52 protein-coding genes (2 of these 52 only partly in view) are annotated in these 57,033 nt (G+C 71.7%); 23 read left to right on the forward strand and 29 right to left on the reverse strand.

The window, feature by feature from the left end:
* The 4 genes from ACY34K_RS04305 to ACY34K_RS04320 all read left to right on the forward strand — a co-directional run.
* Window positions 1-1,000: the 3' portion of a sensor histidine kinase gene (locus ACY34K_RS04305; RefSeq protein WP_462743777.1), read on the forward strand. 314 nt of this gene lie to the left of the window's left edge; only the last 1,000 of its 1,314 coding nucleotides appear in the window; the start codon falls outside the window, past its left edge; the stop codon is at window positions 998-1,000.
* A 179-nt stretch (window positions 1,001-1,179) separates the two neighbouring features.
* Entirely contained in the window at window positions 1,180-1,839 is a 660-nt protein-coding gene (locus ACY34K_RS04310; RefSeq protein ID WP_462744022.1) for a LuxR C-terminal-related transcriptional regulator, read from the forward strand.
* A 295-nt stretch (window positions 1,840-2,134) separates the two neighbouring features.
* On the forward strand, window positions 2,135-4,093 hold the full coding sequence (locus ACY34K_RS04315) for a 2-oxoacid:acceptor oxidoreductase subunit alpha (protein WP_462743780.1): 1,959 nt from the start codon (window positions 2,135-2,137) through the stop codon (window positions 4,091-4,093).
* Window positions 4,086-5,135 (forward strand): 2-oxoacid:ferredoxin oxidoreductase subunit beta, encoded by a 1,050-nt coding sequence (locus ACY34K_RS04320; protein WP_462743783.1) that lies wholly within the window; start codon window positions 4,086-4,088, stop codon window positions 5,133-5,135. The genes ACY34K_RS04315 and ACY34K_RS04320 overlap by 8 nt, the downstream gene beginning before the upstream one ends.
* Before the next feature lie 31 nt (window positions 5,136-5,166).
* On the opposite strand, the gene ACY34K_RS04325 is transcribed toward ACY34K_RS04320, so the two are convergent.
* A complete protein-coding gene (locus ACY34K_RS04325) occupies window positions 5,167-5,565 on the reverse strand; it encodes a winged helix-turn-helix transcriptional regulator (RefSeq protein WP_462743786.1) in 399 nt (132 codons plus the stop codon).
* Between the two features lie 101 nt (window positions 5,566-5,666).
* On the opposite strand from ACY34K_RS04325, the gene ACY34K_RS04330 reads away from it, so the two are divergent.
* Together ACY34K_RS04330 and rarD are read left to right on the forward strand one after the other, a co-directional pair.
* Window positions 5,667-6,530, forward strand: coding sequence for an SDR family oxidoreductase (locus ACY34K_RS04330; RefSeq protein ID WP_462743789.1), 864 nt, complete (start codon window positions 5,667-5,669; stop codon window positions 6,528-6,530).
* Window positions 6,531-6,685: 155 nt separating this feature from the next.
* Complete coding sequence (gene rarD, locus ACY34K_RS04335) at window positions 6,686-7,672, forward strand: EamA family transporter RarD (protein ID WP_462743792.1); 987 nt, start codon at window positions 6,686-6,688, stop codon at window positions 7,670-7,672.
* A 341-nt stretch (window positions 7,673-8,013) separates the two neighbouring features.
* Here rarD and ACY34K_RS04340 read toward each other — a convergent pair whose 3' ends face one another.
* Both ACY34K_RS04340 and ACY34K_RS04345 read right to left on the reverse strand, forming a co-directional pair.
* Window positions 8,014-8,403, reverse strand: coding sequence for an SRPBCC family protein (locus ACY34K_RS04340; protein ID WP_462744024.1), 390 nt, complete (start codon window positions 8,401-8,403; stop codon window positions 8,014-8,016).
* Complete coding sequence (locus ACY34K_RS04345) at window positions 8,403-9,020, reverse strand: CGNR zinc finger domain-containing protein (RefSeq protein WP_462743795.1); 618 nt, start codon at window positions 9,018-9,020, stop codon at window positions 8,403-8,405. The genes ACY34K_RS04340 and ACY34K_RS04345 overlap by 1 nt, the downstream gene beginning before the upstream one ends.
* Window positions 9,021-9,041: 21 nt before the next feature.
* Here ACY34K_RS04345 and ACY34K_RS04350 point away from each other — a divergent pair, with 21 nt between their 5' ends.
* A complete protein-coding gene (locus ACY34K_RS04350; protein WP_462743798.1) occupies window positions 9,042-9,494 on the forward strand; it encodes a VOC family protein in 453 nt (150 codons plus the stop codon).
* 133 nt (window positions 9,495-9,627) lie between these two features.
* Here ACY34K_RS04350 and ACY34K_RS04355 read toward each other — a convergent pair whose 3' ends face one another.
* Both ACY34K_RS04355 and ACY34K_RS04360 read right to left on the reverse strand, forming a co-directional pair.
* Window positions 9,628-9,825 carry a hypothetical protein gene (locus ACY34K_RS04355; RefSeq protein ID WP_462743801.1) on the reverse strand — a complete coding sequence of 66 codons (198 nt, stop codon included), beginning with the start codon at window positions 9,823-9,825 and terminating at the stop codon, window positions 9,628-9,630.
* Complete coding sequence (locus tag ACY34K_RS04360) at window positions 9,822-10,196, reverse strand: hypothetical protein (RefSeq protein ID WP_462743804.1); 375 nt, start codon at window positions 10,194-10,196, stop codon at window positions 9,822-9,824. Before ACY34K_RS04360 ends, ACY34K_RS04355 begins: the two co-directional genes overlap by 4 nt.
* 274 nt (window positions 10,197-10,470) lie before the next feature.
* Here ACY34K_RS04360 and ACY34K_RS04365 point away from each other — a divergent pair, with 274 nt between their 5' ends.
* Window positions 10,471-11,811, forward strand: coding sequence for a M28 family metallopeptidase (locus ACY34K_RS04365; protein ID WP_462743807.1), 1,341 nt, complete (start codon window positions 10,471-10,473; stop codon window positions 11,809-11,811).
* Window positions 11,812-11,838: 27 nt separating this feature from the next.
* Here ACY34K_RS04365 and ACY34K_RS04370 read toward each other — a convergent pair whose 3' ends face one another.
* From ACY34K_RS04370 to ACY34K_RS04385, 4 genes are all read right to left on the reverse strand, one after another.
* The gene (locus ACY34K_RS04370; RefSeq protein WP_462743810.1) at window positions 11,839-12,687 is read right to left on the reverse strand and encodes an ABC transporter permease; all 849 of its coding nucleotides are present in this window, start codon (window positions 12,685-12,687) and stop codon (window positions 11,839-11,841) included.
* 271 nt (window positions 12,688-12,958) lie between these two features.
* Window positions 12,959-13,894, reverse strand: a complete 936-nt coding sequence (locus ACY34K_RS04375; RefSeq protein ID WP_462743813.1) for an ABC transporter ATP-binding protein — start codon at window positions 13,892-13,894, stop codon at window positions 12,959-12,961.
* A 108-nt stretch (window positions 13,895-14,002) separates the two neighbouring features.
* Window positions 14,003-15,223 (reverse strand): LolA family protein, encoded by a 1,221-nt coding sequence (locus ACY34K_RS04380; protein ID WP_462743816.1) that lies wholly within the window; start codon window positions 15,221-15,223, stop codon window positions 14,003-14,005.
* A 274-nt stretch (window positions 15,224-15,497) separates the two neighbouring features.
* Window positions 15,498-16,508, reverse strand: coding sequence for a polyprenyl synthetase family protein (locus ACY34K_RS04385; RefSeq protein ID WP_462743819.1), 1,011 nt, complete (start codon window positions 16,506-16,508; stop codon window positions 15,498-15,500).
* Between the two features lie 190 nt (window positions 16,509-16,698).
* Between ACY34K_RS04385 and ACY34K_RS04390 the strand changes: the two genes are divergently transcribed.
* The 8 genes from ACY34K_RS04390 to ACY34K_RS04425 all read left to right on the forward strand — a co-directional run bounded on the left by ACY34K_RS04390 (window position 16,699) and on the right by ACY34K_RS04425 (window position 26,794).
* On the forward strand, window positions 16,699-18,696 hold the full coding sequence (locus tag ACY34K_RS04390; RefSeq protein WP_462743822.1) for a CocE/NonD family hydrolase: 1,998 nt from the start codon (window positions 16,699-16,701) through the stop codon (window positions 18,694-18,696).
* 43 nt (window positions 18,697-18,739) lie between these two features.
* A complete protein-coding gene (gene fahA / locus ACY34K_RS04395) occupies window positions 18,740-19,966 on the forward strand; it encodes a fumarylacetoacetase (RefSeq protein ID WP_462743825.1) in 1,227 nt (408 codons plus the stop codon).
* Window positions 19,967-20,085: 119 nt separating this feature from the next.
* A complete protein-coding gene (locus ACY34K_RS04400; RefSeq protein ID WP_462743828.1) occupies window positions 20,086-20,862 on the forward strand; it encodes a GntR family transcriptional regulator in 777 nt (258 codons plus the stop codon).
* 33 nt (window positions 20,863-20,895) lie between these two features.
* Entirely contained in the window at window positions 20,896-21,123 is a 228-nt protein-coding gene (locus tag ACY34K_RS04405) for a 4Fe-4S dicluster domain-containing protein (protein WP_365373906.1), read from the forward strand.
* A gap of 10 nt (window positions 21,124-21,133) precedes the next feature.
* Window positions 21,134-22,459: an ABC transporter substrate-binding protein gene (locus ACY34K_RS04410; RefSeq protein ID WP_462743832.1), complete on the forward strand. Its 1,326-nt coding sequence runs from the start codon at window positions 21,134-21,136 to the stop codon at window positions 22,457-22,459.
* Window positions 22,456-23,331, forward strand: a complete 876-nt coding sequence (locus tag ACY34K_RS04415; RefSeq protein ID WP_462743835.1) for an ABC transporter permease — start codon at window positions 22,456-22,458, stop codon at window positions 23,329-23,331. Before ACY34K_RS04410 ends, ACY34K_RS04415 begins: the two co-directional genes overlap by 4 nt.
* Window positions 23,274-24,053 (forward strand): ABC transporter ATP-binding protein, encoded by a 780-nt coding sequence (locus ACY34K_RS04420; protein WP_462743838.1) that lies wholly within the window; start codon window positions 23,274-23,276, stop codon window positions 24,051-24,053. The genes ACY34K_RS04415 and ACY34K_RS04420 overlap by 58 nt, the downstream gene beginning before the upstream one ends.
* A gap of 44 nt (window positions 24,054-24,097) precedes the next feature.
* Entirely contained in the window at window positions 24,098-26,794 is a 2,697-nt protein-coding gene (locus ACY34K_RS04425) for a fumarate reductase/succinate dehydrogenase flavoprotein subunit (protein WP_462743841.1), read from the forward strand.
* A gap of 210 nt (window positions 26,795-27,004) precedes the next feature.
* Here ACY34K_RS04425 and ACY34K_RS04430 read toward each other — a convergent pair whose 3' ends face one another.
* The 16 genes from ACY34K_RS04430 to ACY34K_RS04505 form a co-directional block, all read right to left on the reverse strand.
* Window positions 27,005-27,832 carry a dioxygenase family protein gene (locus tag ACY34K_RS04430; RefSeq protein WP_462743844.1) on the reverse strand — a complete coding sequence of 276 codons (828 nt, stop codon included), beginning with the start codon at window positions 27,830-27,832 and terminating at the stop codon, window positions 27,005-27,007.
* A 43-nt stretch (window positions 27,833-27,875) separates the two neighbouring features.
* Window positions 27,876-28,856: a helix-turn-helix transcriptional regulator gene (locus ACY34K_RS04435; protein WP_462743847.1), complete on the reverse strand. Its 981-nt coding sequence runs from the start codon at window positions 28,854-28,856 to the stop codon at window positions 27,876-27,878.
* Window positions 28,857-28,991: 135 nt separating this feature from the next.
* Window positions 28,992-30,641: an NADH-quinone oxidoreductase subunit NuoN gene (nuoN, locus tag ACY34K_RS04440; RefSeq protein WP_462743851.1), complete on the reverse strand. Its 1,650-nt coding sequence runs from the start codon at window positions 30,639-30,641 to the stop codon at window positions 28,992-28,994.
* Complete coding sequence (locus ACY34K_RS04445; protein ID WP_462743853.1) at window positions 30,638-32,251, reverse strand: NADH-quinone oxidoreductase subunit M; 1,614 nt, start codon at window positions 32,249-32,251, stop codon at window positions 30,638-30,640. Before ACY34K_RS04445 ends, nuoN begins: the two co-directional genes overlap by 4 nt.
* 5 nt (window positions 32,252-32,256) lie before the next feature.
* On the reverse strand, window positions 32,257-34,197 hold the full coding sequence (nuoL, locus tag ACY34K_RS04450; protein ID WP_462743856.1) for an NADH-quinone oxidoreductase subunit L: 1,941 nt from the start codon (window positions 34,195-34,197) through the stop codon (window positions 32,257-32,259).
* Window positions 34,198-34,208: 11 nt separating this feature from the next.
* Window positions 34,209-34,508 carry an NADH-quinone oxidoreductase subunit NuoK gene (nuoK, locus tag ACY34K_RS04455; protein ID WP_069927518.1) on the reverse strand — a complete coding sequence of 100 codons (300 nt, stop codon included), beginning with the start codon at window positions 34,506-34,508 and terminating at the stop codon, window positions 34,209-34,211.
* On the reverse strand, window positions 34,505-35,347 hold the full coding sequence (locus ACY34K_RS04460) for an NADH-quinone oxidoreductase subunit J (RefSeq protein ID WP_462743860.1): 843 nt from the start codon (window positions 35,345-35,347) through the stop codon (window positions 34,505-34,507). Before ACY34K_RS04460 ends, nuoK begins: the two co-directional genes overlap by 4 nt.
* Window positions 35,344-35,961, reverse strand: a complete 618-nt coding sequence (gene nuoI / locus ACY34K_RS04465; protein ID WP_462743863.1) for an NADH-quinone oxidoreductase subunit NuoI — start codon at window positions 35,959-35,961, stop codon at window positions 35,344-35,346. The genes ACY34K_RS04460 and nuoI overlap by 4 nt, the downstream gene beginning before the upstream one ends.
* A complete protein-coding gene (gene nuoH / locus ACY34K_RS04470; RefSeq protein WP_462743866.1) occupies window positions 35,954-37,318 on the reverse strand; it encodes an NADH-quinone oxidoreductase subunit NuoH in 1,365 nt (454 codons plus the stop codon). Before nuoH ends, nuoI begins: the two co-directional genes overlap by 8 nt.
* Complete coding sequence (locus tag ACY34K_RS04475; protein WP_462743869.1) at window positions 37,315-39,816, reverse strand: NADH-quinone oxidoreductase subunit G; 2,502 nt, start codon at window positions 39,814-39,816, stop codon at window positions 37,315-37,317. Before ACY34K_RS04475 ends, nuoH begins: the two co-directional genes overlap by 4 nt.
* Entirely contained in the window at window positions 39,813-41,162 is a 1,350-nt protein-coding gene (nuoF, locus tag ACY34K_RS04480; RefSeq protein ID WP_462743872.1) for an NADH-quinone oxidoreductase subunit NuoF, read from the reverse strand. Before nuoF ends, ACY34K_RS04475 begins: the two co-directional genes overlap by 4 nt.
* A complete protein-coding gene (nuoE, locus tag ACY34K_RS04485; protein WP_462744026.1) occupies window positions 41,162-41,989 on the reverse strand; it encodes an NADH-quinone oxidoreductase subunit NuoE in 828 nt (275 codons plus the stop codon). Before nuoE ends, nuoF begins: the two co-directional genes overlap by 1 nt.
* Window positions 41,990-42,024: 35 nt before the next feature.
* Window positions 42,025-43,359: an NADH-quinone oxidoreductase subunit D gene (locus tag ACY34K_RS04490; RefSeq protein WP_462743875.1), complete on the reverse strand. Its 1,335-nt coding sequence runs from the start codon at window positions 43,357-43,359 to the stop codon at window positions 42,025-42,027.
* Window positions 43,356-44,084 carry an NADH-quinone oxidoreductase subunit C gene (locus ACY34K_RS04495; RefSeq protein WP_462743878.1) on the reverse strand — a complete coding sequence of 243 codons (729 nt, stop codon included), beginning with the start codon at window positions 44,082-44,084 and terminating at the stop codon, window positions 43,356-43,358. Before ACY34K_RS04495 ends, ACY34K_RS04490 begins: the two co-directional genes overlap by 4 nt.
* Before the next feature lie 88 nt (window positions 44,085-44,172).
* The gene (locus tag ACY34K_RS04500; protein ID WP_030174336.1) at window positions 44,173-44,727 is read right to left on the reverse strand and encodes a NuoB/complex I 20 kDa subunit family protein; all 555 of its coding nucleotides are present in this window, start codon (window positions 44,725-44,727) and stop codon (window positions 44,173-44,175) included.
* A gap of 19 nt (window positions 44,728-44,746) precedes the next feature.
* Window positions 44,747-45,106, reverse strand: a complete 360-nt coding sequence (locus ACY34K_RS04505; protein WP_030494815.1) for an NADH-quinone oxidoreductase subunit A — start codon at window positions 45,104-45,106, stop codon at window positions 44,747-44,749.
* Between the two features lie 692 nt (window positions 45,107-45,798).
* Between ACY34K_RS04505 and ACY34K_RS04510 the strand changes: the two genes are divergently transcribed.
* A complete protein-coding gene (locus ACY34K_RS04510; protein ID WP_462743883.1) occupies window positions 45,799-46,611 on the forward strand; it encodes a C40 family peptidase in 813 nt (270 codons plus the stop codon).
* A 109-nt stretch (window positions 46,612-46,720) separates the two neighbouring features.
* Window positions 46,721-47,800, forward strand: a complete 1,080-nt coding sequence (locus tag ACY34K_RS04515; RefSeq protein WP_462743886.1) for a helix-turn-helix transcriptional regulator — start codon at window positions 46,721-46,723, stop codon at window positions 47,798-47,800.
* 201 nt (window positions 47,801-48,001) lie between these two features.
* On the opposite strand, the gene ACY34K_RS04520 is transcribed toward ACY34K_RS04515, so the two are convergent.
* Window positions 48,002-49,351, reverse strand: a complete 1,350-nt coding sequence (locus ACY34K_RS04520; RefSeq protein WP_462743889.1) for a benzoate/H(+) symporter BenE family transporter — start codon at window positions 49,349-49,351, stop codon at window positions 48,002-48,004.
* Between the two features lie 240 nt (window positions 49,352-49,591).
* Between ACY34K_RS04520 and ACY34K_RS04525 the strand changes: the two genes are divergently transcribed.
* Genes ACY34K_RS04525 through cuyB form a run of 3 tightly spaced genes read left to right on the forward strand, consistent with a single transcriptional unit; the run spans window position 49,592 to window position 52,090 of the window.
* Complete coding sequence (locus ACY34K_RS04525; RefSeq protein WP_462743892.1) at window positions 49,592-50,605, forward strand: TauD/TfdA family dioxygenase; 1,014 nt, start codon at window positions 49,592-49,594, stop codon at window positions 50,603-50,605.
* Window positions 50,598-51,374: a TSUP family transporter gene (locus tag ACY34K_RS04530; protein ID WP_462743894.1), complete on the forward strand. Its 777-nt coding sequence runs from the start codon at window positions 50,598-50,600 to the stop codon at window positions 51,372-51,374. Before ACY34K_RS04525 ends, ACY34K_RS04530 begins: the two co-directional genes overlap by 8 nt.
* A gap of 5 nt (window positions 51,375-51,379) precedes the next feature.
* Window positions 51,380-52,090 (forward strand): cysteate racemase, encoded by a 711-nt coding sequence (gene cuyB / locus ACY34K_RS04535; RefSeq protein ID WP_462743897.1) that lies wholly within the window; start codon window positions 51,380-51,382, stop codon window positions 52,088-52,090.
* Between the two features lie 9 nt (window positions 52,091-52,099).
* Here cuyB and ACY34K_RS04540 read toward each other — a convergent pair whose 3' ends face one another.
* Window positions 52,100-52,975, reverse strand: coding sequence for an NAD(P)-dependent oxidoreductase (locus ACY34K_RS04540; protein WP_462743900.1), 876 nt, complete (start codon window positions 52,973-52,975; stop codon window positions 52,100-52,102).
* 112 nt (window positions 52,976-53,087) lie between these two features.
* Between ACY34K_RS04540 and ACY34K_RS04545 the strand changes: the two genes are divergently transcribed.
* Window positions 53,088-54,092 carry a helix-turn-helix domain-containing protein gene (locus ACY34K_RS04545; RefSeq protein WP_462743902.1) on the forward strand — a complete coding sequence of 335 codons (1,005 nt, stop codon included), beginning with the start codon at window positions 53,088-53,090 and terminating at the stop codon, window positions 54,090-54,092.
* Here the strand turns inward: ACY34K_RS04545 and ACY34K_RS04550 are convergent.
* Window positions 54,058-55,344 carry a geranylgeranyl reductase family protein gene (locus tag ACY34K_RS04550; protein ID WP_462743904.1) on the reverse strand — a complete coding sequence of 429 codons (1,287 nt, stop codon included), beginning with the start codon at window positions 55,342-55,344 and terminating at the stop codon, window positions 54,058-54,060. The two genes, ACY34K_RS04545 and ACY34K_RS04550, sit on opposite strands and share 35 nt — an antisense overlap.
* Window positions 55,345-55,443: 99 nt before the next feature.
* Between ACY34K_RS04550 and ACY34K_RS04555 the strand changes: the two genes are divergently transcribed.
* On the forward strand, window positions 55,444-55,983 hold the full coding sequence (locus ACY34K_RS04555) for a GNAT family N-acetyltransferase (RefSeq protein ID WP_462743906.1): 540 nt from the start codon (window positions 55,444-55,446) through the stop codon (window positions 55,981-55,983).
* Between the two features lie 9 nt (window positions 55,984-55,992).
* Here the strand turns inward: ACY34K_RS04555 and ACY34K_RS04560 are convergent, their stop codons facing one another.
* Window positions 55,993-57,033, reverse strand: the 3' end of a protein-coding gene (locus ACY34K_RS04560) for a hypothetical protein (protein ID WP_462744031.1). Its footprint extends 1,113 nt past the window's final position; the window shows 1,041 of its 2,154 coding nt (coding positions 1,114-2,154); its start codon lies beyond the right edge, outside the window — the gene reads right to left on this strand; its stop codon occupies window positions 55,993-55,995.

Consider the following 57,033-nt stretch of genomic DNA (forward strand, 5'->3'; position numbering starts at 1 on the left):
CGGCCCGATGGCCTGGATCGGCGGTGTCCTCAAGAGCGGCGTGTCCTGGCGTCACTTCGTGTACGCGGTGCTGCACATGCCGTGGGCGATCTTCGCCTTCTCGGTCGCGGTGGCCTTCTGGTCGTACGGCTGGGGGCTGCTGACATATCCGCTGTGGCGCTGGACGTTCCCGGTGTACGGGGGCGTGGACGGGCTCCAGCTGTACGGCGACGGGACGCACAACTTCTATCTGGACTCGCCGTTCGAGACCACGGTGACCAGCCTGACCGGCCTGGTGTTCGTGCTGATCACGCCGTGGGTGGTACGCGGTCTGGTCACCGTGGACCGGCTGCTGGTGGCGGGGCTGCTCGGCCCGTCGCGGCTGGCGAGCCGGGTCTCGGAGCTGGAGTCGGACCGGGGCGTGGTGGTCGACACGGCGGCCGCCGATCTGCGCCGCATCGAGCGGGATCTGCACGACGGCGCCCAGGCCCGGCTCGTGGCCCTCGCCATGGACCTGGGGCTGGCCAAGGAGAAGATGACCGAGGACCCGCAGGCCGCGGCGCGCATGGTGGACGAGGCGCACGGCGAGGTGAAGACGGCCCTGCAGGAGCTGCGCGATCTGGCCCGCGGCATCCACCCGGCCGTGCTGACCGACCGCGGTCTCGACGCCGCCCTGTCGGCGGTGGCGTCACGCTGCACCGTCCCGGTGGTGGTCGAGGTGGATCTGCCGTCCCGGCCGGCGCCCGCCATCGAGGGGATCGCCTATTTCACGGTGTCGGAGCTGCTGCAGAACGTCTCCAAGCATGCGGGGGCCACCCGTGCCACCGTCGACGTGTGGCGGGTGGAGGACCGGCTGATGTTGCAGGTCACGGACAACGGACGGGGCGGGGCGGACATCACGTCCGGCAGTGGCCTGGCGGGGCTGACCGAACGGCTGGACGCGGTGGACGGGATCCTCGCCGTGCATTCGCCGGAGGGCGGGCCGACATCGGTCACGGCCGAGCTGCCCTGGCGCGGCTGACCGCGGCCGTTTCCGGTCCGGACGTTCCTGGCCCACCAGTTCCCTCATACGGGTGACGGGCCGGAACACTGTTCGCTACTTATCCACAGATCACCCACGGCGGTCCGAATGCTGGGATGCTGGATCCGCAAGCACGGAAAGCATCGAAAGTGTGGGGGCTGCGGGTCGTGGAGGACAGGGTGCGGGTGGTCATCGCCGAGGACTCGGTTTTGCTTCGGGAGGGCCTGACCCGGCTGCTGACCGACCGTGGGCATGACGTGGTGGCGGGTGTCGGGGACGGCGAGGCGCTGGTCAAGGCGGTGGCCGAGCTCGCGGGCCAGGGGGCCCTGCCGGACGTGGTCGTCGCCGACGTGCGGATGCCGCCGACCCACACGGACGAGGGGGTGCGGGCGGCGGTGCAGCTCCGCAAGGAGCACCCCGGGATCGGTGTGCTGGTGCTGTCGCAGTACGTGGAGGAGCGGTACGCCACCGAGCTGCTGGCCGGCAGCAGCCGGGGGGTGGGCTATCTGCTGAAGGACCGGGTCGCCGAGGTCCGCGAGTTCGTCGACGCGGTGGTGCGGGTCGCGCGGGGCGGCACCGCGCTGGACCCGGAGGTGGTGGCTCAGCTGCTGGGCCGGAGCCGCAAGCAGGACGTTCTGGCGGGGCTGACGCCGCGAGAGCGGGAGGTCCTCAATCTGATGGCCGAGGGGCGGACCAATTCGGCGATCGCGCGGCAGCTGGTGGTCAGCGACGGCGCGGTGGAGAAGCATGTGAGCAACATCTTCCTGAAGCTGGGCCTTTCGCCGAGTGACGGCGATCACCGGCGGGTACTCGCGGTATTGACCTATCTGAACAGCTGAAACAGCCCTGGAGGGGCCATCGGCCGAGCTCGGCCGGGAGGGCACGAAGGGCGGATGGACCGAGGACCTGAGGACCGGCGCGGAGCCTTATTCACCGACCACACGGGGGACGGCAAAGCATGATGATTCCGGACGTAAGGGCGTCTCAAAAGGACGTCCACATGATGAGCACTCCCGGGAACGCGACCCTTACGGACGTAGGGTGGGCCTTGGGACGACCGGTCGGCCGGCCGTCTTCCGAGCGTTCTCCCGCCCACGGCGGGGAGGCCCCTTGTTTCGAGGGAGGTCCAGTTCAGTGACCAGCCAGGTCAGTAGCCCGGCCGAGCAGGCCGACGGCGCCGGCGAGGCCAGTGAGGCGATCGTCGGGGAGCAGCGCGACGTGTCGGCACAGCGTGGCACGGAGAAGGAGATCCGCCGTCTGGACCGGGTGATCATCCGCTTCGCGGGTGACTCGGGTGACGGTATGCAGCTGACGGGGGACCGATTCACGTCGGAGACGGCGTCCTTCGGCAACGACCTGTCCACGCTGCCGAACTTCCCGGCCGAGATCCGCGCCCCCGCCGGCACGCTCCCCGGTGTCTCCTCCTTCCAGCTGCACTTCGCCGACCACGACATCCTCACCCCGGGCGACGCGCCCAACGTGCTGGTCGCGATGAACCCGGCCGCGCTGAAGGCGAACATCGGCGATGTGCCGCGCGGTGGCGAGATCATCGTCAACACGGACGAGTTCGCCAAGCGGGCGATGGCCAAGGTCGGGTACGAGACGTCGCCGCTGGAGGACGGTTCGCTGGACGGGTACCGCGTCCACCCGGTGCCGCTGACCACGCTGACGATCGAGGCGCTCAAGGACTTCGGCCTGTCCCGCAAGGAGGCCGAGCGGTCCAAGAACATGTTCGCGCTGGGCCTGCTGTCGTGGATGTACCACCGGCCGACGGAGGGCACGGAGAAGTTCCTGCGCTCCAAGTTCGCGAAGAAGCCGCAGATCGCGGAGGCGAACGTCGCGGCGTTCCGGGCGGGGTGGAACTTCGGCGAGACGACCGAGGACTTCGCGGTCTCCTACGAGGTCGCCCCGGCCACGAAGGACTTCCCCACCGGCACGTACCGGAACATCTCCGGGAACCTGGCCCTGGCGTACGGGCTGATCGCCGCATCGCGCCAGTCCGACCTGCCGCTGTACCTCGGCTCCTATCCGATCACCCCGGCCTCGGACATCCTGCACGAGCTGTCGAAGCACAAGAACTTCGGCGTGCGGACCTTCCAGGCCGAGGACGAGATCGCCGGCATCGGCGCCGCGCTGGGTGCGGCGTTCGGCGGGTCGCTGGCGGTGACCACCACCTCCGGACCGGGTGTGGCGCTGAAGTCGGAGACGATCGGCCTGGCGGTCTCGCTGGAGCTGCCGCTGCTGATCGTCGACATCCAGCGGGGCGGCCCGTCGACCGGCCTGCCGACCAAGACCGAGCAGGCGGATCTGCTGCAGGCGATGTTCGGGCGCAACGGCGAGGCACCGGTCCCGGTGATCGCGCCGCGCACCCCGGCGGACTGTTTCGACGCCGCGCTGGACGCGGCACGGATCGCGCTCGCCTACCGCACACCGGTGTTCCTGCTCTCCGACGGCTATCTGGCCAATGGCTCGGAGCCCTGGCGGATTCCAGACCTGGACGAGCTGCCGGACCTGGGCGTGACCTTCGCGACCGGCCCGAACCACCGACTGGCCGACGGGACCGAGGCATTCTGGCCGTACAAGCGGGATCCGGAGACGCTGGCCCGCCCCTGGGCGCTTCCCGGCACGCCGGGTCTCGAACACCGCATCGGCGGCATCGAGAAGCAGGACGGCACGGGCAACATCTCCTACGACCCGGCCAACCACGACTTCATGGTCCGCGTCCGGCAGGCCAAGATCGACGGCATTGAGGTGCCCGACCTCACCGTCGACGACCCTGGTGGCGCCCGCACGCTGGTGCTCGGCTGGGGGTCGACGTACGGTCCGATCACCGCCGCCGTGCGGCGCCTGCGCACTGCGGGCGAGTCCATCGCCCAGGCCCATCTGCGCCACCTCAACCCCTTCCCGAAGAACCTCGGAGAAGTGCTGAAGCGGTACGACAAGGTCGTCGTCCCGGAGATGAACCTCGGCCAGCTCGCCACGCTCATCAGGGCGAAATATCTGGTCGACGCGCAGAGCTACAACCAGGTGAACGGCATGCCGTTCAAGGCCGAGCAGCTCGCCAAGGCTCTCAAGGAGGCCATCCATGACTGAGGCGCTGAAGCTGGTGCCCAAGGCCGAGGCCAAGCAGTCCATGAAGGACTTCAAGTCCGATCAGGAAGTGCGCTGGTGCCCCGGTTGTGGTGACTACGCGATCCTCGCCGCCGTGCAGGGCTTCATGCCCGAGCTCGGCCTGGCGAAGGAGAACATCGTCTTCGTCTCGGGCATCGGCTGCTCCTCCCGCTTCCCGTACTACATGAACACCTACGGGATGCATTCCATCCACGGCCGCGCTCCCGCCATCGCGACCGGCCTCGCCTCGTCCCGCCCCGACCTGTCCGTCTGGGTCGTCACCGGGGACGGCGACGCCCTGTCCATCGGCGGCAACCACCTCATCCACGCGCTGCGGCGCAATGTGAACCTCAAGATCCTGCTGTTCAACAACCGGATCTACGGCCTCACCAAGGGGCAGTACTCGCCGACGTCCGAGGTCGGCAAGATCACCAAGTCGACGCCGATGGGATCGCTCGACGCACCGTTCAACCCGGTGTCCCTGGCGATCGGCGCGGAGGCGTCGTTCGTGGCGCGGACCGTCGACTCCGACCGCAAGCACCTCACGGAGGTACTGCGGCAGGCCGCCGACCACCCCGGTACGGCGCTGGTGGAGATCTACCAGAACTGCAACATCTTCAACGACGGTGCCTTCGAGGTCCTGAAGGACAAGCAGCAGGCCGAGGAAGCGGTCATCCGCCTGGAACACGGGCAGCCGATCCGCTTCGGCCGCGATCTGTCGAAGGGCGTCGTGCGGGACCCGGCCACCGGCGATCTTCGGGTCGTCGCGGTGACCGCCGACAACGAGTCGCAGATCGTGGTGCACGACGCGCGCAGCGCCAGCCCCACCACCGCGTTCGCGTTGTCGCGCCTGGCGGACCCGGACACACTGCACCACACCCCCATCGGTGTGTTCCGAGCGGTCGACCGACCCGTGTACGACACGATGATGGCCGAGCAGCTGGACACCGCGATCGAGCAGAACGGCAAGGGCGACCTCGCGGCGCTGCTCGCCGGCACGGACACCTGGACGGTCGTCGGCTGACGTACACCGCCCCGCGGCCCGGGTCCTCCGTTCAGGAGGCCCGGGCCTCGTCGTACGCCTCCCGGGCAGCCCGCACGTCTTCGACGCGGCGCTCCGTCCACCGCGCGAGGGCCCAGACCTGTTCGGCCGCCTCGCGGCCGAGGGCGGTGAGCGAGTAGTCCACGCGCGGGGGGATGACGGGCTTGGCGTCCCGGTGGACGAAGCCGTCCCGCTCCAGGGTCTGGAGTGTCTGGGCGAGCATCTTCTCGCTCACGCCGCCGATCTCGCGGCGGAGTTCGCTGAAGCGGTACGAGCGCTCCAGCAGCGCGGCGAGGACGAGGACGCCCCAGCGGCTGGTGACGTGCTCCAGGACCAGGCGGGAGGGGCACATCGAGTCGTTGACGTCCGGTATCCGCCCCGGGACCGCGGCCGGACGCTTACTTACGCTCATGCCAGTACCTTACTTCAAAGTGGGTACTTTCCCATAGTTAGCGCTAACCGTAGGGTCGGTGCAGTCCTCGGGACCAGACACCACGGAAGCGGAGAGAACCCATGAGCATCGTCGTCACCGGAGCCACCGGCCGACTGGGCCGGCTCGTCATCGAAGCCCTGCTGGAGGGCGGCACCCCCGCCACCGGCATCGCGGCCGTCGTGCGCGACAAGGCCAAGGCGGCCGACCTGGCGGAGCGCGGCATCGACCTGCGCATCGCCGACTACAGCCGCCCCGAGACCCTGGCCGGCGCCTTCGGGACCGGCGACCGCGTGCTGCTGATCTCGGGCAGTGAGGTCGGCAGCCGCGTACCGCAGCATGCCGCCGTGATCAGCGCGGCCAAGGCCGCGGGCGTCGCGCAGCTCGCGTACACCGGCGTACTGGGCGGGCCCGACGCGGACTTCGAGCTGGCGGCCGAGCACAGGGCGACGGAAGAGCTCATCCTCGGCTCCGGCCTGCCTTACACGCTCCTGCGCAACGGCTGGTACACCGAGAACTACACCGACCACCTCGCCGCCGTGCTGGCGCACGGCGCCGTCGTCGCCAACGCGGGCGAGGGCCGGATCGCCTCCGCCGCCCGCGCCGACTACGCGGCGGCGGCCGCCGCCGTCCTGACCGGCGAGGGCCACCTGGGCCGGGCGTACGAGCTGAGCGGCGACACCGCGTGGTCACTGGCCGAGTACGCGGCGGAGATCACCGAGCAGTCCGGCAGGACCGTCGCCCACACCAACGTCCCCGCCGAGGCGCACCGGTCGGCCCTCATCGGAGCCGGCGTCCCGGAGGCGTTCGCCGCGATCCTCGTCGACGTCGACAAGGCGATCGAGCGGGGGCTGCTGGCGCGTTCGAACGGCGATCTCGCCCGGCTGATCGGCCGCCCGACCACACCCCTCGCCGACACCGTCGGTGAGGCGCTGCGGCAGCTCTGACCCGCTCCGCAGCCCGCTCCACCGGGTGCCGCCGGCCACCACCGCCGCTCCGGACGCGCCGTCATGACCGTATGGCGATACGGGCATGACAGCGCACCCCGCCTGCCGATACCTTCTTCCGCAGGACAGCGTGGTGCAGGGGCAGGAGGCGGCCAGTGACGGCGAAGAGTGGCGGCGATCAGCGGACAGGACTCCTGTACGGCATCGGGGCCTATGGCATGTGGGGCCTGGTCCCGCTCTTCTGGCCCCTGCTGAAGCCGTCCGGCGCGGTCGAGATCCTCGCCCACCGCATGGTCTGGTCACTGGCGGTCGTGGCCGTGGCGCTGCTCGTCCTGCGCCGCTGGGGCTGGGTGTCCGAGCTGCTTCGGCAGCCCCGCAAGCTGGGCCTGATAGCGGTCGCCGCGTCCGTGATCACCGTCAACTGGGGCCTGTACATCTGGGCCGTGAACACGGGCCAGGTCGTCGAGGCGTCCCTCGGCTACTTCATCAACCCGCTGGTCACCATCGCCATGGGCGTCCTGCTGCTGAAGGAACGGCTGCGGCCCGCCCAGTGGGCGGCCGTCGGCACCGGCTTCGCCGCGGTCGTGGTGCTCGCGGTGGGGTACGGCCGCCCGCCGTGGATCTCCCTCACGCTGGCCTTCAGCTTCGCCGTCTACGGTCTGGTGAAGAAGAAGGTCAACCTCGGCGGCCTGGAGTCGCTGGCGGCCGAGACCGCGATCCAGTTCCTGCCGGCCCTGGCGTATCTGGTGTGGCTGGGGGCCATCCAGGGGTCGGCGACCTTCGGCACGTCCGGTGCGGGCCACGCGGCGCTGCTCGCCGCGACGGGTGTGGTCACCGCCGCACCGCTGGTGTGTTTCGGGGCGGCGGCGATCCGGGTGCCACTGTCGACGTTGGGGCTGCTGCAGTACCTGGCGCCGGTCTTCCAGTTCCTGCTGGGCGTCGTCTACTTCCACGAGGCGATGCCGCCCGAGCGGTGGGCCGGGTTCTCCCTGGTGTGGCTCGCTCTCACGGTGCTGACGTGGGACGCCCTGCGCACCGCCCGCCGGACCCGAGCCGAGATGCTCCGCCTGGCGGCGTCCGCGGCGGCGGCCCCGCCCGTCCCCGAACCGCCCCGACCCGCCGCGGAGGCCCCGCGCGTCTGACACCGCGGGCCCGCCGCACCGCACGGTGGTCACCGCGGTACCGGCCCCGCCGCCGTGCCGGGGCCGCGCCAGCACCGTGCCACCACCGCGCCACCGCACCTCGGCGAGCGGCACGGGCGCCGGCACACCCCGTGCCGGGCGAGCCGCGTGAGCGGCCCGCCGAAGACCGGGCCCAGCCGGGGAAGCCCTCCGGCGGCGGTGCCGGCGAAGACGAGCAGGCGGCGTGATACGCCGCGGGCCTCTCGGCATGGCGGCCGGCGTCATGAACACCGCCCGACAGCATCGGCCGGCGCGCCGGCGGTCACCCCGAGGGCGACGCCCGAGCCCGTACCCCCTGGGCCTCAGGGCATGAGCGCCGCTTCCACCCTGGCCAACACGCCCCGCCAGTGCGCACGGCGCCGCTCTCGCTCCTCGGCGCTCGACAGTCGTTCCTGGTGGAAGTTGAGGACGGTCCGGTCGGGGCCGGACGGCGAAACCGTGATCTGGAGGGTCGTCGCGCCGTGGGTGAGGCGGACCCGGTCCCCGGGGCGGTAGCTGCGCAGCTCGCCCGTGACGCCGTCGGACGTCTCGTACGACTCACCCTTCACCGTGGGGAGTTCGGCTCCGGGCCCGAGCCAGAGTTCCACCCCTTCCGGTCCGGCGACGAAGTCCCAGACGGTACTGAGGGGCAGCGGCAGGGTCTTCGACACGCCGATCTCCCAGCCCGCGTCCCGCGTGAGTCCCGTGGGCATCATGCGTCTCCTTCCGGACCGGTACGGGCGCGGTGGGCCCGCACCTTGTGACGGTTGCCGCACCGTTCCATCGCGCACCAGCGGCGGCGGCCGGGACGGGAGGTGTCGGCGAAGAGCAGAAAGCAGTCGTGCGCTCCGCATTCGCGGATCCGGTGCGCGTACGCGCCGGTGAACAGGTCTATCGCGTCCCTGGCGACGGTCGACCGCAGCCCGGTGACGGTGGCGCCCGGGGCCCAGGCGCGCCCCCCGGAGGCCGTCATGTGCACGGCCAGGGGCGGCTGGGCGGCCGCGGCGTTGACCACCGCCAGATCGGCTCCGGCGAAGGACCGGCCGTGGGCCCGCGCCGTGGTGAGGGCGAGCAGGGCGTCGCGCAGCTCCCGTACGGCCGCCAGGCCGGCGCCGGTGACGCCGTCGAGCCGGAGGCCGGGGGCCAGCCGGGAGGCGTCGATCCACGCGGCGAGTCCGGCCGGGGTGTCGAGGACTTCGTACCGGGCCAGGGGGCCCGGGCCGCCGGTGGTCAGCAGCTCCAGGCAGAGGGCACCGGCGTCGAAACGATAGGGACGGCCCTCCGGCGTCTTCAGGATCAGACCCGTTGCGGTCGTTGCGGACTCACTCACGCAACCAGTATAAGTGGTTACATGACGACGCTCCACTGGAAACTCGTGATCGACGCCGACGACCCGCACCGGCAGGCGGAATTCTGGGCCGGGGCACTCGGCTACCTGGTCGAGGACAACAGCGCCTTCATCGAGCAGCTCATCGACCTCGGGCGGGCACCCGCCGAGCTGACGATCGACTTCCACGGCCGACGGGCATGGCGGGATCTGATCGCCGTCCGCCATCCGGACGATCCCTTCGAGGAGCGGACCGGGATCGGGAACGGAAGGCGACTGCTGTTCCAGCGCGTGCCGGAGAAGAAGACCGTCAAGAACCGTCTGCATCTGGATCTGCACGCCGAGCAGGGCCGGCGCGACGCGGAGGTCGCCCGGCTCGAGGCGCTCGGCGCGACGGTGCTGCGCAGGATGGAGGAGCCGGGGGGTACGTGGACGGTGATGGCGGACCCGGAGGGCAACGAGTTCTGCGTGCAATGAGGCCGCCCCGACACCTCCGGGGCGGCCCTCCCGCAGCCAGGTACCGCCGACGCGGCTCCCCCTGGGGCGTGTTTCGCAAGTCCCGTCCGGCCGGGGGCCCTCCGGGCGGACGACGCCACTTTCGCAACACGCCCTAGGGTTCGCGGTCCCAGCGGAAGCCGCCCAGGCCGACGTCCTCCTCGTCGGCGGGTGCGGGCCTCCGCCGGGACCAGAGCGTGAAGACCGCGATCACCACCGCGAACAAGCACAGCATCACGAAGAGGACGTTCACCGCGACGCGCGTGAAGAACATGATCAGCGCGTCGAGCAGGAGGAAGGGGTCCAGGTTCACGACCGCCCTCCGCTCCCGGGCCCCCCGGGGCCCCGTTCGTCCGTCCACGCGCCGCGGCGGCCTCCGGGGCCCCGTTCGTCGGTCCACGCGCCGCCGGGACCGGCACCTTCGCCCTTCGCGCCCTCACGGGCGGTCCCGTCAGCCGTACCTCCCCCGCCCTCACCGGCGGCCCCGGCAGTCGCGCCCTGCCGGGACCGGCGCGAGCCGAGGTGGACGACGACGCCGATGACGGCGAGCAGCGCCAGCGACGCCGCCAGCATGCCGAGCGTGCCCCACTCGCCCAGGCGCTCCCAGATGCCCGGCAACTCCACCGGCTCGTACGGATGCTCACCGTGACCCGGCACCTGACCGTCGCCCTCGTGCTCCCCCATGCCCGCAGGATGCCCCTCGCACGGCCCGACGAGAACACCCGTGCCTGAACGGCCGTACGGCGGTGTCCATTCCGCTATCTGTTCCGGTCACTCCGAGTTCGATATGCGAACGCTCATGACCGGTTTCCGCCCTTGACGGTCAGTCAAACTCTCGCTGAACATTCAGCACGCACACCGCACCGCACGCATCAGCAGCTCCAGCGCCCCGGGTCGACCGCGACCGGGGCGTCTCGCACGTTCCGTCTTGTCCCCGTACGGAATCCGGAGCCCCCACATGAACCTCTCCGTGCACCGCATACCCAGACGCACCGCCGCGGCCGCCGCGCTGGCCGTCGCCGGTCTGCTCGCCACCGCCGCGCCCGCCGCCACCGCGGCCCCGCCGGCCGCCACCACGACTCCCGCAGCCACCCTGGCCGCACCCGACATACCCCTCGCGAACGTCAAGGGGCACCTGAGCGACCTCCAGTCGATCGCCTCCGCCAACGGCGGCAACCGCGCCCACGGCCGGCCCGGCTACAAGGCGTCCGTCGACCACATCAAGGCCAAGCTGGACGCGGCCGGATTCACCACCAGCGTCCAGCAGTTCACCGCGAACGGCGCCACCGGCTACAACCTGATCGCCGACTGGCCCGGCGGCGACACCGGCCAGGTCCTCATGGCCGGCGCCCACCTCGACTCCGTCTCCTCCGGCCCCGGCATCAACGACAACGGCTCGGGGTCGGCCGCCGTCCTGGAGACCGCGCTCGCCGTCTCCCGCGCCCAGCTCAAGCCCGCCAAACACCTCCGCTTCGGCTGGTGGGGCGCCGAGGAGATCGGCCTGGTCGGCTCCCGGTACTACGTGAACAACCTGCCGTCCACCGAGCGGGCCAAGTTCTCCGGCTACCTCAACTTCGACATGATCGGCTCACCGAACGCGGGGTACTTCGTCTACGACGACGACCCGGCGATCGAGAAGACGTTCAAGGACTACTTCGCGGGGCTCGGCGTCCCCACCGAGATCGAGACCGAGGGCGACGGGCGCTCCGACCACGCCGCGTTCAAGAACGTCGGCATCCCCGTCGGCGGTCTGTTCACCGGCGCGAGCCGGACGAAGAGCAGCGCACAGGCGCAGAAGTGGGGCGGCACGGCCGGCCAGGCCTTCGACCGCTGCTACCACTCGTCCTGCGACACGACGTCCAACATCAACGACACCGCGCTCGACCGGAACAGCGACGCCGTCGCGCACGCCGTCTGGACGCTGTCCGCCGGCACGACGCAGCCGCCCACCGGTGACACCTACGAGAACACCGCGGACGTCGCCATCCCCGACAACGGCGCGGCCGTCACCTCCACGGTGAACGTCTCCGGCCGCACCGGCAACGCCCCGGCCGCGCTCAAGGCCGGCGTCGACATCGTCCACACCTGGCGCGGCGACCTCGTCATCGACCTCGTGGCCCCGGACGGCACGGCGTACCGGCTGAAGAACTCCAGCGGCAGCGACTCGGCGGACAACGTCCAGACCACCTACACGGTCGACGCGTCGGCCGAGGCGGCCAACGGCGCCTGGAAACTGCGGGTCCAGGACGTGGCCGCCCAGGACACCGGCTACATCAACGCCTTCCGGCTCACCTTCTGACGTCTCCTCTCCGGCACCGTCCGACCGTCACGTGGTGATGTCCTTCGCGGTGAAGCGCGCCCAGGCCGCCGATCCGAACACCGCGGCGTACACGCCCTGCAGGCCGAGGTTGTTGAGGATCTCGTCCCAGTAGAGCGGTTCGCGCAGCAGATCCGCGAAGGACAGCCAGTAGTGCGGGAAGAGGTAGGGGTGGATCGCGTCGAGCTGCGGGATCGTGTCCAGGATCTGCGCGGTGATCACCAGCCCGACGGTCGCCGCCATCGCCGCCACCCCGCTGGTGGCGAGGGTGGAGACGAAGAGGCCCAGCGCCGCGACGCCGAGGAGCGACGCGGCGACGACCACGGCGACCAGAACCGCTCGCAGCAGGCCGTCCGTGAACGAGATCGTCGTTCCGGAGATGGTGGTCACGTCCCCGAGCGGAAAGAGCAAAGCCCCGACGGCGAGCGCCGAGACGGCCACGACGAGTGTCGCGACCAGGCAGAACGCCATGGTCGCGGCGTACTTGGCGCACAGCAGCCGGGTCCGTCCGGCCGGAGCGACGAGCAGATACCGCAAGGTGCCCGCGCCGGCCTCGCCCGCGACAGCGTCCCCGGCGACGACCCCGACGGCCATCGGCAGGAAGACCGGCAGCGTCGCGGCGAGGGCGGCGAACACCAGGAACAGGCCGTTGTGGGTGATCTGCGAGAAGAACGCGGGACCGTCGCCGCCACCGGCGTCGCCGCCGTGCGGCCCCGACCCGCCGCCCGAGCCCGCCTCGATCCTGAGCGCGATCCCGATGAGGACGGGTACGGCGGCGAGGACGCCGAGCAGGACGAGGGTCCGCCAGCGGCGGAAGGTGACGCTCAGCTCGGACCGGAAGAGCCCGAGGGATCGCACCGGGCGCCAGGTCCCCGAGGCCCCTGCCGATGTCCCCGTGGCCGCCCCTGTGCCCGTCGCCGTGCCCGTGCCCGTCCCTGTGCCTGTGCCCGTTTCTGTGCTCGGCGCGGTCCCCGTGCCCGTCCCTGGGCTCGTTTCCGTGCCCGTGCCCGTCCCTGTGCCCGGCGCGGTCCCCGTGCCCGTCCCTGTGCCCGTCCCTGTGCCCGGCGCGGTTCCGGCCTTCGACGCCGGCGCTTCCGGCGCCCGCGCCCCGGCCGCCGGTCCGGTCGGTTCAGCCCGCGACATCGAAGCCCTCCCCTGTCAGGGCGACGAACGCGTCCTCCAGCGAGGTCCGCTCGACGCCGAAGCCCCGTACCCGCACACCGCCGTGCACGAGCGCCGCGTTGACGTCCGCCAGGTCGGGTGCCTCCCCGGGCAGTTCACCGGTCACCCGGTCCCCGGCGACGACGACGTCCATGACCCCGAGCTCCTCCAGGACGCGGGCGGCGTCGCCCGGGTCCGGGGTGGTGACCGCGAGCCGGCCCCGCGCGCCCGCGGCGAACTCGGCGACCGGGCCCTGGGTGAGGAGCCTCCCGCGCGCCATCACCGCAACATGCGTGCAGACCTGCTCGATCTCGTCGAGCAGGTGCGAGGAGAGGAAGACGGTGGTGCCGTCCGCCGCGAGCTCCCTGACCAGGGCGCGGATCTCCCGCATGCCCTGGGGGTCGAGCCCGTTGGTCGGCTCGTCCAGGACGAGCAGTCCGCGCGGCTGGAGCAGCGCCGCGGCGAGCCCGAGACGCTGTTTCATGCCGAGCGAGTAGGCCTTGGCCTTCTTGCCGGCCGCCTGTGTGAGGCCGACGCGCTCCAGAGCCGCGGCGACCCGGTCGCGCCGGGTGCGCGGGTCGGCGGTCGGGTCGGCGGAGTCGTAGCGCACCAGGTTGTCCCGGCCGCTGAGGTACCCGTACAGGGCCGGGCCCTCGATCAGGGCGCCGACCCGCGGCAGGACCGTCCGGGCGGCCGCGGGCATGGGGCGGCCGAGGACCGTGGCGGTGCCGGAGGTGGGTTCGATGAGCCCCATCAGCATGCGGATGGTGGTGGTCTTGCCCGAGCCGTTGGGCCCGAGGAAGCCGAAGACACTGCCGGCCGGCACGTCCAGGTCGAGCCGGTCCACGGCCAACTGCCCGCCGCGGTAGCGCTTGCTGAGGCCGCGCGTCCGGATGACGCTCATGGCACCCCCTCGTGGTCTCGCCCGGGCCAGGCTACGCGTGCGCCGGCGGAAGCCGCGGCACGGCGGGCCGGCCGGAGGGGGCGGTCCCCCTCCGGCCGGCCCGGCCGGCTACTTCGCGCCGTTCGCGGCGGCGATCAGGGTGTTCTGGTCGACCGCGCCCACGTACACCTTGCCGTCGTCGGTCATCAGCGCGTTGACGAGACGGGTCTTGAAGACGGTGCCGGAGCCGAACTTGCCGGTGACCTTGTCGCCCAGGGCGTCCAGGAACTTCGCCGCCTCCGGCGGGACGTCGCCCTCCTCGGGCGCGGCCGCGGCCCCGCCGCCCGGGGCGGAGATCTCGGCGACCGAGGTCCAGCCCTTGCCGATGACGTTCAGGCCCTGGAAGTCCTCGAGGGCTTCGAGTTCCTTCTGCTCCGCGGCCGTCGGCGGGTGTGCGGGCGCGAGCTCCCGCTCGTCCGCCTCCGTCACCTTCGCGCCCTTCGGGGGCTTGAAGTCGAACGCGGACGCTTCCGGCTTGGCGAAGTCGACCTTGGTGAAGCCCGCGTCGATCGCGGCCTTGCCACCGCTGCTCGGGGTGAGCGTGAACTTCAGCGGCACGCCGTTCCGCGCGTCGACCGCCACCTTGATCGACCCGATGGTCGAGCCGCTCTGCTTGGGCTTGATGACGAGCTGGTAGGCGTCCCGCCCGGCGATCCGCACGGTGCCGTCGACCGTCACCGACGTGGTGTCGTCCACGGCCTTCAGCGCCTCGTCGGCGAGGTCCTTCGGGGTGGCCGGCACGTCCTTGCCGGGCGCACCGGACTCCGCGCCGCCGGCGGCGGCGTCGGCCTCGTGGTAGACCTCGTTCGACTTGCTGTCGTACGCCCAGACGTCCTTGCCGTTGTGGATCAGGCTGTACTCGGCCGCGTCGTCCAGGATGGACACCCGCTGCTTGTCCGGGCCGTCGGTGGCCACACGCAGGGTGTGCGTGCCGGAGGCCAGTTCCATCAGCTTGGCCTGCGGGTCGGCGGAGGCTCCCGGGCCGTCCCCGCCCGCGGCACCGGCCAGGCCCTCCAGCCCGGCGAGCGAGGGCAGGCCGAGGTCCGTGCTGACCTTGACCGTGCCGGAGAGCTGCTGGACGTCCGACGCGGCGATCTTCTCGATGAGTTGCTGCGCGGTGATCTCCGGGAGATCGGGGTCGCCGGACGCGGCGAGCGCCGGGACCAGCCCGATGGTCGCCGCAGCCACTCCCGCCACCGCGGCCGGGACCAGGTACCGGGCCGCCTTGCGGCGACCGGTCCGGAGGTCCCCGGCCTCTTCGGTGGTGTGTGCGCTGTCGTTCGGTGCCATTGTGTGCCCTACCTCCGTGGTCGGCGGCCTGCCGTGGTCGGCTGGTGTTCTCCATCTGACCAAATCGGCCGCACGAAGGCGTCAGCCCGCGGAATCAACTTCGCCTACTGCTTCGGTATGACCCCGGAGGGCGTCGGCTCCGCCGCCGGGAGCCGCTTCTGCCGTATTTCCGGGCCCACTTGGGGAGACACGCCCAGTCGGTCCCGTAGGGGACGACGGTCCGCGCTCAGCCCCGGGGCGGTCCCGGGGGTGAGGCTCGGGTCACGCGCTCGGGTCAGCCCGCGCGGTGGACCACCAGGTCGCAGAGCTCGGCGAGCGCCGCCTTGGCGTAGCAGTCGGGCAGCGGGGCGAGCATCGCCCGCGCCTCCTGCGCGTACCGCACGGTGTCCTTGCGCGCCTGCTCCAGCGCCGGGTGGACGCGCAGCCGGCGCAGCGCCTCGGCGTGCCGGGCGTCGTCGGTCAGGTCGCCGTCCAGCAGCTCGACCAGCGCCAGGTCCTCGGCCCGTCCGTGGGCCGCCGCCTGCGCCCGCAGGTGCAGCACCGGGAGGGTGGGGATGCCCTCGCGCAGGTCGGTGCCGGGTGTCTTGCCGGACTCGTGCGAGTCGGAGGCGATGTCCAGGACGTCGTCGGCGAGCTGGAAGGCGAGGCCGAGCCGCTCGCCGTACTGCGTGAGCACGCCCACGACCCGCTCGTCGGCACCCGCCATCATGGCGCCGAAGCGGCAGGAGACGGCGACCAGCGAGCCGGTCTTGCCCGCCATGACGTCCAGGTAGTGCTCGACCGGGTCACGGCCGTCGCGCGGGCCCGCGGTCTCCAGGATCTGCCCGGTCACCAGGCGTTCGAACGCCTCCGCCTGAATACGGACCGCCTCGGGTCCGAGATCCGCCAGGATGTGTGAGGCGCGGGCGAAGAGAAAGTCACCCGTCAGGACGGCGACCGAGTTGCCCCAGCGGGCATTGGCGCTGTCCACGCCGCGGCGCACGTCGGCCTCGTCCATGACGTCGTCGTGGTAGAGCGTCGCCAGATGCGTGAGCTCGACGACGACGGCCGACGGCACGACACCCGGCGCGTAGGGGTCGCCGAACTGGGCGGCGAGCATCACCAGCAGTGGGCGGAAGCGCTTGCCCCCGGCCCTGACCAGGTGCTGGGCCGCTTCGGTGATGAACGGCACTTCGCTCTTGGTGGCATCGAGGAGCCCTGCCTCGACAGCCGCCAATCCGGTCTGGACATCGGCTTCGAGAGCCTGGTCCCGCACGCTCAGCCCGAACGGCCCGACGACGGTCACGAGGGGATCTCCTGTCTGCTGACGATCACACGGATTGTCGATGTGTCGCTGGATTCACTCAAGTCAGCGTATCCGGTCGCCTTTCGATCACCATGGGCGCCTTCCCGCCATCGCCGGTATGTTCGGGATCAGCAGATACGTCCATCAGTGAGTCGTTTGTCCAGGCCTGTCCCGCCCCTCCGAGGTCCCCATGCGCATCCGCCGATCCTTCCCGTACGAAACGGGCCACGAGGACGTCCGCATCCCCCTCCCGGACGGTACGCGGCTGCACGCCCGGGTGTGGCGTCCGCTGACCACGGACCCGGTGCCGGCCCTGTTCGAATACCTGCCGGACCGGCTGACCGACGGGACCGCCGCCCGGGACGCGCAGCGCCACCCCTGGTACGCGGGCCACGGCTACGCCTCGGTAAGGGTGGACGGCCGCGGCTACGGCAACAGCGAGGGCATGCCGGACGACCCGTACGCCGACAGCGCGCTCGACGACGGCGTGGCCGTGGTCGAGTGGCTCGCCGAACAGCCGTGGTGCACGGGCGCGGTCGGCATGTTCGGCATCTCCTGGGGCGGGACCGTCGCCCTGCGGATCGCCGCCCGCGCGCCCGGGCCGCTGAAGGCGGTCGTCACGGTCTGCTCCACCGACGACCCCTACGACAACGACATCCACTACCTGGGCGGCTCCCTCCTCGCGGGCGCCATGCCCGCCCGGGCGGCCGCCCTGCTCGCCCTCGCCGCCGCCCCGCCCGACCCGCGGTACACGGGTGACGCATGGCGCGGCGTGTGGGCGGACCGGCTCGAAGCGCTCACGCCCTTCCACCACACCTGGCTGGCCCACCCCACCCGCGACGCGTACTGGCGGCACCGGAGCGCCGGCGAGGACCTCTCCGCCGTCCGGGCGGCGGTCCTCGCGGTCGGCGGCTGGCACGACCCGCACCGCGACACCGTCCTGCGGCTGGTCGAGCGACTGCCGCACGACCGCGTGCGCGGCGTCATCGGCCCCTGGTCGCACCAGTACCCGGACCGCGACCGGCCGCCGGGCCCGGCGATCGGCTTCCTCCAGGAGACCCTGCGCTGGTGGGACCACCACCTCAAGGGCGCCGCCAACGGCGCCATGTCCGAGCCGCTCCTGCGGTCCTGGATCAGCGACTCGCACCCGCCCGCGACCGTCTACCCGCGCCTGCCCGGCCGCTGGGTCGGCGACGACACCTGGCCCTCCCCGCACGTCACCCTGCTCACGTACGCCCTCACGGGCTCCCCCGTACGCGTCCGCTCCCCCCAGCACACCGGGCTCGACGCCGGCCGCTTCCGCCCGTGCGGCAACGACGCCGACCTGCCCCCCGACCAGCGGGCCGAGGACGCCCGCTCGGCCTGCTTCGACTTCCCCGTCCCCGAGGAAGGGGACCCGATCGAGATCCTCGGCCGGCCGCGCGTCAGCCTCACGCTGCGCGCCGGAGCGCCCACCGGACAGGTCGTCGCCCGGCTCTGCGACGTCGCCCCGGACGGCTCCTCCACGCTCGTCACCCGCGGGGGCCACGACTTCTCCGCCCGCTACGGCCGCGACCGGGCCGTGCCCTGGCGAACGGGGGACACCGAGGACTTCGTCTTCGAACTGCACGCCGTCGGCCACACCTTCCCGCCCGGCCACCACATCCGCCTCGCGGTCTCGTCCGCGTACTGGCCCTGGATCTGGCCGCGGCCGGACGACGGCGGTTTCACCCTCGACCCGGCCACCAGCGCCCTGCAGCTCCCGGTCCGCGTGCCCACCACCGACCCGGTCGCCTTCGAGGAGCCCGAGCAGGCCGAGCCGCTGGGCGTGACCATCCCGGCCACCCTCGACGGGCAGCGCCCCGAGCGGCTGATCGTCCGCGACGTCGCCGAGGGCGAGTGGCGCCTGGAGGTGGACCCCCGCCACGGCGGCACACGGGTCCACCCCGACGGCCTCGAACACACCGAGGAGGCCCTGGAGACGTACACCGTCGAGGAGGGCGACCCGCTCTCCGCCCGCACCCGGTCCGACTGGAAGATCCGCCTCCATCGCCCGGAAATGCCCTGGGACGCCACCGTCGAGACCCGCTCCGAGATCGGCTGCGACGCCACCCACTTCCTCACCTCCGACGAGGTGATCTGCAAGGACGGCACCGAGGTGGTGTTCCATCGCACGTGGGAGAAGCGCGTTCCCCGTACCACGGGCTGATCTAACGTGTCCCCCACACACGTGGAAAGCGAGGCAAGCACCGATGCCCGAGCAGAGCCCGCTCGACCTGGCCGAAGGCGACCCCTTCGGCCCGCACAACCTCCCGTACGGCGTGTTCAGTACCGCCGACGAGCCCGGCCGCCGCCGGCTCGGCGTCCGCGTCGGCGACCATGTGCTGGACGCGGGCGCCGCCGCGCACGCGCTGGGCTCGCCCTACGCGGCGCTGCTCGCCCAGCCCGGCCTGAACCCGCTGCTCGCCGCCGGCCGCACCGCCTGGCGGGACGTACGGCGGGCCCTCACCGCCTGGGTGACGGTCCCCGCCCACCGCCCCGACATAGAGCCGCTGCTGCACCCCATCGGCGACGTCACCCTGCACCTTCCGTACGAGGTCGCCGACTACGTCGACTTCTACGCCTCCGAGCACCACGCCACCAACGTGGGCCGCATGTTCCGCCCGGACGGCGAGCCGCTCACGCCCAACTGGAAGCACCTGCCCATCGGCTACCACGGCCGCGCGGGCACGGTCGTGGTCTCCGGCACCGACATCGTGCGCCCGTCGGGCCAGCGCAAGACGCCCGCCGACGCCACCCCGGTCTTCGGCCCGTCGGTCAAGCTCGACATCGAGGCCGAGGTCGGTTTCCTCGTCGGGACCCCCTCCGCCCTCGGCGAGCCGGTCTCCCTCGGGTCGTTCCGCGACCACGTCTTCGGCCTGACCCTGCTCAACGACTGGTCCGCGCGTGACATCCAGGCGTGGGAGTACGTGCCCCTCGGCCCCTTCCTGGGCAAGTCCTTCGCGACCTCCGTGTCGGCCTGGGTGACCCCGCTGGAGGCCCTCGACGCGGCGCGGGTCGCACCACCGGCCCGTGACTTCCCGCTGCTGCCGTACCTGGACGACTCCGGCGAGGAGGAGCCCGGCGGCTTCGACCTCCGCATCACCGTCAAGATCAACGGCGAAGCGGTCGCCGAGCCGCCCTTCTCGACCATGTACTGGACGGCGGCCCAGCAGCTCGCCCACATGACGGTCAACGGCGCCTCCCTGCGGACCGGCGACCTCTACGGCTCCGGCACGGTCAGCGGCCCGGAGGTCCACCAGCGCGGCTCGCTGCTGGAGCTCACCTGGAACGGCCAGGAGCCGTTCGAGCTCGCCGGCGGCAAGCGCACCTTCCTGGAGGACGGCGACGAGGTCACCCTCACGGCCTGGGCCCCGGGCCCGGACGGGATGAAGGTGGGGCTCGGCGAGGTGACGGGGCGGATCGCTCCCGCCCGGTAGTGGCAGATCTTCGCCACTCCCGCGCATAACCGCAGCTCAACAGCGCGCCGCCGACGCCCCTCGGTGGCGCAATACTGCCGCAACACCACGGGCGGGCATGCCTCGGTATGGTCCGACGCATGCCCGCCGAACGCATCCGAGAACACGCCGGAACAGGCGCGACCACCGTCGCCGCCCGCCGGCGCCGGCTGCGCGCGGACCAGGCACGGCAGCTCGCCGACCTGCTGCGCCACCAGATCATCGGTGGCGCCTTCCCCACCGGCTCCCTGCCCCACGAGGGCATCATCGGCCGCGACTACGGCGCCAGCCGCAACACCGTCCGCCAGGCACTGGACCTGCTGCGCAACGAGCAGCTGGTGGACCGGGTCCCCGGGGTCGGCACGGTCGTCGTGTGCCGGAAGTACCGGCACGGCCTGAACCGCCTCCAGGGCCTCGCGGAGACCCTCCACGAGCAGGGCACGGTCCTCAACCACATCCGCACGATGGCACCGGTCCCGGCCCCCGCCCCGGTGGCGGCCCGGCTGGACCTCCCCCGGCACAGCGAGGTGCTCTACATCGAGCGGCTCCGCCTGCTGGGCAGCCTCCCCCTGTCCCTCGACCTCACGTACATCCCCATGGACATCGGCGCGGACCTCATCGGCTGCGACCTGGAGAACACCGACGTCTTCCAGCTCCTGGAGTCCCTGACCGGACAGCGGCTCGGTACCGCCGACATCACCCTCGAAGCGGTCAACGCCGACGCGCACTCCGCCGCAGTCCTCCAGGCGCCCCGCGGAGCGGCCGTCCTCATGCTGGAGCGGCTGACCCATCTGGCCGACGGCCGCCCCGTCGACCTGGAGTTCATCCGCTTCCGCGGCGACCGCCTCACCATGCACGGTCTGCTGCACCGCGCATAGCCACCACCGCCCTCCTCTTTCCCGGAGACAGCCATGCCCTTGGCGCCCCAACGGGCCGACGTGCCCGTGACCATCGACGAGTCGAAGTGCATCGACGGCTGCACCCTGTGCGTCGACATGTGCCCGCTGGACTCGCTCGCGATCAACCCGGACAGCGGCAAGGCGTTCATGCACGTGGACGAGTGCTGGTACTGCGGCCCGTGCGCGGCCCGGTGTCCCACCGGAGCCGTCACGGTCAACATGCCCTACCTGCTCCGGTGAAAGGCCCCCGATGTCACGTACACCCCTTGCCCTCCTGCCCGTTGCCCTGCTGCTCCCCCTCACCGCCTGCGCCACCGACTCCCAGGCCGACTCAACGGTCACGGTCACCGTCGGCTACCAGTCCAAGACCATCAACACCGTCACCGCCGGCACGCTCCTGCGCTCGCTGGGCCACTTCGAGCGCGAACTCGCCGCGCTGTCGAAGCGCGACGGCACGACGTACAAGGTGGTCTGGCAGGACTACGCCACAGGCGCCCCGATCACCGCGCAGATGACCGCCGGCAAGATCGACATCGGCTCGATGGGCGACTTCCCCCTGCTCATCAACGCCGCCCGGGGCAAGCAGCTGAACCGCCCCACCCGCCTGGTCTCCGTCACCGGCTACAACCTCCGGGGCGCGCTCAACACCATCGTCACCGCACCCGGCTCCCCGCACACGACACTCACCGACCTGCGCGACAAGAAGATCTCCACCAGCGTCGGCTCGGCCGCCGACGGCACCCTCGTCCGCGCGCTCCAGCGCGAGAACGTCTCCTTCCGCAAGCTCAACCAGCAGCCCTCCGTCGGAGCCTCCGCCCTGTCGGCGGGCAGCGTCGACGCGCTCTCCCAGTTCGTCGCCTGGCCCGGCCTGCTCGCCTTCCAGGGCAAGGCCAAGGCGCTCTACGACGGCGGGCGGCTGAACCTGGCCACCTTCCACGGCGTCACCGCCCGCGAGGCCTTCGCGAAGCAGCGCCCCGAGGTGCTCCAGGCCTTCCTCAGGGCCCAGATCGCGACCACCGCCTATCTCCGCGACAACCCCGTGGCCGCCAGCGAGAAGGTGGCCGCGGCCACCGGCCTCCCGGCCGAAGTGGTCCATCTCTACAACGGCCCGAACGGCATCTCCACCTTCGACGCCACCGTCAAGCCGCAACTGATCGACGCCCTGAAGCAGGACGTCCCCATCCTGAAGGACGCGAAGCTCGTCCCCGGCGTCGACGTGGACGCCTTCGTCGACGACACCCACATCCGCAAGGCGTACGGCGCCGCCTACACGAAGCAGCGGGCGACGACGGCCCCGGCCTCCCGCAGCGAGGTCTGGCTGAAGAACGCCACCACGACCACCTCCTTCGACTCCCCGGCCGAAGCCCTGCGTTACGCGGCGGCGAACCGGGCCGAGGTCCGCGTGGTGTATGTCCCCGACACCACCACCGGCACCCTCTGGTTCGCCGACAAGGCGATCTGGCTCAAGGACGGAACCTCGGTGAAGCCGTTCGTCACCGAGGAGACGGCGCGTGAGTACCGCACGGCCCACCCGTCGGCGCGGCCCCTCACCTACGCACAGGCCCTGCGGTCATGAGGTACGCACGCCGTACGGCATCACTCCTGCTCGCCCTGGCCCTGTGGCAGCTGCTCACCGTGCTCGACATCAACCTCTGGCTCCGCTTCGAGCAGTTCCCCACGGTCACCGAGGTGGCGCGGGCCTTCTCGGTCCGGCTGTCGACCGGCACCTACTGGCAGGACATCACCGACAGCCTCAGTCGCATCCTCACCGGATTCGTCCTGGCCGCGGCGGCAGGCGTCGCGCTCGGCACGGCGATCGCCCGCTCCCGCCTCACCCACGACCTCCTGGGCCCCGTACTCGAAGTCGTACGCCCCGTCCCGGCGATCGCCCTCGTGCCCATCGCGATCCTGCTCTTCCCCACCAATGAACAGGGCATCGTCTTCATCACCTTCACGGCGGCGTTCTTCCCCGTCCTGGTCTCCACCCGGCACGCCGTCAGGGCCCTCTCGCCACTCTGGGAGGAGGCGGTGCTCACCATGGGCGCATCCCGTGCCCGCACCCTCCTGACCGTCATGCCCGGCGCCCTGCCGGGGATCTTCGGCGGACTCTCGGTCGGCATGGGAGTCGCGTGGATCTGTGTGATCTCGGCGGAAATGATCTCGGGCGAGTACGGGGTCGGCTACCGCACCTGGCAGGACTACACGGTCGTGGACTATCCGGGCGTGCTGGTGGGGATGGCCACGATCGGCCTCCTCGGCTGGCTGACCTCGACGGCCGTGGAACTCGCGGGCCGACGTGCCACGCGCTGGCTCCCGCGCCGCGGACCGCGGCCGGCGGACCGCCCCCATCCCTCGGCAGTAGCCGCACCGTTCACAAGGAGCACCCGCAGATGGCCGAAGTCACCCGCGAACCCGCCGGTACCGGCGCCGGCGGCGGAGCGCACCTGACCGTCGAGGCCGAACTGGGCCGGCCGGGCGCGCCCCTCCCGCACCCCGTCGACCTCGCCGTCGCCCCCGGGGAAGTCCTCACCGTCGTGGGCCCGTCCGGGTGCGGCAAGTCGACCCTGCTCCGCACCCTCGCCGGTCTGCTCGCCCCGCTGCGGGGCACCGCCACCCAGGACGGCCGGCCCATCACGGGCCCGGGTGCGGACCGGGCCGTCGTCTTCCAGGAGGACGCCCTCCTCCCCTGGCGCACGCTGCGCGGCAACGTCGAACTGCCGCTGGCCGTCGCGGGCGTACCGCGCGCCGAGCGGCGCCGGCGGGCCGACGAGTGGCTGGCCCGCGTCGGACTCGGCGACCACGCCCACAAGCACCCCCACCGGGTCTCCGGCGGTCAGCGCCAGCGCGCTCAGCTCGCCCGCGCCCTGGCCGGCGAGCCGCGTGCGCTGCTGATGGACGAGCCGTTCGGCGCGCTCGACGCCCAGACGCGCGCCGACATGCAGCGGCTGCTCGTCGACGTGCTGGACGACACCTCCGCGACGGTCGTGTTCGTGACCCACGACGTGGACGAGGCGCTGCTTCTCGGCGACCGCGTCGCGCTCCTCGGCACGGGACGCGTCCTCGACGTCAAGCGCTCCCGCCCGCGTTCCGCCGCCCGCGCCGCGGCCGTGCAGGACGATCCTGCGATCGCGGCCGTACGGCGGGACGTCCTCGCATCTCTCGGCTCCTGAAGCCGCCCCGCCTCCCGAACGCCCCGGTCACCGAAAGGCACGCCATGCAGATCCCCGCCCTCGCCGACGCCGAAGAGCTGTCCTGCGACGTCCTCGTCATCGGCGGCGGCACGGCCGGCACCATGGCCGCCCTGACCGCCGCCGAGCACGGGGCGGACGTCCTGCTCCTGGAGAAGGCCCACGTCCGCCACTCGGGCGCCCTCGCCATGGGCATGGACGGGGTGAACAACGCCGTGATCCCGGGCAGGGCCGAGCCGGACGACTACGTCGCCGAGATCACGCGTGCCAACGACGGGGTCGTCGACCAGTCGACGGTGCGCCGAACGGCGACGCGCGGCTTCGCGATGGTGCAGCGCCTGGAGTCGTACGGCGTGAAGTTCGAGAAGGACGAGCACGGCGAGTACGCGGTGCGCCAGGTGCACCGCTCCGGCTCGTACGTCCTGCCCATGCCCGAGGGCAAGGACATCAAGAAGGTCCTCTACCGGCAGCTGCGCCGGCGCGAGATGCGTGAGCGGATCCGCATCGAGAACCGGGTGATGCCGGTGCGGGTGCTCACCGGCCCGGACGGCCGGGCCGTCGGTGCGGCCGCCTTGCACACCCGCAGCGGCGCCTTCGTCGCCATCCGCGCGGGCGCGGTGATCCTGGCGACGGGCGCGGCCGGACGCCTCGGCCTGCCCGCGTCCGGCTACCTCTACGGGACGTACGAGAACCCCACCAACGCGGGGGACGGCTACGCCATGGCGTACCACGCGGGCGCCGAGCTCACGGGCATCGAGTGCTTCCAGATCAACCCGCTGATCAAGGACTACAACGGACCGGCCTGCGCCTATGTCGCGAACCCCTTCGGGGGGTACCAGGTGAACCGGCACGGCGAGCGATTCGTCGACTCGGACTACTGGTCGGGCCAGATGATGGCGGAGTTCGCGGCCGAGGTGGCGAGCGACCGCGGGCCGGTCTACCTGAAGCTGAGTCACCTCCCCGAGGAGTCCGTCGCCGCTCTCGAAGGCATCCTCCACTCCACCGAGCGCCCCACCCGGGGCACCTTCCACACGGGCCGCGGCCACGACTACCGCACGCACGACGTCGAGATGCACATCTCGGAGATCGGCCTGTGCGGCGGCCATTCGGCCTCGGGCGTACGGGTCGACGACCACGCCCGTACCACCGTCCCGCGGCTCTACGCGGCAGGGGACCTGGCCTGCGTCCCGCACAACTACATGATCGGTGCGTTCGTCTTCGGCGACCTGGCCGGCGCGGACGCCGCCCGGTACGGCGCGTACACGGGAGAACTGCCCCCGGACCAGCTGGCCGAGGCCCATGAGCTGATCTACCGCCCCCTGCGCAACCCGGACGGGCCGCCGCAGCCGCAGGTCGAGTACAAGCTGCGCCGGTTCGTGAACGACTACGTCGCCCCGCCCAAGTCCGGGGCGCGTCTCTCCCTGGCACTGGAGCACTTCGAGCGGATGCGCACCGACATCGCGGAGATGGGCGCGCGCACGCCGCACGAGCTGATGCGCTGTGCCGAGGTGACGTTCATCCGCGACTGCGCGGAGATGGCGGCCCGCTCGTCGCTCGCCCGCACCGAGTCCCGCTGGGGCCTCTACCACGAGCGTACGGACCACCCGGCGCGCGACGACGACGCCTGGCTGCACCATCTCGATCTGCGCAAGTCGGCATCGGGCGCGATGGAGTTCACGGCCCGTCCGGTGGCGCCGTACCTGATCCCGGTCGACGGGTTCGCCCCGACGGGCGGGCCGTCCCGGCACATCGGCGTAGTCCACCCGGACCAGGTCGCGACGGCGGGTCCGCGCGAGACCGCGCCCCTCGGCTCGGGCGCACCGGTCCGTGCCGTACCGAAGGACCGGGCCGCGGCCGGCTCCTCCCACCACCCCCGCATCCTGGAACTCCTCGCCCTCACCGAGGCCGCGTCCGAGCCCGGGCCGGAGCAGCTGCGGCCGTATCTCGCGGATGCGGACCCTGCGGTGCGCCGGGCCGCGATCGCCACCCTCACCGAAACGGTCCCGCCCGGCACGGGCCCCGCGCTCGCCGGGGCGCTCGGCGACGAGGACGCGTCCGTCCGGGCCGCCGCCGCTGCCTCCCTGCGCGAACTGGTCGAGACGCTGCCGCCGGACGGGGACCTGGGCGCCGGGCTGGCATCGGCACTCGCCGGCGGCGATCCCCTCGTACGGGCCGCGGCCCTGGACGTCCTGCGCGCCCTGCGGCTGGGGGACACCGCCTCCTACGCCCGCGCACTCGACGACCCGGACATCGACGTCCGGATCGCAGCCGTGCGCGCGCTGGTCTCCGTCGACGCGCTCGGCACGGTCGCCGGAGCGGTCAAGGACCCCGCCCGTGAGGTCCGGGTCGCCGTGGCCCGCAGCCTGGACTCCCCCGCGGCGCTGGCGCCGCTGCTCGACGACCCCGATCCGCTGGTACGGGCGGCGGCCCTGGGGACCCTCGGGACCACGGGATGCCCGGCCTCGCAGGCCGTCCTCGCGGTGAGCGCGCTCGGTGACCCGGCCTGGCAGGTGCGGGCCGGCGCGGCGACCGCCCTGGGCGGCGCCGACCCCGGAGGCGCGGTGTCCGCCCTCGCGTCGGCCCTCGCCGACGGGAACGCCGATGTGCGCAAGGCCGCGGTGCTGGCCCTGCTGCGGCACGACCACCCGGAGGCCCGTGCGGCGCTGGCCGTGGCCAGGTCCGACTCGGACGCCGATGTCCGGGCGTACGCTGCACGGGCCTGACCGGCGACGCACGGGCCTGACCGGCGACGCACGGGCCTGACCGGCGACGCACGGGCTCAGCGCCGCACGGCCCGGCCACTGGGCGCGGGCCCCCACGGCGGGCGCCGGGTGGCCCCCGCGGCGGGAGCCAGGTGCCCCCCGGCGGGCCCTCGCGCGGCCCGGTTCGGGAATCCGGGCCGCGCGACCCGGCTCAGCCGCGCCCCGTGGCGGTCATACGGCCCGCCAGAGCGCGGGCGCGTTCGGCGGCTCCCAGCCGGCCTGGGCCGTGTGGCTCTGCAGGCAGAGGTAGAAGCGGCCCGCGTAGCCGGCGCGGGTGCCGGACGCGTAGGTGGTGCCCGGTGTCCACGACCCGCCGGGCGGCGTCGGGGTGGGGCCGGGGCCGGGCGTCTGCGGCACGTCCAGGACGACGTCGAAGGCCGCCTCCCGGCCGCCGCCGCCGTCCCGCACGGTCATCAGCAGCCGCGGGTCGAACAGCGGGTCGGTGTGGTTGCGCGGTTCGCCCGGGAAGTACAACTGGGTGGTGAGGACGGGGCGTCCCGGCGCCTGGACCTTGACGTGGATGTGGCGGGTGCGGCCCGGGTAGAGCCCCGGCACGATCGTGGTCAGCGTGAACGCCCCGCGGGAGTCCGTGAACTGGTGGCCGCGGAATCGGAACCCGGCGTTGTCGTAGGCGCCGTTGGCGTCCGCCTGCCAGAAGTCGAGCAGTACGTCGCTCAGCGGCAGGCAGGCCAGTCCGAAGACATGGCCGGTGACCGAGAGCCGGGTGCCGGGGGTGCCCGGTTCCAGCAGTGAGACGCGGTGGGGGGAGTTCGGCTTGAAGTACGGCCCCTCCATCTGCGGCGGGGTGGGGTCGTCACCGTCGTCGCAGGACGGGGTCACCGCGGGCGCCGGGCCGGACGAGGCCGTCGCACGGGCCAGTGCGGGCAGCCCCATGAGCGCGGTGGGCGCGGCGATGCCGGCCGCGACCGCGGCGCGCAGCACCGACTTGCGGCTGGGGTGTCCGGGCGTGGAGGGGGTGGTGGGGGTGTCGCCGTCCATGCCTGCTCCTCGGGAGGGAAGGTCGTCGGGATCGGCACTGAATCTATGCGGGGGTGTCGTCGGCGGCGATGGACTCGATCCGGTGGTCGTGGTGCAAATCGCCGCCGCGCCGGAAGTCCCCCGGGCTGATGCCCGTCTCCCGGCGGAAGAACCGGCAGAAGTACGCCGGGTCGGCGATCCCGACGCACTGCGCCACCTGGCGGACCGTCATGTCGGTCCCGCGCAGGAGCCGTTTGGCCTCCCGGGTGCGGGCCTCCCGGATCAGCTGGCCGGGCGTGCGGCCGCTGGCGGCCTTGACCGCTGCCGAGAGGTGTCCGGGCGTCACCCCGATGTGCCGCGCGCACGTCCCCACCGACCACAGCGCCGGATCGGTGCCGCCGATCAGCCGGGTGAACTCCTCCGCGACGGCGCCCGCGCGGGTGGGACCGGCGGCGCCGGCGCGGGTGGGACCGGCGACGCCGGCGCGGGGGCCGGGGCCGGGCAGTCTCGCCGCTCGCACGACCAGGATGTGCAGCAGGGCGCGTACGACGCTCTCGAATCCCTCCGCCCCGCGGCGGTATTCGTCGTGGAGGTCGGCGACCAGACGGCTCGCCCAGGTGTGTCCGGCCGCGTCGAGCGTGTGCCAGGCCCGCTCGGCGAGGCGCCGCAGCAGTGCGCGGTCGCCCGGATGGTCGAGGAGGAAGTGGTCCGTGAAGAGGACGACGGACCCGTCCAGGCCGACGGCGTCCTCCCAGTGGTGCACCTGGCCCGGCGTGATGACGCCCAGGTGGGGCGGGCGCAGTTCCCACCGGGCGCCGTCGACGACGTGCGCGCCGGTTCCCCGGGTGACGTGGACGATCTCGTAGAAGGTGTGCCGGTGCGGGAAGGAAGCCCGGGACATCGGCCCGATGGTGTCGAAGGTGCCGATCGCGAAGGGCAGCACATTGGGCATCGGCACCGCCAGACGGTGCATGGGCAGCGCCTGTTCGGCGGGCGTTTCGCCGCCCGCGTCGCCGGCGCCGGGTAACACGGTGGTTCCGCGCATCGCCTTTCCCCTGCCTGTAGGTCCAGACCAATCGTCTTCACGATGCCACGTCACACACGGGAGCGGCCGGCGGGGCGTCTGCCCCGCCGGCCGCTCCCGGTCCGGCTCGTTTCGCGCGCCCGCGCGCTGCCCGATTTAACGGATGAAGACCCCCGCCTGGTTGGCCAGGTCCAGGAAGTACTGCGGCGCGACGCCCAGCACCAGCGTGACGGCGACGCCGACGCCGATCGTCGTCATCGTCAGCGGCGACGGCACGGCGACCGTCGGCCCCTCCGGCTTGGGCTCACTGAAGAACATCAGCACGATGACCCGGATGTAGAAGAACGCGGCGATCGCCGACGAGATCACGCCGATCACCACGAGCGCCCCGGCGCCGCCCTCCGCGGCCGCCTTGAAGACGGCGAACTTGCCGGAGAACCCCGAGGTCAGCGGGATGCCGGCGAAGGCCAACAGGAACACCGCGAAGACGGCCGCGGCGAGCGGCGAACGCCGTCCGAGCCCCGCCCACTTCGACAGATGGGTCGCCTCGCCCCCGGCGTCGCGCACCAGCGTGACCACCGCGAAGGCGCCGATCGTCACGAACGAGTAGGCGGCGAGGTAGAAGAGCACGGAGGAGACACCGGTGGGCGTGGCCGCGATGACACCGGCGAGGATGAACCCGGCGTGGGCGATCGACGAGTACGCCAGCAGCCGCTTGATGTCGGTCTGGGTGATCGCGACGATCGCGCCGGCCAGCATGGTGAGGATGGCGACGCCCCACATGACGGGCCGCCAGTCCCAGCGCAGCCCCGGCAGCACCACGTACAGCAGGCGCAGCATGGCGCCGAACGCCGCGACCTTGGTGGCCGCCGCCATGAAGCCGGTGACGGGCGTCGGGGCGCCCTGGTAGACGTCCGGTGTCCACATGTGGAACGGCACGGCGCCGACCTTGAACAGCAGCCCCATCAGCACCATGGCGAAGCCGATGAGCAGCAGGACGTCATTGCTCATGGTGGAGGCGAGGGCCGGGTCGATGTCGGTGACCGAGCCGTCGACGACGTCCGCGATGCGGGCGTACGACACCGAGCCCGCGTACCCGTACAGCAGGGCGATCCCGAAGAGCAGGAACGCCGAGGAGAAGGCGCCGAGCAGGAAGTACTTCACCGCCGCTTCCTGCGACATCAGCCGCTTGCGGCGGGCCACGGCACACAGCAGGTACAGCGGCAGGGAGAAGACCTCCAGCGCGATGAACAGCGTCAGCAGGTCGTTCGCCGCCGGGAAGACCAGCATCCCGGCCATCGCGAACAGCGCGAGCGGGAACACTTCGGTGGTGGTGAACCCGGCCTTGACCGCGGCCTTCTCGTGGTCACTGCCCGGCACGGCGGCGGCTTCCGCGGCGAAGGAGTCGATCCGGTGGCCGTCGTGGGCCGGGTCGAGGCGCCGCTCGGCGAAGGTGAAGACCGCGACCAGCGACGCCAGCAGAATGGTGCCCTGCAGGAACAGCGCGGGTCCGTCGACGGCGATGGCCCCCATGGCGGCGATGTGCGCCTTGGTGGTGCCGTACCCACCGGCCGCGAGCCCGACGACCGCGGCGAACGCGGCGGCGAGCGAGACGACCGTGAGGAACACCTGGGAGTGGTACCGGGCCCTGCGCGGCACGACGGCCTCGATCAGGACCCCGACGACCGCCGCGCCGACCACGATGAGCGTGGGGGCGAGCTGGGCGTACTCGATGTCGGGGGCCGGGATCCTCTCCAGTGGCTCGGCCGCCGTCGTCCACAGGCTGTGGACAGCTGTCGCACTCATTTGGCCGCCTCCACCTCGGGCTGGGGGTCCTTCTGCTGTACGTCGGACATGGTGTGCCGCACCGCCGGGTTGACGATGTCCGTCAGCGGCTTCGGGTAGACCCCGAGGAAGAGCAGCAGCGCGATGAGCGGGGTGACGACCACCAGCTCCCGCGGCCGCAGATCCGGCAGGGCCCGCACCTCCTCCTTGACCGGGCCCGTCATCGTGCGCTGGTAGAGCACCAGCGTGTAGAGCGCGGCGAGCACGATGCCGAACGTCGCGATGATCCCGGCCACCGGATAGCGGGCGAAGGTGCCCACGAGGACCAGGAACTCACTGACGAACGGCGCGAGGCCGGGCAGCGACAAGGTGGCCAGGCCGCCGATGAGGAACGTGCCGGCGAGCACCGGCGCGACCTTCTGCACACCGCCGTAGTCGGCGATGAGCCGCGACCCGCGCCGCGAGATCAGGAAGCCCGCCACCAGCATCAGCGCGGCCGTCGAGATCCCGTGGTTGACCATGTAGAGCGTCGCGCCCGACTGCCCCTGGCTCGTCATCGCGAAGATGCCCATGATGATGAACCCGAAGTGGGAGATGGACGCGTACGCGACCAGCCGCTTGATGTCGCGCTGGCCCACCGCCAGCAGCGCCCCGTACACGACGCTGATCAGCGCCAGCACGATGATCGCGGGTGTGGCCCACGTGGACGCCTCCGGGAAGAGCTGGAGGCAGAAGCGGAGCATCGCGAAGGTGCCGACCTTGTCGACCACCGCGGTGATGAGGACGGCGACCGGGGCGGTCGCCTCGCCCATCGCGTTGGGGAGCCAGGTGTGCAGCGGCCACAGGGGCGCCTTGACCGCGAAGGCGAAGAAGAAGCCGAGGAACAGCAGCCGTTCGGTGTTGGTCGCCATGTCGAGGGATCCGGACGCCCGGGCCTCGGCGATCTCGGACAGCTGGAAGTTCCCCGCGACCACGTACAGACCGATGACGGCGGCCAGCATGATCAGACCGCCGACCAGGTTGTACAGCAGGAACTTGACGGCGGCGTACGACCGCTGGGTCGACGCCGCCTCCTCGCCGTGCTCGTGCGCGCGGTCTCCGAAGCCGCCGATGAGGAAGTACATCGGGATGAGCATGGCTTCGAAGAGGATGTAGAAGAGGAAGACGTCGGTGGCCTCGAAGGAGAGGATCACCATCGCCTCGACCATGAGGATCAGGGCGAAGAAGCCCTGTGTCGGCCGCCAGCGGCTGCTCCTGCCCGAGGCGGAGCCACTGTCGGACGCGGCCAGGGGGTCGGCGTCGTGCCAGCCGGCCAGGATGACGAAGGGGATCAGCAGCGCGGTCAGCGCGATCAGCGCGACCCCGATGCCGTCGACCCCGAGCTCGTACCGCACGCCGAAGTCCTTGATCCAGGCATGGGACTCGACGAGCTGGTAGCGGTCGCCACCGGGCTCGAAGCGGACCGCGACGATCGCGGCCAGCACGAGGGTGGCGAGCGAGACGAGCAGCGCCAGCCATTTGGCGGCGGTCCGGCGGGCGGCGGGGACGGCGGCGGTGAGGATCGCACCGGCCGCCGGCAGGGCCGCCGTCGCCGTCAGGAGGGGAAAGCCCGCGTTCACTGTCTGGGACATCGCGGTCACACCCCCCTCATCAGCAGTGTCGCGGCGATCAGCACCGCCGTACCTCCGAACATCGAGACCGCGTAGGAGCGGGCGAAGCCGTTCTGCAGCTTGCGCAGCCGGCCGGACAGACCGCCGACCGAGGCGGCGGTGCCGTTGACCACGCCGTCGACCAGGGTGTGGTCGACGTAGACCAGCGAGCGGGTGAGGTGTTCGCCGCCGCGCACCAGGACCACGTGGTTGAAGTCGTCCTGGAGGAGGTCGCGGCGGGCGGCCCGGGTGAGGAGCGAGCCGCGCGGGGCGACCACCGGGACGGGGCGGCGGCCGTACTGCGCGTACGCGATGCCGACGCCGATCAGCAGTACGACGACCGTGGACGTGGTGATGGCCGCGGCACCGATCGGCGGGTGTCCGTGCTCGAACTGCGTGACCGGCTCCAGCCAGTGCACGAACGCGCTGTTCAGCGAGAACAGTCCGCCCGCGAAGACCGATCCGAAGGCCAGCGCGATCATCGGCAGGGTCATGGACTTCGGCGACTCGTGCGGGTGCGGCATCTCCCCCGGGCGGACGTCGACGCCGGGTTCGACGCCGGGCACCTTGTCCGGGTCCGGGGCGGGCTGCCAGCGCTTCTCGCCGAAGAAGGTCAGGATCATCACGCGGGTCATGTAGTACGCGGTGATTCCGGCACCCAGCAGGGTGACGGCGCCCAGGATCCAGCCCTCGGTGCCGCCCTTGGCGAAGGCCGCCTCGATGATCTTGTCCTTGGACCAGAAGCCGGACAGGCCCGGGAAGCCGATGATGGCGAGATACCCGAGGCCGAAGGTCACGAAAGTCACCGGCATGTACGTCCGCAGGCCCCCGTACTTCCGCATGTCCACCTCGTCGTTCATGCCGTGCATGACCGAACCGGCGCCGAGGAAGAGCCCGGCCTTGAAGAAGCCGTGCGTCACCAGGTGCATGATCGCGAAGGCGTACCCGATCGGGCCGAGGCCGGCCGCCAGGATCATGTAGCCGATCTGCGACATGGTCGAACCGGCCAGGGCCTTCTTGATGTCGTCCTTGGCGCAACCGACGACGGCACCGAAGAGGAGCGTGACCGCGCCGACCACGACGACGGCGAGCTGCGCGTCCGGGGCGGCGTTGAAGATCGCGCCGGACCGGGTGATGAGGTAGACGCCGGCGGTCACCATGGTCGCCGCGTGGATCAGGGCGGAGACCGGGGTCGGGCCTTCCATCGCGTCGCCGAGCCAGGACTGCAGCGGCACCTGTGCGGACTTGCCGCACGCGGCGAGCAGCAGCATCAGCCCGATCGCCGTCAGCATCCCCTCGGACGTCCGGTCCGTCGAGGACAGCACCGGCCCGAAGGCGAAGGTGCCGAAGGTGGTGAACATCAGCATGATGGCGATGGACAGGCCCATGTCGCCGACCCGGTTGACCAGGAAGGCCTTCTTCGCGGCGGTGGCCGCGCTGGGCTTGTGCTGCCAGAAGCCGATCAGCAGGTAGGAGGCGAGACCGACGCCCTCCCAGCCGAAGTACAGCAGCAGGTAGTTGTCGGCGAGGACGAGCAGCAGCATCGCCGCGAGGAACAGGTTCAGATAGCCGAAGAAGCGGCGCCTGCGGTCGTCGTGCTCCATGTACCCGATCGAGTACACGTGGATGAGCGTGCCGACGCCGGTGATGAGCAGGACGAAGGTCATCGACAGCTGGTCGAGCTGGAAGGCGACGTCCGCCTGGAACGACTCGACGGGCACCCAGCTGAACAGCCGCTGGTGCAGGGCCCGGTCCTCGCCGCTCCTGCCCAGCATGTCGAAGAAGAGCACGGCGCCGATGACGAAGGAGGCGGCCGCGAGCAGGGTGCCGAGCCAGTGCCCGGCCTTGTCCAGCCGCCGGCCGCCGCACAGCAGGACGGCCGCTCCGAGCAGGGGCGCCGCGACGAGCAGCGCGATCAGGTTCTCCACGATTCAGCCCCTCACAGCTTCATCAGGCTGGCGTCGTCGACCGAGGCCGAGTGGCGGGAACGGAACAGCGACACGATGATCGCGAGCCCGACCACGACTTCCGCGGCGGCCACGACCATCGTGAAGAAGGCGATGATCTGGCCGTCGAGATTGCCGTGCATGCGGGAGAAGGCGACGAACGCGAGGTTGCAGGCGTTGAGCATCAGCTCGACGCACATGAACACGACGATCGCGTTCCGCCGGATCAGCACCCCGGCCGCTCCGATGGTGAACAACAGGGCGGCCAGGTAGAGGTAGTTGACCGGATTCACTGCGCGTTCTCCTCCTCACGCCGCGGCGCCCGCGGCTCCGCCGGGTGGCGGCCGAGCCGCTCCTCGGAGCGCTGCTCCAGCGCCTTGAGGTCGTTCATGGCCTCCGTGGACACGTCGCGGATCTGGCCGCGGGCCCGGAGCGTCTTGTTGACGGTGAGCTCGGACGGCGTGCCGTCGGGAAGCAGACCGGCCACGTCCACGGCGTTGTGCCGGGCGTAGACGCCCGGGGCGGGCAGCGGCGGCAGGTGCTTGCCCTCGCGCACGCGCTGCTCGGCGAGCTCGCGCTGGGTGCGGGCCCGCTCCGTGCGCTCGCGGTGCGTCAGCACCATCGCGCCGACCGCGGCCGTGATCAGCAGCGCGCCGGTGATCTCGAAGGCGAAGACGTACTTGGTGAACAGCAGCGCCGCGATGCCTTCCACATTGCCGCCGGCGTTGGCCGTGCCCAGACCGTTGAAGGTGTCCAGGGACGCCCGGCCGATGCCGGCGACGAGCAGGATGCCGAACCCGAGGCCGCAGGCGGCGGCCCACCAGCGCTGGCCCTTGATGGTCTCCTTGAGGGAGTCGGCGGCGGTGACGCCGACCAGCATGACGACGAAGAGGAAGAGCATCATGATCGCGCCGGTGTAGACGACGATCTGGACGACGCCCAGGAAGTACGCACCGTTGGTGAGGTAGAAGACCGCCAGGATGATCATGGTCCCGGCGAGGCAGAGCGCGCTGTGCACGGCCCTCTTCATCAGGACGGTGCACAGGGCCCCGATGACGGCGATGGTGCCGAGCACCCAGAACTGCACGGCTTCGCCGGTGGAGGTGGTGTAGGCGGCGAGGGTGGTGCTCATGCCCCGATCACCTTCTTCGAGGCGGGCTCGTCCTCACCGACGTCCGAGGAGGCCTCCTGCGGACCCTCGCCCCCGCTCGCCGCGGTCTGCCGGACCGTGCCGGGCGCGGCCTCGGTGACCAGGCCCCGGTAGTAGTCCTGCTCGGTCATGCCCGGGAAGATGGCGTGGGGCGAGTCGACCATGCCCTCCTCCAGGCCCGCGAGGAGCTGTTCCTTCGTGTAGATGAGGTTCTCGCGGGAGCTGTCGGCCAGTTCGAACTCATTGGTCATCGTCAGCGCCCGGGTCGGGCAGGCCTCGATGCACAGACCGCACAGGATGCAGCGGGCGTAATTGATCTGGTACACGCGGCCGTACCGCTCGCCCGGCGAGTAACGCTCCTCGTCGGTGTTGTCCGCGCCCTCGACATAGATGGCGTCGGCCGGGCAGGCCCAGGCGCACAGCTCGCAGCCGACGCACTTCTCCAGCCCGTCCGGGTGCCGGTTGAGCTGGTGCCGGCCGTGGAAGCGCGGCGCCGTCGTCTTCTGCTGCTCCGGGTACTGCTCGGTCAGCCGCTTCTTGAACATGGCCTTGAAGGTCACGCCGAAGCCGGCCACCGGGTTCTGGAAGTCAGACACCGTCGGTCTCCTTTCCGTCACTCGCAGTAGCAGTATCGGGGCCACCACTGACAATCAACTCGCGCTCCTGGCGCGACCGCCGGCGCGGCACCGGCGGCAGGGTCTGTCCGGGCAGCGGCGGTACGGGGAACCCGCCGGCCATCGGGTCGAACTCGCCGGGCGGCGGCCCTGCCTCGGCCTCCTCCTTCGCCTTCCTGTCGCGGAAGACGTCGGCGACGAAGGACAGCAGCAGCACCGCGATCACGGCGCCGGCGACGTACAGCACGATCTGCTGGAAGTCGTAGTTCTCGTTCCGCAGCGCCCGCACGGTCGCGACCAGCATCAGCCAGACGACCGACACGGGGATGAGGACCTTCCAGCCGAGCTTCATCAGCTGGTCGTAGCGGACGCGGGGCAGCGTGCCGCGCAGCCAGATGAAGAAGAACAGCAGCAGCTGGACCTTGATGACGAACCAGAGCATCGGCCACCAGCCGTGGTTCGCGCCCTCCCAGAAGGTGGAGATCGGGTACGGGGCCCGCCAGCCGCCCAGGAAGAGGGTGACCGACACGGCCGACACCGTCACCATGTTCACGTACTCGGCGAGCATGAACATCGCGAACTTGATGGAGCTGTACTCGGTGTTGAAGCCGCCGACCAGGTCGCCCTCGGACTCCGGCATGTCGAACGGCGCCCGGTTGGTCTCACCGACCATCGTGATGACGTAGATGAGGAACGAGACCGGCAGCAGGACGATGTACCAGCGGTCCGCCTGCGCCTCGACGATCGCCGAGGTCGACATCGACCCGGAGTAGAGGAAGACGGAGGCGAACGCCGCGCCCATCGCGATCTCGTAGCTGATCATCTGGGCGCAGGAGCGCAGCCCGCCGAGCAGCGGGTAGGTGGAGCCGGACGACCAGCCCGCCAGCACGATGCCGTAGATGCCGACGGAGGCGACCGCGAGGATGTAGAGCATCGCGATCGGCAGGTCGGTCAGCTGCATGGTGGTGCGCTGGCCGAAGATCGAGACCTCGTTGCCGGCCGGGCCGAAGGGGATCACCGCGATCGCCATGAACGCGGGGACGGCGGCCACGATCGGCGCGAGGATGTAGACGACCTTGTCGGCCCGCTTGACGACCACGTCCTCCTTCAGCATCAGCTTGATGCCGTCCGCGAGGGACTGAAGGAGGCCCCACGGGCCGTGCCGGTTGGGGCCGATGCGCAACTGCATCCACGCGACGACCTTGCGCTCCCACACGATGGAGAAGAGCACGGTGAGCATCAGGAAGGCGAAGCAGAAGACCGCCTTGATCACCACGAGCCACCAGGGGTCGCGGCCGAACATGGAGAGGTCTTCCGCCGCCAGGTAGTACGAGGTCATGCCTCCACCTCCGGGGTGGCCGCGGGGGCCGGGGCAGCCGGGCCGATGCGGACCAGCCCGCCGGGGGCCGCGCCCGTGTCGGACAGGACACCGCCGCCGGTCGAGTTGAGCGGGAGCCAGACCACGCGGTCGGGCATCTCGGTCACTCGCAGCGGAAGCTCTACGGACCCGGCGGGCCCGGTGACCGACAGCGGATCGCCGTCCTTGACGCCCGTCTCGGCCGCGGTGGCCGCCGAGAGCCGGGCGACCGACGCGTGCCGGGTGCCGGCCAGTGCCTCGTCGCCCTCCTGGAGACGGCCGAGGTCGAGCAGCATCCGGTGGCCCGCGAGGACCGCCTCGCCGTCACCTGGCCGCGGCAGGGGCCTGGGCGATTCGGACGGGTCGCCCGCGCGGGTGCCGTCCCAGACACCGAGCCGGTCCATCTCGCGGCGCACGGCGACGGGGTCGGGCAGCGCGAAGTGGACGTCGAGCGCGTCGGCCAGCATGTGCAGCACCCGGGCGTCCGACGGGGCGAGCGGTCGGGTCATCTGCTCGGGCTTGAGCGCGGCCTCGAACATCCGCGCCCTGCCTTCCCAGTTGAGGAAGGTGCCGGGCTTCTCGGTGACGGCCGCGACGGGGAGGACCACGTCCGCCCGGTCGGTGACCTCACTCGGCCGCAGTTCCAGGGAGACGACGAAAGCCGCGTCGAGGGCCTCACGCGCGCGTGCCGGGTCCGGCAGGTCGGCGACCTCGACACCCCCGACGAGCAGGGCGCCCAGTTCGCCGGTGGCCGCGGCCTCGACGATCTGGCCGGTGTCCCGGCCGTAGCGGTGCGGCAGTTCGCGTACGCCCCACGCCGCCGCGGTCTCCTCACGCGCGCGTGGATCGGTCGCCGGGCGGCCGCCGGGCAGCAGCGAGGGGATCGCGCCCGCCTCGATCGCCCCGCGCTCGCCCGCGCGCCGCGGGATCCACACGAGCTGGGCGCCGGTCGCGGACGCGGTCCGTACGGCGGCGGTGAGTGCGCCGGGGACGGCCGCCAGCCGCTCGCCGATCACGATCACGGCACCGTGCTGCCGCAGCGCCTCGGCGGCCCGGGTCCCGTCACCGTCGAGACCGGTCCCGGAGGCGAGCGCGTCGAGCCACTCGGTCTCGGTGCCGGGGGCGGCCGGCAGCAGGGTGCCGCCCGCCTTCTCCAGTCCCCGCGTGGCGTGCGTGGCGAGCGAGAAGGTCCGCTGGCCGTGCTTGCGCCAGGCCTTGCGCAGCCGCAGGAAGACGCCGGGCGCCTCCTCCTCGGACTCGAAGCCGGCGAGCAGCACCGCCGGGGCCTTCTCCAGCGAGGTGTACGTGACGCCCGGGCCTCCCCCGAGGTCCCGGCCGTGTCCGGCGACGCGGGCGGCCAGGAAATCGGCCTCCTCGCTGCTGTGGACGCGGGCGCGGAAATCGATGTCGTTGGTGTCGAGGGCGACCCGGGCGAACTTGGCGTACGCGTAGGAGTCCTCGACGGTCAGCCGGCCGCCGGTGAGGACCCCGGTGCGGCCCCTGACCAGGCCGCGCGCCGCCGCCTCCAGGGCCTCCGGCCAGCTCGCGGGCTCCAGCTCGCCGGTCTCGGCACTGCGGACCAGTGGGGTGGCGAGCCGGTCACGCGCCTGGGCGTACCGGAAGGCGAACCGCCCCTTGTCGCACAGCCACTCCTCGTTGACCTCCGGGTCGTCGGCCGCGAGACGCCGCATGACCTTGCCGCGCCGGTGGTCGGTGCGGGTCGCGCAGCCTCCCGCGCAGTGCTCGCACACGCTCGGGGAGGAGACGAGGTCGAAGGGGCGGGAGCGGAACCGGTACGCCGCCGAGGTCAGCGCGCCGACGGGGCAGATCTGGATGGTGTTCCCGGAGAAGTACGACTCGAACGGGTCGCCCTCGCCGGTGCCGACCTGCTGGAGGGCGCCCCGCTCGATCAGCTCGATCATCGGGTCGCCGGCGACCTGGTTGGAGAAGCGGGTGCAGCGGGCGCACAGCACGCACCGCTCCCGGTCGAGCAGCACCTGGGTGGAGATCGGCACCGGCTTCTCGTAGGTCCGCTTCTGGCCCTCGAAGCGGGACTCGGCCTGCCCGTGGGACATGGCCTGGTTCTGCAGCGGGCACTCGCCGCCCTTGTCGCAGACCGGGCAGTCCAGCGGGTGGTTGATGAGCAGCAGCTCCATCACGCCCTTCTGCGCCTTCTCGGCCACGGGCGAGGTGAGCTGCGACTTGACGACCATGCCGTCGGTGCAGGTGATGGTGCAGGAGGCCATCGGCTTGCGCTGGCCCTCCACCTCGACGATGCACTGGCGGCAGGCGCCGGCCGGGTCGAGGAGGGGGTGGTCGCAGAACCGGGGGATCTCGATGCCGAGCTGTTCGGCGGCGCGGATGACCAGCGTGCCCTTGGGGACGGAGATCTCGATGCCGTCGATGGTCAGGGAGACCAGGTCCTCGGGCGGCACCGCCGCTCCGCCCCCTCCGGCGGGGTTGGATGCCGTGACGGTCATGCCCGCACCTCCAGGTGATTGTCCGCCCAGGCGGTCGACTTGGCCGGGTCGAAGGGGCAGCCCTTGCCCGTGATGTGCTGCTCGTACTCGTCGCGGAAGTACTTCAGCGAGGAGAAGATCGGCGAGGCGGCGCCGTCGCCGAGCGCGCAGAACGACTTGCCGTTGATGTTGTCGGCGATGTCGTTCAGCTTGTCGAGGTCGCTCATGACGCCCTTGCCGGCCTCGATGTCCCGCAGCAGCTGCACGAGCCAGTAGGTGCCCTCACGACACGGGGTGCACTTGCCGCAGGACTCGTGGGCGTAGAACTCGGTCCACCGGGTGACCGCGCGGACGACGCAGGTGGTCTCGTCGAAGCACTGGAGCGCCTTGGTGCCGAGCATCGACCCGGCCGCGCCGACGCCTTCGTAGTCCAGCGGGACGTCGAGGTGCTCGTCGGTGAACATCGGCGTCGAGGAGCCGCCGGGGGTCCAGAACTTGAGCCGGTGGCCGGGGCGCATGCCGCCGCTCATGTCGAGCAGCTGGCGCAGCGTGATGCCGAGCGGGGCCTCGTACTGGCCCGGCGACGCGACGTGGCCGCTGAGCGAGTAGAGCGTGAAGCCGGGGGACTTCTCGCTGCCCATCGATGTGAACCAGTCCTTGCCCCGGTTCAGGATCGCGGGAACGGAAGCGATGGACTCGACGTTGTTCACCACAGTGGGGCAGGCGTACAGACCGGCGACCGCGGGGAAGGGGGGACGCAGCCGGGGCTGGCCGCGCCGGCCTTCGAGCGAGTCGAGCAGTGCGGTCTCCTCGCCGCAGATGTACGCGCCGGCGCCCGCGTGGACGGTGAGTTCGAGGTCGAGTCCGCTGCCGAGGATGTTCGTGCCGAGGTAGCCCGCCGCGTAGGCCTCGCGCACGGCCTCGTGCAGCCTGCGCAGGACGGGGACGACCTCGCCGCGCAGATAGATGAAGGCGTGCGACGACCTGATCGCGTAGCAGGCGATCACGATGCCCTCGATGAGGGAGTGCGGGTTGGCGAACAGGAGGGGGATGTCCTTGCAGGTCCCGGGCTCCGACTCGTCGGCGTTGACGACGAGGTAGTGCGGCTTGCCGTCGCCCTGGGGGATGAACTGCCACTTCATCCCGGTGGGGAAGCCGGCGCCGCCGCGGCCGCGCAGTCCGGAGTCCTTGACGTACGCGATGACGTCGTCGGGCGACATCGCGAGCGCCTTCTTCAGGCCCTCGTACCCGTCGTGCCGCTTGTAGGTGTCCAGCGTCCAGGAACCGGGCTGGTCCCAGAACGCGGAAAGGACCGGGGCGAGCAGCTTCTCGGGGCTCGTCTCGCCGATCTCGGGTGCCAAGGTCATCACTCCCCCTCCTCGGTGACCGGGCCGGCCGGGTGCTCCGGGTCGGAGGCCGAGGTCTGCTGCGGCGCGTCGTGCGAACTGAGGTGCTCGGCCCCGTCGCGCGGGGCGTCCTGCGGGCCGTCGCTCCGCGCGGCCTCGCCGCGGGGGTGGACCACGCGCGCGGGGGCGGCCTCGCCCTTGGCGAGCCGCAGGCCGATGAGCGAGGCGGGGCCGGCGCCGCCGGAGGCCTCGACCGCGCCGGGCCGCTCGTCGGGGAAACCGGCCAGGATCCGGGCGGTCTCCTTGTACGTGCACAGGGGCGCGCCGCGGGTCGGTTCGACGGGGCGGCCGGCGCGCAGGTCGTCGACGAGCCGCTTGGCGGACTCGGGCGTCTGGTTGTCGAAGAACTCCCAGTTGACCATCACCACGGGGGCGAAGTCGCAGGCCGCGTTGCACTCGATGTGTTCGAGGGTGACCTTGCCGTCCTCGGTGGTCTCGTTGTTGCCGACGCCGAGGTGCTGCTTGAGCTCCTCGAAGATCGCGTCGCCGCCCATGACCGCGCACAGGGTGTTCGTGCAGACGCCGACCTGGTAGTCGCCGGACGGCTTGCGCCGGTACATGCTGTAGAAGGTGGCGACCGCGGTGACCTCGGCGGTGGTCAGGCCGAGCCGGTCGGCGCAGAACCGCATGCCGGTGCGGGTGACGTACCCCTCTTCCGACTGCACCAGGTGCAGCAGCGGCAGCAGCGCGGAGCGCGAGTCGGGGTAGCGGGCGATGATCTCCTCGGCGTCCGCCCCGAGCCTGGCCAGCACGTCGGCCGGGTAGTCGGGGGCGGGGAGCTGCGGCATCCCCAGGCTGACCTCTTGATTGGCTGGTGTGGCGGTCACCGGTCGACGCCTCCCATCACGGGGTCGATGGACGCGACGGCGACGATGACGTCGGCGACCTGGCCGCCCTCGCACATCGCCGCCATGGCCTGCAGGTTGGTGAAGGACGGGTCGCGGAAGTGGACCCGGTAGGGGCGGGTGCCGCCGTCCGAGACGACGTGGACGCCGAGCTCGCCCTTGGGTGACTCGACGGCGGCGTAGGCCTGGCCGGCCGGCACCCGGAAGCCTTCGGTGACCAGCTTGAAGTGGTGGATCAGGGCCTCCATGGAGGTCCCCATGATCTTCTTGATGTGGTCGAGGGAATTGCCGAGGCCGTCCGGGCCGAGTGCGAGCTGTGCCGGCCAGGCGATCTTCTTGTCGGCGACCATGACCGGCCCGGGCGCCAGGCGGTCCAGGCACTGCTCGACGATCCGCAGCGACTGGCGCATCTCCTCCAGCCGGACGAGGAAGCGGCCGTAGGCGTCGCAGGTGTCGGCGGTGGGGACGTCGAACTCGTACGTCTCGTAGCCGCAGTAGGGGTCGGTCTTGCGCAGGTCGTGCGGGAGACCGGTGGAGCGCAGGATCGGTCCGGTGGCGCCGAGGGCCATGCAGCCGGCCAGGTCGAGGTAGCCGGTGCCTTCCATGCGGGCCTTGAAGATGGGGTTGCCGGTGGCGAGCTTGTCGTATTCCGGCAGGTTCTTCTTCATCTTCTTGACGAACTCGCGCAGCGCGTCGACAGCGCCGGGCGGCAGGTCCTGGGCGAGTCCCCCGGGGCGGATGAACGCGTGGTTCATCCGCAGTCCCGTGATCAGCTCGTAGAGGTCGAGGATCATCTCGCGATCCCGGAACCCGTAGATCATGATCGTGGTGGCGCCCAGCTCCATCCCGCCGGTGGCGATGCACACCAGGTGCGAGGAGAGCCGGTTGAGCTCCATCAGCAGGACACGGATGACCGAGGCCCGGTCGGGGATCTGGTCCTCGATGCCGAGCAGGCTCTCCACGCCCAGGCAGTAGGCCGTCTCGTTGTAGAACGAGGTGAGGTAGTCCATGCGCGTGACGAAGGTGGTGCCCTGCGTCCACGTGCGGTATTCGAGGTTCTTCTCGATGCCGGTGTGGAGGTAGCCGATGCCGCAGCGGGCCTCGGTGACGGTCTCGCCGTCGATCTCCAGGATGAGACGCAGCACGCCGTGCGTGGAGGGGTGCTGGGGGCCCATGTTGACGACGATGCGCTCGTCGTCGGCCTTGGCCGCGGACTGGACGATCTCGTCCCAGTCGCCACCGGTGACCGTGTAGACGGTGCCCTCGGTGGTCTCGCGGCCCTCCGAGTGGGGCGCGTGGGGTGTGGTGGTCACGAGTACGACCTCCGCTGGTCCGGAGCCGGGATCTGGGCGCCCTTGTACTCGACGGCGATCCCGCCGAGGGGGTAGTCCTTGCGCTGCGGGAAGCCCTGCCAGTCGTCCGGCATCATGATCCGGGTGAGGGCGGGGTGGCCGTCGAAGATCAGCCCGAAGAAGTCGTACGTCTCGCGTTCGTGCCAGTCGTTCGTCGGATAGACGGCGACGAGCGAGGGGACGTGCGGGTCCCCGTCCGGGGCGGAGACCTCCAGGCGGATCAGCCGGCCGTGGGTGAGCGAGCGCAGGTGGTAGACGGCGTGCAGCTCGCGGCCCTTGTCACCGGGGTAGTGGACGCCGCTGACGCCCGTGCAGAGCTCGAAGCGCAGCGCCGGGTCGTCGCGCAGGGTCCGGGCGACGCGCACCAGGTGCTCGCGGTCGATGTGGAAGGTGAGCTCGCCACGGTCGACCACGGTCTTCTCGATGGCGTTCGAGGGGACGACGCCCTGCTCCTCCAGGGCGCCCTCCAGCTCGTCGGCGACCTCGTCGAACCAGCCGCCGTAGGGACGGGTGGCGGGGCCGGGCAGCCGTACGGAGCGGACGAGGCCGCCGTAGCCGGAGGTGTCGCCGCCGTTGTTGGCGCCGAACATGCCGCGCTGGATGCGGACCTCCTCCCCGTGCTCGCCGCGCTGCCCCGGCAGGTTCTGCGCGCTGAGGTCCTTCTCGGGGTTGGGCTGGTCGCTCACCGTGCGCCCCCGTCCGCTGCTTCGCCCACGCGGCGCGGAGGCTCGCCTGTCGTCATCGTCCGCGGCCCGGCGGCCGTGCGTGCGTCGCTCACCTCAGGAGCCCCTTCATCTCGATCGTCGGGAGCGCCTTCAGCGCCGCCTCCTCCGCCTCGCGGGCCGCTTCCTCCGCGTTCACGCCGAGCTTGGAGCTCTGGATCTTCTGGTGGAGCTTGAGGATGGCGTCCATGAGCATCTCGGGACGCGGCGGACAGCCCGGCAGGTAGATGTCGACGGGCACCACGTGGTCGACGCCCTGCACGATCGCGTAATTGTTGAACATTCCACCCGAAGACGCACAAACCCCCATGGAGATCACCCACTTGGGGTTGGGCATCTGGTCGTAGACCTGGCGCAGGACGGGCGCCATCTTCTGGCTGACCCGGCCCGCCACGATCATCAGGTCGGCCTGGCGCGGCGAGCCGCGGAAGACCTCCATGCCGAAGCGGGCGAGGTCGTACCGCCCGGCGCCGGTCGTCATCATCTCGATGGCGCAGCAGGCGAGGCCGAAGGTCGCGGGGAAGACGGACGCCTTGCGCACCCAGCCCGCGGCCTGTTCGACGGTCGTCAGCAGAAAACCGCTCGGCAGTTTCTCTTCGAGTCCCATGAGTGTGCCTCTCAGCCCCTCAGTCCCATTCCAGGCCGCCGCGCCGCCACACGTACGCGTAGGCGACGAAGACGGTGAGCACGAAGAGCAGCATCTCCACGAGCCCGAAAAGCCCCAGGGCGTCGAAGGTGACGGCCCAGGGGTAGAGGAAGACGATCTCGATGTCGAAGACGATGAAGAGCATCGCCGTCAGGTAGTACTTGATGGGGAAGCGGCCACCGCCGGCCGGAGTGGGCGTCGGCTCGATGCCGCACTCGTACGCTTCAAGCTTCGCCCGGTTGTACCTCTTTGGGCCGATAAGCGTGGCCATGACCACGGAAAAGATCGCAAACCCTGCCCCGAGGGCGCCGAGCACGAGGATGGGCGCGTAGGCATTCACGCTCCTCGCTCCTTCCAGTCGTCCTTGACCGTTGGACCGCACCGGGCATCCGCGCTCGCCGCCTCGGGAAGATCGTGCATATGTGAGGCAGTTCACAAGCCCGACTGCTTCGCATCCTATGCCCGTGGATCTGTGATCTGCGACACGGGATCCACCAACGTCTTTGTGATCTCCACCACGAGGCGAAGGATCATGAATTCGGATGAACGGCGATCTTCGTACGTGAAGTAGCCATGTGGCCACGAGACGTGACATTCGACGGGGTTACCGCTGGTCAAGGAGAGGCTGCCCTATCAAGGGTTGGCCTTTACAAGCAAATTCGCCATGGACTCGCACGGGTGATAGAGGGGTCGCCTCACTCGACCGTGGGAGCGGGCGGACCGAAGTGGACACGTGCACGCGTTCACGAACGGCCGGACCCTTCTTCAAGTTGGCCCGATGTGACCTGCGCCACTTCCTCACGGGCCGTCAAAAGCAGGGCTTGGCCAACGGTATGGAGGGGTGGTAAGCGCGCGGCAATTCGGACGTTTCGCGGAAAACCCATGATCACGGGCCTGTTCACGGGTGCCCGGATTGCCCGTTACGGCGTCAATAAGGTCCCGAGAGAAGCGGATTCACTCGTTCCGTACGCAACTGTGGCGCAACCCACGTTTCTTGATGGGAACCGTGAAGCCCTGATAGCGGTTGTACTCATGTCCCACACCGCTCACATACCCAGCCACCGGAAGCCCCGCCGCAGTAGCTCCTCGAAGATCGCGCTGCGCGCCGGAGTTGCCGGTGGCTTCCTCAGCACCATCGCGGTGGCCGCTGCTGCCGGGCCGGCGAACGCCGAGCCGGTGACCGAGACCATCGAGATGCCCACCCTCAACGCGGACCTCTCCGCGAACCTGTCGAGCGCCGTCGCCGCCTCCGCCGAGGCCACCCAGCAGCTCGCGCTCGACGCCGAGCTGCAGGCCCAGGAGGACGCCGCTGCCGCCAAGGCCGCCAAGGAGGCCAAGACGGCCAAGGCCGAGGCCGAGCGCAAGGCGGAGGCCGAGCGGAAGGCCGAGGAGAAGGCCCGCGCCGAGGCCGAGGAGCGCGCCAACCGCTCCTCCGAGCGCACCACCCTGGCCGCGAGCGACAGCGGCTCCTTCGACTCCTCCCAGGCGACCGGCTCCGCCGCGACCGTCGTCGCCTTCCTGAAGGCGCAGCTGGGCGACGCGTACGTCATGGGCGCCACCGGCCCCAACTCGTGGGACTGCTCCAGCCTCGTCCAGGCCGCCTACCGCCAGGTCGGCATCGACCTGCCGCGCGTCTCGCAGGACCAGTCGATGGTCGGCACGGACGTCTCGCTGTCCAACCTCCAGGTCGGCGACATCCTCTACTGGGGCGGCAAGGGCTCGGCCTACCACGTGGGTGTGTACATCGGCGACGGCCAGTACCTCGACGCGGCCAACCCCAGCAAGGGCGTCGTCATCCAGGATCTGTCGGGCTACCCGGCCAGCGGCGCGGTCCGCGTGCTCTGACGCCTGCCCGAAGGCCCGAAGGGCCGTCGCTCCCCCGCTCGGGGCGGGAGCGGCGGCCCTTTGTCATGGGGTGGTCCTATACTCCAACGCCGGGAGGAGGGGGGACCTCTTGAGCACGACTGCCGCCGTCGAGCACAAGCTCGCACGGGATCTCTATGTGATCGCCGTCCAGGACGCGGCCTGGACGCCCGCAGCCGTCTGCCGGCGGCTCGGCTGGACCAGCGACGAGTACGTGGCCGCCGTCCAGGTCCTGTCCGAGCTGGGGCTGCTGGTGCGGACCACCGCCACACCCAGCGGCTGGGCCTGTGTGTCGTCCGAGTCCGCGCTCGACCACCTGCTGGCGGCGGACGCCCGCCGGATCAACGCGCTCATCGAGCAGAGCACCCGGACCCGCGAGGCGATGGTGCGGATGCTCACCGACTTCCATCCGATCCACGCGCAGCGTGTGTCGGGCACCCAGGCGGCGCTGGTCGAGGGGACGGCCAACATCGCGGCCGCGCTGGAGGACGCCGCCCAGCAGGCCCACGACGAGGTCGTCTCGCTGCACCCGGGCCGCGGGGTGCCGCAGCACATGGTCGAGGACGGGCTCGCCCGGGACCGGCGGGTGCTGCGGCGCGGGGTCGCGATGCGTACCGTACATCTCGCCTCATCCGCCGTTATGCCCCATATGGCGGCGTATCTGCGTGAGTTGCGGAAGGCCGGCGGGCAGGTGCGGACGGCGGTGACGCTGCCGCACCGGCTGATCGTGGTCGACCGGCACCTCGCGATCGTGCCCGCCACCGGTGCGGACGGACAGCCGGCGGCGGTCGTCGTGTACGACCCGTCGCTGGTGGAGGTGTTCCGCAGTCAGTTCGAGCACGCCTGGGCCGAGGCCGTCGTCCTGGGGGGCGGGGACGTCCAGGAGGCAAGCCCGGCGGGCCAGCCCGACAAGCGGCAGCGTGCCGTCCTGCGGCTGCTCGCCGAGGGGCTCACCGACGAGGCGGTCGGGCGCCGGCTCGGTGTCTCGGACCGTACGGTCCGGCGCATGGTCGGTGATCTGACGGCCGCGCTCGGCGCGACCAGCCGGTTCCAGGTCGCGGTGCTCGCCGAACGGGCGGGCTGGCTCACCACGGAAGCGCCCGAGGCGGCGGAGGCCGCCGAGGTGCCGGCGGCCACGGTGCCGGGCGCCGGGAGCGCGGGATCCCTCTGACCCGTTCACGCCGCGACGGCGCGAGGCACGTGCCCATGGAAGCCGGCGCGGTCGGGCGTACCCGGGCGGGGTGCGCCGCCCCACCCCCGCGGCACGGCCCTGCCCCGGCACCCCGTGCGAAGAGCTGATACGGCCGGCGCCACGTTCGCCGGGGTCACCCGGGCATGGCCCGGCACCGCGTACGCACTGCCCGCCCACAGCTCAGGGGGCGGCCGGTGTCCCGGGTGTCTGCGAGGCGGGCCGGGCCGTCCGGCCTTCGGGGCCCGTGCCGCCCGCGACGTCGTCGTGGCTTCGTCGGCCCCCGGCGGCGACCGCGCCGGCATGACCGGCGCTCCTTGCCCGCCCGCCGCCGGAGCCGGACCCTCCTCGGCCACGGCCCGCGCCGAGCAGGACGTGTGCGAGGACACCGGCGAGCAGGCCCCAGAAGGGTGAGCCGATGCCGGCGATGGTCACGCCGGAGGCCGTGGCCAGGAAGGTGATGACGGACGCCTCGCGGTCACGCTCGCTCGCGACGGTACGGGCGAGGCTGCCGGAGAGCGCCCCGAGCAGCGCCACCCCGGCGAGGGTCGCGACGAGCGCCTTCGGCAGTCCGGTGAACAGCGCCACCAGTGTCGAGCCGAAGCAGCCGACCGCCACGTACCCGAGTCCGCAGCTGATGCCGGCGATCCACCGCTTGGCGGGGTCGCGGTGGGCGTCGGGGCCGGTGCAGATCGCGGCGGTGATGGCCGCCGGGTTGACGGCGTGCGAACCGAACGGGGCGAGGAGCACCGACACGGCGCCGGTCGTACCGCACACCACGCGCTCGTCGGGACGGTAGCCGTCGGCCCGCAGCACGGCCATGCCCGGCGCGTACTGCCCGGCGAGCGTCGCCACGAGCAGCGGTACACCGATCCCGACGAGGGCGCCGGCGGAGAACTCCGGCGCGGTGAAGTGCGGGACGGCCAGGCCGGGGCCCGATATGTCGGCCCGGAGCCCGCCCGTGGCGGCGGCGACGGCGAGTCCGACGGCGAGCGCGCAGACCACCGCGTACGTCGGTACGAACCGTTTCGCCAGCAGATATCCGAGGAGCATGGCACCCGCCAGCAGCGGTGCGGAACGCAGCGAGGTGAAGACCGCGGTGCCGAAGGAGAACAGGGTCCCGGCGAGCATGGCCGAGACGACACCTTCGGGGACCCGCGCCAGCACCCGCGCGAACACACCGGTCGCCGTCAGCGCCGTGGCGGCGATCCCCGCCGCGAGAAAGGCTCCGACGGCCTCGGCGTACCCGTGCTGCGGAAGGGCGGTGACGAGGATCGCAGCCCCGGGGGTCGAGAACGCCGTGATCACCGGGGCGCGGCTCCACCAGCTCAGCCCGACGCACGTCAGACCGGCCCCCATGGAGATGGCCCACACCCACGACGAGCTCTGCGCCGGGGTGAGTCCGGCCGCGTCGGCCGCGCCGAGGACGAGCGCGAGCGGTCCCGCGTAGGAGACGGCCATCGCCACGACGCCCGCGGTGACGGCGGTCAGCGGCAACGACCGGGACCGCCCGGCCCGTTCCTTCGTACGCACAGATTCGTCAGCCCCAGATGAAGGAGAACAGAGACATCGCGGACACCTCCCCCGTGGATGCGGTCGCGCTCGCCGACCATGCTGCCGCATCGTGGCCGGGCGGGGGGCCGCCGGGGCACTTCCGCTTCCGGACGCGGCCCCCACCGGCCAGCCCCACCGGGTGTCCGGTGTGGGTCATGGACGTTTCCGGACGGTCAACCGCCCTGGTGGGCAGGGCTGTCGGGGACCAGGCTCAAGGGCATGACGACGTACACGGAACCCCGTACCGACCTCGCCGCCCTCACCCTCGAACCGAGCGACACAGCCCGCCTCGACGAGCTGATACACACCGCAGCGCGGCTGGAGGGTCCGCTCGAACAGACCCTGCAGTCCGACGCCTTCGGCCGGCTGGCCGAGCGGCTGCCGGAGCGGCTGCGGGAGGCCGTCGAGTCCTTCCGCGACACGCCGCCGGACCACGGGCTGATGGTGGTGCGCGGACTGCCGGTCGGTGAGATCCCGGGCACCCCCGCCACCTACGGCGCCAACGTCCTCGGCGAGACCCATCCGTCCAGCCTGCTCGTCGCCCTGGTCGCGCACCCGCTCGGCGGGCTGATCGGCTACGAGGACGAGAAGTCCGGCGCGCTGGTGCACGACGTGTACCCGGTCGCCACGGACGCCGCGAAGCCGCTGAACTCCGGCTCCACCCTCTTCGACTTCCACACCGAGAACGTCCACCACCCGGTCCGCCCGAGCCACCTCGGCCTGCTGTGCCTGCGCCCCGACCACGACCGGCAGGCCGCCACCATGGTCGCCTCGGTACGCGAGGCCGAGCCGCTGCTGCCGGCCGCCGACCGCGAGCTGCTGCGCACCGACCGCTACCGCAGCCGCTTCCCGCTCTCCTTCACCCGCGGGCTCGGCGAGGACGAGCGACCGGTCACCGCGCCGCACCCGGTACTGACGGACGGCCCGACGGGCACCAACGTCCGGTTCAACATGCACAACACCTTCGGTACGGACGGCGAGGCCCAGGCCGCCCTCGAGCGGCTCAACCGGGCCATGCACACCGTCCACCGCGCCGTGCGCGCCGACCGGGGCGAGATGCTGCTCGTGGACAACCGGATCGTGGTGCACGGCCGCAGCGACTTCACGCCGCGCTACGACGGCAACGACCGCTGGCTGCGCCGGTTCTACCCGTACCCGGGCCCGCTGGCGGACGACGTGCTCGTGCGGCCCGGTGGCCGGGTGCTCAGCAAGGACAGCTACGCCCGTGCATGATCTGACCTTCACCGCGGCGGTGATGCTCTGCGTCGCCGCCGCGCTGGCGGGCTGGGTGGACGCGGTGGTCGGCGGCGGGGGCCTGCTCCAGGTGCCCGCGCTGCTGATCGCCTTCCCCCATCTCGCCCCGGCGTACGCGCTCGGCACGAACAAGGCGGTCGGCGTCGTCGGCACCTCGGCGGCGGCGGTGACCTACGTCCGCAAGGCGCCCGTCGACGTGGGGCTCGCGGTCCGGCTCGGCGGGGTCGCGGCGCTGGCGTCGGTCGGCGGGGCCTTCTTCGCGGCCGGTGTCGACAGCGCGGTGCTGCGCCCCGTGATCATGGTGCTGTTGCTGGCGGTGGCCGCGTTCGTGGTGCTGAAGCCGCAGTTCGGGCAGAAGCCCGGCGGCGCGGTGACCCGGCAGCGCGTGCTCACCGCGATCGTGGTCGTGGGCGCCGGAATCGGCTTCTACGACGGGCTGCTCGGCCCGGGCACCGGCACCTTCCTCGTGATCGGCCTGGTCGCCCTGCTCTCCATGGACATGGTCACGGCGTCGGCGACGGCCAAGGTCGTCAACGTCGGCACCAACCTGGGCGCGCTCGCGATGTTCACCTACCAGGGGACCGTGCTGTGGGCGCTCGCGCCGTTCATGGCGCTGTTCAACCTGGCGGGCGCGTCCGTGGGGGCGCGCATGGCACTCAAGCGCGGCAGCGGATTCGTACGGGCCGTGATGCTCGTCGTCGTGGTCGCGCTCGTCGGCAGGCTCGCATTCGACCAGTGGGGGAAGTGACGCGCATGACGATCGGAATTCTCGGCGGGATGGGGCCGCTGGCCACCGTCGACTTCTACCGCAAGGTGATCGACGCGACCCCGGCGGGCGTCGACCAGGACCATCTGCCGGTGGTGGTGTGGGCCGACCCGACGGTCCCGGACCGCTCGGCGGCGCTGACCGGGCGCGGCCCTGACCCCACGCCGTGGCTGGTGCGCGGCGCCCACCGGCTGGAGGCGATGGGCGCCCAGGTCATCGCGACGCCGTGCAACACCGCGCACGCCTTCCTCGACGGCGTGCGGACCAGTGTCCGCGTCCCGATGCTCGACATGATCGCGGAGACGGTGGCCGAGATCCGCTCCTGCCACCCGGACGTCGGGGCGGTCGGGCTGCTGGCGACGACCGGGACGGTGCGGGCGGGGCTCTACCAGCGGGTCCTGGAGGCGGCCGGACTGCGGGTGATCTCCCCGACGACCCTCACCCAGGAGGAGGCCGTGACGGGCGCGATCCGACGGGTGAAGGCGGGCGAGGTGGGCGAGCGGGGCACGGGGCCGGGCTGCCTCGTCGAGCGGGCGGCGGAGGAGCTGGCCGCCCGGGGCGCCCGGCTGCTGGTGGCGGGCTGCACCGAACTGCCGCTGCTGCTCGGCGAGACGAGCGCCGGCCTCCCGGTGGTCGACCCGACGGCGGTCCTGGCGCGGGCGACGGTGCGTGAGGCCCTGTCCCCCGCCGGGGTGTGAGGCGCCCCGTCAGCGCCGCCGGAACGCGTCGATGACGCGGGCGTAGCTGTCCCCGCCGTGGCCGGCGGCCACCATCTCCCTCATCAGCTCCAGGTGCAGTCGCGGGAGCCGGTCGTCGACGCCCCGGTCGGCGCCGGCGTGCAGCAAGTGGCCGATGGCCGCGACCTGAACGTCGATGGTCGCGTCGCTGCCCGGGTACTCGCCGGCGTCGATCTGGTCCGCGTAGTGCTCCATGAACCAGGAGACGGTCCGCAGCCAGCGGGTGGCGATCCCGGTGAAATCCTTGGCCGGTACGCCGTCCGCCCCCACCAGGGCCGTGGCGTGCAGCCAGCCGCCGAAGACGGACCACATGAGGCCGAGCAGCCCGGCGTCGTACAGGGAGGCGAGCCCGGCGTCCGCGCCGAGGTCGACCGGGTCGCCGAGCGCGGCGAGGGTGTCGCGGTGGGCGGCGAGGATGTCGGGGGCACCGCTGTAGAGGATCATGTTGGAGCTGTCGCCGACACCGGGCGGGGTCGTCATGATGCCGCCGTCGAGGTGGCCGATCCCGTGCTCGGCCGCCCATGCCGCTTCCTCCCTGGCCTGTTCGGGCGAGCCGCTGGTGAGGTTGACCAGCACGCGGCCGCGCAGCGACGCGGCGACCGGGGCGAGCAGCTCGCGTACGGCGGGATGGTCGAGGACGCAGATGACGACGAGGTCGCTCGCCGTCACGGCCTCCTCGACCGTGTCGGCGCGGACCGCGCCGCGGGCGACGAGTGCCTCCGCCTTGGCCGGGGTGCGGTTCCACACGGTGGTGCGGTGCCCGGCGGCCAGGAAGGCGTCGGCGAGTGCCGCCCCCATCTGTCCGAGTCCGAGGACGGTGACGTTCTGCTGGCTCATGGGTGACAACTCCCGTTTTCCGGTGGTTCTTTGTGCGAGATCCACCCTCGCAGCGCCGGAAACCGGCCGACAGTGGCAGGACTGACCACCTCCGCAAAATTCCTGCCGTAGGGTCGGCGCCATGAGCGCAGGAGTGGTGGCCGTGGCCGTGGTCCCGGACCGGCGGGCCGGGATCACACCGTGGGAGATGTACGAACTCTCCATCGCGTGCGCGGTGTTCGGCATCCCGCACCCCGATCTCGCGGACCCCTGGTACGAGCTGCGGCTGTGCGGGGTTCCCGGAGCCCCGGACGGGCCCGGGCTCTTCTCGTTCCGCCCGGAGCACGGGCTTGAGGGCCTTTCCGGCGCGGACACGGTCGTCGTGCCGTCCGTTCCGGACGCCGTGGTCGAGGAAGGCGCGGACGTCCCGGCCGAGCTCGTCGAGGCCCTGCGGGAGGCCGCGGCCTCCGGCGCCCGAGTGGTCTCGCTGTGCACCGGCGCCTTCGCGCTCGCCGCGGCCGGGCTCCTCGACGGCCGCCGCGCCACCGCCCACTGGCAGCACACGGCCCAACTGGCCGCCCGTCACCCCGCGGTGATCGTCGACGACTCGGTCCTCTACACCGACGAGGGGAACGTGCTGACCAGCGCCGGCGCCACTGCCGCGCTCGACCTGTGCCTGCATCTGGTCCGCCGCGACCTCGGCGCCGCGGTCGCGGGCCAGCTGGCCCGCCGGCTGGTGGTGCAGGCCCACCGCGCGGGCGGCCAGGCCCAGTTCATCGAGGCGCCGGTCCCGCCGGCCGGCGACGACGGCCTCGCGCCCGTCCTCCAGTGGGCCTCCGAGCACCTGAGTGAGCCGCTGACCGTGGAGGACCTGGCGCGCCGGGCCGGGATGAGCCCGCGCACCTTCCACCGGCGGCTCCAGCGGGCCACCGGCACCACGCCGCTGCGGTGGCTGCTCCAGCAGCGCATCGCCCGTGCGCAGACGCTGCTGGAGTCCACCGATCTGCCGGTCGAGCGGATCGGCGCGCTCAGCGGGCTCGGCACGGCGGCGAACCTGCGCCACCACTTCGCCCGTGCGGTCGGCGTCCCGCCGACCGACTACCGGCGGGCGTTCACGCCTTCGGCGCCACCTTCGACAGCCCGTTGATGATGCGGTCCATCGCGTCGCCGCCCGTCGGGTCGGTGAGGTTGGCGAGCATCTTCAGGGTGAACTTCATCAGCAGCGGGTGGGTCAGGCCGCGCTGGGTCGCGATCTTCATGACCTTCGGGTTGCCGATCAGCTTCACGAAGGCGCGGCCCAGCGTGTAGTACCCGCCGTAGGTGTCCTTGAGGATCTTCGGGTAGGCGTGCAGCGCGCGCTCGCGCTGTTCCGGCGTGGCGCGGGCGTGGGCCTGCACGATGACGTCGGCGGCGATCTGGCCGGACTCCATGGCGTACGCGATGCCCTCGCCGTTGAACGGGTTGACCAGGCCGCCCGCGTCGCCGACGAGCAGCAGGCCGCGGGTGTAGTGCGGCTGGCGGTTGAAGGCCATCGGGAGCGCGGCGCCGCGGATCGGACCGGTCATGTTCTCCGGGGTGTAGCCCCAGTCCTCCGGCATGGACGCGCACCAGGCCTTGAGGACCTCGCGCCAGTCCAGCTCCTTGAAGGAGTCGGAGGTGTTGAGCACACCGAGACCGACGTTGGAGGTGCCGTCGCCCATGCCGAAGATCCAGCCGTAGCCGGGCAGGAGACGGTCCTCGCCGGGTCCGCGGCGGTCCCACAGCTCCAGCCACGACTCCAGGTAGTCGTCGTCGTGGCGGGGCGAGGTGAAGTACGTCCGGACGGCCACGCCCATCGGCCGGTCCTCGCGCCGGTGCAGGCCCATGGCGAGGGACAGGCGCGTGGAGTTGCCGTCGGCGGCGACGACGAGCGGGGCGTGGAAGGTGACCGGCGTCTTCTCCTCGCCGAGCTTGGCGTGGACACCGGTGATCCGGCCGGTGCGGTCGTCGGTGATCGGGGCGCCGACGTTGCACCGCTCGTACAGCCGGGCGCCCGCCTTCTGGGCCTGTCGGGCGAGCTGCTCGTCGAAGTCGTCGCGCTTGCGGACCAGTCCGTAGTCCGGGTAACTCGCCAGGTCGGGCCAGTCGAGCTGGAGGCGGACGCCGCCGCCGATGATCCGCAGGCCCTTGTTGCGCAGCCAGCCCGCCTCTTCGGAGATGTCGATGCCCATCGCGACGAGCTGCTTGGTGGCGCGCGGGGTGAGACCGTCGCCGCAGACCTTCTCGCGCGGGAACGCCGTCTTCTCCAGGAGCAGTACGTCGAGCCCCGCCTTGGCGAGGTAGTACGCCGTGGTGGAACCGGCCGGGCCTGCCCCGACGACGATCACATCCGCGGTGTGTTCGGAGAGGGTCTCGGTCACGGCGGGATCTCCCGAAGACTCGAAATTGCGTACCGGGCGGCACAGGACATGTGCAGTCTATGGGTGCGCACCGATCACCGACCCGAAGGGCCACCCCCGATGACAGAGCTGCTCCCCGCCGTCCAGCCCGTTGTCCAGCTGCGTGTCCCGACGGACGAGGACGCCTACGCCTGGCACCAGATCTTCGACGACCCCGAGGTCATGGAGTTCCTGGGGGGCCGGTCGGCCGAGCTCTCGGCGTACGAGGAGATCACCGCCCGGCAGCGGCGTCACGACGCCGAGTACGGCTTCTGCCTGTGGACACTGCTGGACGAGGACGGCCGGGTGGTCGGCTTCACCGGTGCACAGCCGTGGCCGCGCGAGTGGGGGCCGACGGGGGAGATCGAGATCGGCTGGCGGCTGGCCCGCACGGCGTGGGGCAAGGGGTACGCGACGGCCGCCGCCCGCGTCACTGTGGAGCGGCTGCGGGCGGCGGGCGTCGAGCGGGTGGTGGCCATCGTGAGCGAGGGCAACGAGCGGTCGACGGCGGTGGCGCGGCGGCTGGGAATGGAACGCGCGGAGACCTACACCGTCCCCGGCAGGACCGCCGAGGCGCACTGCTTCCGCCTCGACCTCACCCGGGACCCCGCCACCCCCTGATCCACGGTCTCAGTCCACGTCGTTGAGCATCCAGGTCGCCAGGGCCGTGTCGAACATCTTCCGCCCGGTGTCCCAGGCGTCCTCCTGCGAGGTGAAGTAGATGGCGTACTCGGTGCCGTCCTCCGCGATGTAGGACTGGTCGACGGCGTGGATGGTGCGGCCGCCCTCGTCCTCGTAGGTGTACTCCCAGATGGCGCCGGGGCGGCCCTGGAAGGTGTTGCTCTCCAGCCGGATGCGCCGGTAACCGTCGTTCTTCTTCTTGGAGTTGCTCTCCAGCGCGGTCAGGTTCTGCAGCGAGGTGTAGGGGGCGTCGGGAACGACCCCGACGAGGAAGTGGGCCATGCCGGTGGACCCGGCATAGGTGATCTGCCCCTTGGGCTCCTCCTTGACGCGGTCCCACACCTCGGGGACGGCGAAGGCGAAACCGGCGGTGTCGGCGACCATCCGGTACCCGGCCGGCACGGTGGGCGGCGCTGGCTCGGAGCTCCCGGTGGGATCGGCGCTCCCGGTGGGATCGGCGCTCCCCGTGGGCGCCGGGTCCGTGCTCGGCCCGCTCTCCCCGGACGGTTCCCCCGCCGGGGTCGCGGAGGCCACGACGGAGGGTTTGTCGTCCTGCTGCCGCGAGGATGCCCTGTCCTCCTGGAGGAGCAGCAGGCCGGCGGTGGCACCGCCCCCGACGACGAAGGCGCCGAGGAGAACCGCGCCCCATACGAGCGTGCGGCGCTTGCCGCCGCTCTCCGGGACGACGGCGCCGGTCTGCACGGTCGGGGCCGCGTGGGCGGCGCCGGCGGGAGTGGTGAGCGGGTCGGTGGGCTGTACACCGGGAGTCGGCGCCTGGGGGGCCTGCGCCTGGGGCGCGTCCGCCGGAGGTGCGGCCGACGGGACCGCGGGTGCGGGGGCCGCCGGGGCGTGGGGCGCGGGCGGGTAGGGGCCGGGGAAAGTGGCGTCCGCGGCGGGCGGGCGGGGGCCGGGCGGGGTCGGCGCCTTGCCGACGGCCCTGAGGAGGTAGGGGGCGGCGAAGGTCGCCGCCGCCGTCCACAGCAGCCCGAA

The organism is Streptomyces sp. STAM6 (assembly GCF_054963715.1).

Coding starts and splice junctions, on each gene's coding strand:
- ACY34K_RS04500 (WP_030174336.1), bottom strand. CDS start 44,727: ATGGGACTCGAAGAGAAACTGCCGAGCGGTTTTCTGCTGACGACCGTC.
- fahA (WP_462743825.1), top strand. CDS start 18,740: ATGCCCGAGCAGAGCCCGCTCGACCTGGCCGAAGGCGACCCCTTCGGC.
- ACY34K_RS04350 (WP_462743798.1), top strand. CDS start 9,042: ATGACGACGCTCCACTGGAAACTCGTGATCGACGCCGACGACCCGCAC.
- ACY34K_RS04430 (WP_462743844.1), bottom strand. CDS start 27,832: ATGGACGGCGACACCCCCACCACCCCCTCCACGCCCGGACACCCCAGC.
- ACY34K_RS04380 (WP_462743816.1), bottom strand. CDS start 15,223: ATGGCACCGAACGACAGCGCACACACCACCGAAGAGGCCGGGGACCTC.
- ACY34K_RS04510 (WP_462743883.1), top strand. CDS start 45,799: ATGTCCCACACCGCTCACATACCCAGCCACCGGAAGCCCCGCCGCAGT.
- ACY34K_RS04365 (WP_462743807.1), top strand. CDS start 10,471: ATGAACCTCTCCGTGCACCGCATACCCAGACGCACCGCCGCGGCCGCC.
- ACY34K_RS04415 (WP_462743835.1), top strand. CDS start 22,456: ATGAGGTACGCACGCCGTACGGCATCACTCCTGCTCGCCCTGGCCCTG.
- nuoE (WP_462744026.1), bottom strand. CDS start 41,989: ATGCCGCAGCTCCCCGCCCCCGACTACCCGGCCGACGTGCTGGCCAGG.
- ACY34K_RS04525 (WP_462743892.1), top strand. CDS start 49,592: ATGACGACGTACACGGAACCCCGTACCGACCTCGCCGCCCTCACCCTC.
- ACY34K_RS04435 (WP_462743847.1), bottom strand. CDS start 28,856: ATGCGCGGAACCACCGTGTTACCCGGCGCCGGCGACGCGGGCGGCGAA.
- ACY34K_RS04375 (WP_462743813.1), bottom strand. CDS start 13,894: ATGAGCGTCATCCGGACGCGCGGCCTCAGCAAGCGCTACCGCGGCGGG.
- ACY34K_RS04390 (WP_462743822.1), top strand. CDS start 16,699: ATGCGCATCCGCCGATCCTTCCCGTACGAAACGGGCCACGAGGACGTC.
- ACY34K_RS04320 (WP_462743783.1), top strand. CDS start 4,086: ATGACTGAGGCGCTGAAGCTGGTGCCCAAGGCCGAGGCCAAGCAGTCC.
- nuoN (WP_462743851.1), bottom strand. CDS start 30,641: ATGAGTGCGACAGCTGTCCACAGCCTGTGGACGACGGCGGCCGAGCCA.
- ACY34K_RS04420 (WP_462743838.1), top strand. CDS start 23,274: ATGGCCGAAGTCACCCGCGAACCCGCCGGTACCGGCGCCGGCGGCGGA.
- ACY34K_RS04475 (WP_462743869.1), bottom strand. CDS start 39,816: ATGACCGTCACGGCATCCAACCCCGCCGGAGGGGGCGGAGCGGCGGTG.
- ACY34K_RS04360 (WP_462743804.1), bottom strand. CDS start 10,196: ATGGGGGAGCACGAGGGCGACGGTCAGGTGCCGGGTCACGGTGAGCAT.
- ACY34K_RS04445 (WP_462743853.1), bottom strand. CDS start 32,251: ATGTCCCAGACAGTGAACGCGGGCTTTCCCCTCCTGACGGCGACGGCG.
- ACY34K_RS04410 (WP_462743832.1), top strand. CDS start 21,134: ATGTCACGTACACCCCTTGCCCTCCTGCCCGTTGCCCTGCTGCTCCCC.
- ACY34K_RS04400 (WP_462743828.1), top strand. CDS start 20,086: ATGCCCGCCGAACGCATCCGAGAACACGCCGGAACAGGCGCGACCACC.
- ACY34K_RS04460 (WP_462743860.1), bottom strand. CDS start 35,347: ATGAGCACCACCCTCGCCGCCTACACCACCTCCACCGGCGAAGCCGTG.
- ACY34K_RS04545 (WP_462743902.1), top strand. CDS start 53,088: ATGAGCGCAGGAGTGGTGGCCGTGGCCGTGGTCCCGGACCGGCGGGCC.
- ACY34K_RS04330 (WP_462743789.1), top strand. CDS start 5,667: ATGAGCATCGTCGTCACCGGAGCCACCGGCCGACTGGGCCGGCTCGTC.
- nuoH (WP_462743866.1), bottom strand. CDS start 37,318: ATGACCTCGTACTACCTGGCGGCGGAAGACCTCTCCATGTTCGGCCGC.
- ACY34K_RS04340 (WP_462744024.1), bottom strand. CDS start 8,403: ATGCCCACGGGACTCACGCGGGACGCGGGCTGGGAGATCGGCGTGTCG.
- nuoF (WP_462743872.1), bottom strand. CDS start 41,162: ATGACCTTGGCACCCGAGATCGGCGAGACGAGCCCCGAGAAGCTGCTC.
- ACY34K_RS04325 (WP_462743786.1), bottom strand. CDS start 5,565: ATGAGCGTAAGTAAGCGTCCGGCCGCGGTCCCGGGGCGGATACCGGAC.
- ACY34K_RS04425 (WP_462743841.1), top strand. CDS start 24,098: ATGCAGATCCCCGCCCTCGCCGACGCCGAAGAGCTGTCCTGCGACGTC.
- ACY34K_RS04555 (WP_462743906.1), top strand. CDS start 55,444: ATGACAGAGCTGCTCCCCGCCGTCCAGCCCGTTGTCCAGCTGCGTGTC.
- ACY34K_RS04405 (WP_365373906.1), top strand. CDS start 20,896: ATGCCCTTGGCGCCCCAACGGGCCGACGTGCCCGTGACCATCGACGAG.
- cuyB (WP_462743897.1), top strand. CDS start 51,380: ATGACGATCGGAATTCTCGGCGGGATGGGGCCGCTGGCCACCGTCGAC.